At 59.5% G+C, this 56,929-nt stretch carries 53 protein-coding genes (1 of these 53 cut by a window edge); 31 read left to right on the top strand and 22 right to left on the bottom strand.

What is annotated here, in order from left to right:
• On the bottom strand, positions 1–262 hold the start of the coding sequence (locus IQ265_RS19590; protein WP_194056668.1) for a GH1 family beta-glucosidase. 1,103 nt of this gene lie to the left of the window's left edge; 262 of the gene's 1,365 nt are visible here — the first part of the coding sequence; it begins with the start codon at positions 260–262; its stop codon lies beyond the left edge, outside the window.
• A gap of 667 nt (positions 263–929) precedes the next feature.
• Here IQ265_RS19590 and IQ265_RS19585 point away from each other — a divergent pair.
• The 5 genes from IQ265_RS19585 (at position 930) to IQ265_RS19565 (ending at position 5,375) form a co-directional block, all read left to right on the top strand.
• Complete coding sequence (locus IQ265_RS19585) at positions 930–2,378, top strand: acyltransferase (protein ID WP_194056666.1); 1,449 nt, start codon at positions 930–932, stop codon at positions 2,376–2,378.
• Between the two features lie 31 nt (positions 2,379–2,409).
• Positions 2,410–3,846 (top strand): glycosyltransferase, encoded by a 1,437-nt coding sequence (locus IQ265_RS19580; RefSeq protein WP_194056663.1) that lies wholly within the window; start codon positions 2,410–2,412, stop codon positions 3,844–3,846.
• Positions 3,847–3,873: 27 nt separating this feature from the next.
• Positions 3,874–4,113, top strand: coding sequence for a GNAT family N-acetyltransferase (locus IQ265_RS30135; RefSeq protein ID WP_194056661.1), 240 nt, complete (start codon positions 3,874–3,876; stop codon positions 4,111–4,113).
• A 68-nt stretch (positions 4,114–4,181) separates the two neighbouring features.
• Entirely contained in the window at positions 4,182–5,015 is an 834-nt protein-coding gene (locus IQ265_RS19570) for a PhzF family phenazine biosynthesis protein (RefSeq protein WP_194056659.1), read from the top strand.
• Between the two features lie 102 nt (positions 5,016–5,117).
• Positions 5,118–5,375 carry a DUF433 domain-containing protein gene (locus tag IQ265_RS19565; protein ID WP_347404987.1) on the top strand — a complete coding sequence of 86 codons (258 nt, stop codon included), beginning with the start codon at positions 5,118–5,120 and terminating at the stop codon, positions 5,373–5,375.
• A 47-nt stretch (positions 5,376–5,422) separates the two neighbouring features.
• Here the strand turns inward: IQ265_RS19565 and IQ265_RS19560 are convergent, their stop codons facing one another.
• The 3 genes from IQ265_RS19560 to IQ265_RS19550 form a co-directional block, all read right to left on the bottom strand.
• Positions 5,423–5,878, bottom strand: a complete 456-nt coding sequence (locus tag IQ265_RS19560) for a GNAT family N-acetyltransferase (RefSeq protein WP_194056657.1) — start codon at positions 5,876–5,878, stop codon at positions 5,423–5,425.
• Between the two features lie 14 nt (positions 5,879–5,892).
• A complete protein-coding gene (locus IQ265_RS19555; protein ID WP_194056655.1) occupies positions 5,893–6,474 on the bottom strand; it encodes a DinB family protein in 582 nt (193 codons plus the stop codon).
• A gap of 84 nt (positions 6,475–6,558) precedes the next feature.
• The gene (locus tag IQ265_RS19550) at positions 6,559–7,269 is read right to left on the bottom strand and encodes a TIGR02466 family protein (protein ID WP_194056653.1); all 711 of its coding nucleotides are present in this window, start codon (positions 7,267–7,269) and stop codon (positions 6,559–6,561) included.
• 134 nt (positions 7,270–7,403) lie between these two features.
• On the opposite strand from IQ265_RS19550, the gene IQ265_RS19545 reads away from it, so the two are divergent.
• Together IQ265_RS19545 and IQ265_RS19540 are read left to right on the top strand one after the other, a co-directional pair.
• Positions 7,404–8,135: a glycerophosphodiester phosphodiesterase family protein gene (locus IQ265_RS19545; RefSeq protein ID WP_194056651.1), complete on the top strand. Its 732-nt coding sequence runs from the start codon at positions 7,404–7,406 to the stop codon at positions 8,133–8,135.
• A gap of 72 nt (positions 8,136–8,207) precedes the next feature.
• Positions 8,208–9,056 (top strand): TIGR04283 family arsenosugar biosynthesis glycosyltransferase, encoded by an 849-nt coding sequence (locus tag IQ265_RS19540; protein WP_194056648.1) that lies wholly within the window; start codon positions 8,208–8,210, stop codon positions 9,054–9,056.
• Positions 9,057–9,157: 101 nt separating this feature from the next.
• Here IQ265_RS19540 and IQ265_RS19535 read toward each other — a convergent pair whose 3' ends face one another.
• On the bottom strand, positions 9,158–10,276 hold the full coding sequence (locus tag IQ265_RS19535; RefSeq protein WP_194056646.1) for a geranylgeranyl reductase family protein: 1,119 nt from the start codon (positions 10,274–10,276) through the stop codon (positions 9,158–9,160).
• Positions 10,277–10,485: 209 nt separating this feature from the next.
• On the opposite strand from IQ265_RS19535, the gene IQ265_RS19530 reads away from it, so the two are divergent.
• Genes IQ265_RS19530 through IQ265_RS19510 form a run of 5 tightly spaced genes read left to right on the top strand, consistent with a single transcriptional unit; the run spans position 10,486 to position 14,156 of the window.
• The gene (locus tag IQ265_RS19530; RefSeq protein WP_228038169.1) at positions 10,486–11,361 is read left to right on the top strand and encodes a DUF4382 domain-containing protein; all 876 of its coding nucleotides are present in this window, start codon (positions 10,486–10,488) and stop codon (positions 11,359–11,361) included.
• Positions 11,358–11,855, top strand: a complete 498-nt coding sequence (locus IQ265_RS19525) for a carboxypeptidase-like regulatory domain-containing protein (protein WP_194056644.1) — start codon at positions 11,358–11,360, stop codon at positions 11,853–11,855. Before IQ265_RS19530 ends, IQ265_RS19525 begins: the two co-directional genes overlap by 4 nt.
• Positions 11,855–12,499, top strand: a complete 645-nt coding sequence (gene cbiM / locus IQ265_RS19520; RefSeq protein ID WP_194056642.1) for a cobalt transporter CbiM — start codon at positions 11,855–11,857, stop codon at positions 12,497–12,499. The genes IQ265_RS19525 and cbiM overlap by 1 nt, the downstream gene beginning before the upstream one ends.
• Before the next feature lie 5 nt (positions 12,500–12,504).
• Positions 12,505–13,299: a cobalt ECF transporter T component CbiQ gene (cbiQ, locus tag IQ265_RS19515; RefSeq protein ID WP_194056640.1), complete on the top strand. Its 795-nt coding sequence runs from the start codon at positions 12,505–12,507 to the stop codon at positions 13,297–13,299.
• Positions 13,300–13,301: 2 nt separating this feature from the next.
• Positions 13,302–14,156, top strand: a complete 855-nt coding sequence (locus tag IQ265_RS19510; RefSeq protein WP_228038167.1) for an energy-coupling factor ABC transporter ATP-binding protein — start codon at positions 13,302–13,304, stop codon at positions 14,154–14,156.
• Between the two features lie 334 nt (positions 14,157–14,490).
• Here IQ265_RS19510 and queF read toward each other — a convergent pair whose 3' ends face one another.
• Complete coding sequence (gene queF, locus IQ265_RS19505; protein ID WP_194056636.1) at positions 14,491–14,922, bottom strand: preQ(1) synthase; 432 nt, start codon at positions 14,920–14,922, stop codon at positions 14,491–14,493.
• Positions 14,923–15,256: 334 nt separating this feature from the next.
• Between queF and IQ265_RS19500 the strand changes: the two genes are divergently transcribed.
• Positions 15,257–15,889, top strand: a complete 633-nt coding sequence (locus IQ265_RS19500) for a hypothetical protein (protein WP_194056634.1) — start codon at positions 15,257–15,259, stop codon at positions 15,887–15,889.
• Between the two features lie 15 nt (positions 15,890–15,904).
• Here IQ265_RS19500 and IQ265_RS19495 read toward each other — a convergent pair whose 3' ends face one another.
• On the bottom strand, positions 15,905–17,164 hold the full coding sequence (locus IQ265_RS19495) for a CCA tRNA nucleotidyltransferase (protein WP_194056632.1): 1,260 nt from the start codon (positions 17,162–17,164) through the stop codon (positions 15,905–15,907).
• Between the two features lie 322 nt (positions 17,165–17,486).
• On the opposite strand from IQ265_RS19495, the gene IQ265_RS19490 reads away from it, so the two are divergent.
• Positions 17,487–17,735, top strand: a complete 249-nt coding sequence (locus IQ265_RS19490) for a Ycf34 family protein (RefSeq protein WP_194056630.1) — start codon at positions 17,487–17,489, stop codon at positions 17,733–17,735.
• Between the two features lie 132 nt (positions 17,736–17,867).
• A complete protein-coding gene (locus IQ265_RS19485; RefSeq protein WP_194056628.1) occupies positions 17,868–19,733 on the top strand; it encodes a serine/threonine-protein kinase in 1,866 nt (621 codons plus the stop codon).
• Between the two features lie 117 nt (positions 19,734–19,850).
• On the opposite strand, the gene IQ265_RS19480 is transcribed toward IQ265_RS19485, so the two are convergent.
• A complete protein-coding gene (locus IQ265_RS19480; protein WP_194056626.1) occupies positions 19,851–20,306 on the bottom strand; it encodes a hypothetical protein in 456 nt (151 codons plus the stop codon).
• A gap of 134 nt (positions 20,307–20,440) precedes the next feature.
• Positions 20,441–20,776 carry a hypothetical protein gene (locus IQ265_RS19475; protein WP_194056624.1) on the bottom strand — a complete coding sequence of 112 codons (336 nt, stop codon included), beginning with the start codon at positions 20,774–20,776 and terminating at the stop codon, positions 20,441–20,443.
• 275 nt (positions 20,777–21,051) lie between these two features.
• Between IQ265_RS19475 and IQ265_RS19470 the strand changes: the two genes are divergently transcribed.
• Complete coding sequence (locus IQ265_RS19470) at positions 21,052–24,792, top strand: substrate-binding domain-containing protein (protein ID WP_194056622.1); 3,741 nt, start codon at positions 21,052–21,054, stop codon at positions 24,790–24,792.
• Positions 24,793–25,004: 212 nt separating this feature from the next.
• On the opposite strand, the gene IQ265_RS19465 is transcribed toward IQ265_RS19470, so the two are convergent.
• Positions 25,005–25,691: a ferritin-like domain-containing protein gene (locus tag IQ265_RS19465; protein WP_194056620.1), complete on the bottom strand. Its 687-nt coding sequence runs from the start codon at positions 25,689–25,691 to the stop codon at positions 25,005–25,007.
• 228 nt (positions 25,692–25,919) lie between these two features.
• On the opposite strand from IQ265_RS19465, the gene IQ265_RS19460 reads away from it, so the two are divergent.
• The 4 genes from IQ265_RS19460 to glmU all read left to right on the top strand — a co-directional run bounded on the left by IQ265_RS19460 (position 25,920) and on the right by glmU (position 30,344).
• On the top strand, positions 25,920–26,480 hold the full coding sequence (locus IQ265_RS19460; RefSeq protein ID WP_228038166.1) for a sigma-70 family RNA polymerase sigma factor: 561 nt from the start codon (positions 25,920–25,922) through the stop codon (positions 26,478–26,480).
• Between the two features lie 112 nt (positions 26,481–26,592).
• A complete protein-coding gene (locus IQ265_RS19455) occupies positions 26,593–27,372 on the top strand; it encodes an anti-sigma factor (RefSeq protein ID WP_194056616.1) in 780 nt (259 codons plus the stop codon).
• Positions 27,373–27,692: 320 nt separating this feature from the next.
• Complete coding sequence (locus IQ265_RS19450) at positions 27,693–28,616, top strand: FTR1 family protein (RefSeq protein ID WP_194056614.1); 924 nt, start codon at positions 27,693–27,695, stop codon at positions 28,614–28,616.
• Between the two features lie 360 nt (positions 28,617–28,976).
• Complete coding sequence (gene glmU, locus IQ265_RS19445; RefSeq protein WP_194056612.1) at positions 28,977–30,344, top strand: bifunctional UDP-N-acetylglucosamine diphosphorylase/glucosamine-1-phosphate N-acetyltransferase GlmU; 1,368 nt, start codon at positions 28,977–28,979, stop codon at positions 30,342–30,344.
• 87 nt (positions 30,345–30,431) lie between these two features.
• Here glmU and IQ265_RS19440 read toward each other — a convergent pair whose 3' ends face one another.
• From IQ265_RS19440 to acsF, 4 genes are all read right to left on the bottom strand, one after another.
• Positions 30,432–30,725, bottom strand: a complete 294-nt coding sequence (locus tag IQ265_RS19440; protein WP_194056610.1) for a hypothetical protein — start codon at positions 30,723–30,725, stop codon at positions 30,432–30,434.
• Positions 30,726–30,736: 11 nt separating this feature from the next.
• The gene (locus tag IQ265_RS19435) at positions 30,737–31,330 is read right to left on the bottom strand and encodes a DUF3177 family protein (RefSeq protein ID WP_194056608.1); all 594 of its coding nucleotides are present in this window, start codon (positions 31,328–31,330) and stop codon (positions 30,737–30,739) included.
• A 215-nt stretch (positions 31,331–31,545) separates the two neighbouring features.
• Positions 31,546–32,412 (bottom strand): hypothetical protein, encoded by an 867-nt coding sequence (locus IQ265_RS19430; protein WP_194056606.1) that lies wholly within the window; start codon positions 32,410–32,412, stop codon positions 31,546–31,548.
• A 204-nt stretch (positions 32,413–32,616) separates the two neighbouring features.
• Entirely contained in the window at positions 32,617–33,693 is a 1,077-nt protein-coding gene (gene acsF, locus IQ265_RS19425; protein ID WP_194056605.1) for a magnesium-protoporphyrin IX monomethyl ester (oxidative) cyclase, read from the bottom strand.
• 318 nt (positions 33,694–34,011) lie between these two features.
• Between acsF and IQ265_RS19420 the strand changes: the two genes are divergently transcribed.
• From IQ265_RS19420 to IQ265_RS19405, 4 genes are all read left to right on the top strand, one after another.
• On the top strand, positions 34,012–34,809 hold the full coding sequence (locus IQ265_RS19420) for an E3 ubiquitin ligase family protein (protein ID WP_194056602.1): 798 nt from the start codon (positions 34,012–34,014) through the stop codon (positions 34,807–34,809).
• A 451-nt stretch (positions 34,810–35,260) separates the two neighbouring features.
• On the top strand, positions 35,261–36,898 hold the full coding sequence (locus IQ265_RS19415) for a mechanosensitive ion channel domain-containing protein (protein ID WP_228038164.1): 1,638 nt from the start codon (positions 35,261–35,263) through the stop codon (positions 36,896–36,898).
• Between the two features lie 202 nt (positions 36,899–37,100).
• On the top strand, positions 37,101–38,318 hold the full coding sequence (locus tag IQ265_RS19410) for a hypothetical protein (protein WP_194056600.1): 1,218 nt from the start codon (positions 37,101–37,103) through the stop codon (positions 38,316–38,318).
• Between the two features lie 413 nt (positions 38,319–38,731).
• Positions 38,732–40,552 (top strand): M10 family metallopeptidase, encoded by a 1,821-nt coding sequence (locus tag IQ265_RS19405; RefSeq protein ID WP_194056598.1) that lies wholly within the window; start codon positions 38,732–38,734, stop codon positions 40,550–40,552.
• Between the two features lie 161 nt (positions 40,553–40,713).
• Here IQ265_RS19405 and thyX read toward each other — a convergent pair whose 3' ends face one another.
• From thyX to IQ265_RS19385, 4 genes are all read right to left on the bottom strand, one after another.
• Complete coding sequence (gene thyX / locus IQ265_RS19400; protein ID WP_194056596.1) at positions 40,714–41,436, bottom strand: FAD-dependent thymidylate synthase; 723 nt, start codon at positions 41,434–41,436, stop codon at positions 40,714–40,716.
• 11 nt (positions 41,437–41,447) lie between these two features.
• Positions 41,448–42,371 carry a hypothetical protein gene (locus IQ265_RS19395; RefSeq protein WP_194056594.1) on the bottom strand — a complete coding sequence of 308 codons (924 nt, stop codon included), beginning with the start codon at positions 42,369–42,371 and terminating at the stop codon, positions 41,448–41,450.
• Positions 42,372–42,473: 102 nt separating this feature from the next.
• Positions 42,474–43,535 (bottom strand): DUF6765 family protein, encoded by a 1,062-nt coding sequence (locus IQ265_RS19390; RefSeq protein ID WP_194056592.1) that lies wholly within the window; start codon positions 43,533–43,535, stop codon positions 42,474–42,476.
• Positions 43,536–43,664: 129 nt separating this feature from the next.
• The gene (locus IQ265_RS19385) at positions 43,665–44,255 is read right to left on the bottom strand and encodes a hypothetical protein (protein ID WP_194056590.1); all 591 of its coding nucleotides are present in this window, start codon (positions 44,253–44,255) and stop codon (positions 43,665–43,667) included.
• A gap of 173 nt (positions 44,256–44,428) precedes the next feature.
• Here IQ265_RS19385 and rsmI point away from each other — a divergent pair, with 173 nt between their 5' ends.
• Positions 44,429–45,292 (top strand): 16S rRNA (cytidine(1402)-2'-O)-methyltransferase, encoded by an 864-nt coding sequence (gene rsmI / locus IQ265_RS19380; RefSeq protein WP_194056588.1) that lies wholly within the window; start codon positions 44,429–44,431, stop codon positions 45,290–45,292.
• Between the two features lie 130 nt (positions 45,293–45,422).
• On the opposite strand, the gene IQ265_RS19375 is transcribed toward rsmI, so the two are convergent.
• A complete protein-coding gene (locus tag IQ265_RS19375) occupies positions 45,423–46,544 on the bottom strand; it encodes a peptidase M42 (protein WP_194056586.1) in 1,122 nt (373 codons plus the stop codon).
• 298 nt (positions 46,545–46,842) lie between these two features.
• Here IQ265_RS19375 and IQ265_RS19370 point away from each other — a divergent pair, with 298 nt between their 5' ends.
• From IQ265_RS19370 to nth, 3 genes are read left to right on the top strand one after another with little or no spacing between them, the layout of a single operon-like run.
• Positions 46,843–47,277, top strand: a complete 435-nt coding sequence (locus IQ265_RS19370; protein ID WP_194056584.1) for an Rrf2 family transcriptional regulator — start codon at positions 46,843–46,845, stop codon at positions 47,275–47,277.
• A 23-nt stretch (positions 47,278–47,300) separates the two neighbouring features.
• On the top strand, positions 47,301–48,263 hold the full coding sequence (cysK, locus tag IQ265_RS19365; protein ID WP_194056582.1) for a cysteine synthase A: 963 nt from the start codon (positions 47,301–47,303) through the stop codon (positions 48,261–48,263).
• Between the two features lie 4 nt (positions 48,264–48,267).
• Positions 48,268–48,933, top strand: coding sequence for an endonuclease III (gene nth, locus IQ265_RS19360; protein WP_194056580.1), 666 nt, complete (start codon positions 48,268–48,270; stop codon positions 48,931–48,933).
• A gap of 198 nt (positions 48,934–49,131) precedes the next feature.
• Here nth and IQ265_RS19355 read toward each other — a convergent pair whose 3' ends face one another.
• Both IQ265_RS19355 and IQ265_RS19350 read right to left on the bottom strand, forming a co-directional pair.
• Positions 49,132–49,968 carry a pentapeptide repeat-containing protein gene (locus IQ265_RS19355; RefSeq protein WP_194056577.1) on the bottom strand — a complete coding sequence of 279 codons (837 nt, stop codon included), beginning with the start codon at positions 49,966–49,968 and terminating at the stop codon, positions 49,132–49,134.
• A 121-nt stretch (positions 49,969–50,089) separates the two neighbouring features.
• Positions 50,090–51,082: an endonuclease/exonuclease/phosphatase family protein gene (locus IQ265_RS19350; RefSeq protein WP_194056575.1), complete on the bottom strand. Its 993-nt coding sequence runs from the start codon at positions 51,080–51,082 to the stop codon at positions 50,090–50,092.
• A gap of 11 nt (positions 51,083–51,093) precedes the next feature.
• On the opposite strand from IQ265_RS19350, the gene IQ265_RS19345 reads away from it, so the two are divergent.
• From IQ265_RS19345 to IQ265_RS19335, 3 genes are read left to right on the top strand one after another with little or no spacing between them, the layout of a single operon-like run.
• A complete protein-coding gene (locus IQ265_RS19345) occupies positions 51,094–52,308 on the top strand; it encodes an MFS transporter (RefSeq protein ID WP_194056573.1) in 1,215 nt (404 codons plus the stop codon).
• 46 nt (positions 52,309–52,354) lie between these two features.
• Positions 52,355–52,660, top strand: coding sequence for a hypothetical protein (locus IQ265_RS19340; protein WP_228038162.1), 306 nt, complete (start codon positions 52,355–52,357; stop codon positions 52,658–52,660).
• Positions 52,657–53,067: a PIN domain-containing protein gene (locus IQ265_RS19335; RefSeq protein ID WP_194056571.1), complete on the top strand. Its 411-nt coding sequence runs from the start codon at positions 52,657–52,659 to the stop codon at positions 53,065–53,067. The genes IQ265_RS19340 and IQ265_RS19335 overlap by 4 nt, the downstream gene beginning before the upstream one ends.
• 192 nt (positions 53,068–53,259) lie before the next feature.
• On the opposite strand, the gene IQ265_RS19330 is transcribed toward IQ265_RS19335, so the two are convergent.
• Positions 53,260–56,520, bottom strand: a complete 3,261-nt coding sequence (locus IQ265_RS19330) for a glycoside hydrolase family 15 protein (protein WP_194056569.1) — start codon at positions 56,518–56,520, stop codon at positions 53,260–53,262.
• Between the last annotated feature and the right edge of the window lie 409 nt (positions 56,521–56,929).

Here is a 56,929-nt window from a genome sequence, read left to right as displayed (position 1 = left end):
CGCGCCCCTGGGGCAAAATGCGAGGCCAGGAAATGCTGAAGCGGTAGTGGCGCACCCCCAACTCGGCCATCAGCGCAATGTCGTCGCGAAAGCGGTGAAGGTGATCGCAGGCAACGGCCCCCGTATCGCCATTCAGCACGCGGCCTGGGGTCTGGCTAAAGGTATCCCACACGCTGGGGCCGCGATCGCTGGCAGCGCCCTCAATTTGGTACGACGAGGTGGCAACTCCCCACTGAAACCCTGCCGGAAATGCGTAGACCATGACCTCGTCCTAGATGTCTTCGTCTGCCACGGTACTCAACGGAGGGCTGCTTTGCAAAGCCTAGATGAGCGGTGTCACAGCTCCCAATGTAGTAAGGCCCAGTCTGGTTACGTTCTAGATTCCCTTAGTTTCGGGTTATTTAAGCGCCCTGTTTCTAGCCCTGAATAAGACGGATAGGAAAATGTTCATGAGGTACTTTTCTTGAACAAAATTCGCCTTATGCGCTTGTGTGCTGTCCCAGTTTTATCCAGAATAGCGGCCTTGATCTTGGCGCACCGTCAGCGCTGTATTTCAATGCCGATTGCCCTGAAGCCCGGCCTATTTCTCACTCTATTAGCTAGCTCTGAGCGATCGCAGAGGAACTAAATTGAGGCGAAAGACGTCGTACTAGCGACTGTTGAGTGAACCTCTCTAAGCGCCATAAATATTACTTAGGATTGATTTTGATCAACTTTTGTTACATGTATTCTGAGCTGAATATCGCGCTTGCTGCTTCTTGCTTGAGAAGTAGGTTTTTCTCAAATAAATGTCTAAGTTCCTGGGCTACACCTTTCTACAGGTTGCGCCTGGGGTCTGGCGATGTTTACTAGTTCACCCAATCTAGCAGCCATTGCTTAGACAGGGTTTTGGAGTCCTTCGAGACCATGTTCCTTGAGATCGCTAGCCTATGTCTCAACCAAAGTCTACGCATTTTCACCCTTCAAAGCAGCGGCTTAGTTGGTTAGAGGGGGTTCGAATATTGGCGGCAGTTGGTATTTTGCTCTACCACGCCCAGCTACTCTTTACTGATTATGCCTATACCCCTTTGCCTACTGGGGTACGCCCCAACGCGGCAGCCATCGCCGCCGCGAGCCCCCTACTTGGTCAAAACGCGCTGGCGGCGGCGGTTTCTGTGCCAATCTGGTTTGGCTTTCAGGCGGTGGATGTCTTTATTCTGCTGGCGGGCTTTGTGCTGGTGCTATCGCTGCGCAGCAAGGCCTACCCAATCAGCGCAGGCGAGTTTATTCGCAGTCGTTTGCTGCGCATTCTCTGGCCATTTTGGACGGTAGCCTGGTTGGCCTATCCCATTCTCTGGCTAATTGGCATTGCCTCTAACAGCTACCGGCCAGCTCCGTGGGATGTCTTTGCGGGGGCCACGTTTCCGCTGCTGTTTGGCTTTGACGGCGAACGGTTGTTGGCAACCAGTGGCCCCTGGTGGTTTATTCCCCTGGTGATCAGCTTTGCGCTAATTTCTCCAGGGCTTTGGTACCTGCTAGACCGCTGGGGCACCCGCAATTTGCTAGTGGTTAGCACAGTCATCACGCTGCTCTATCGCTACGGCGCGGTCTACTACTTCGGCGGGCATTTGACCTACTCGATGCTAGAAACGCCAAATAACTGGTTGCCCTTCGTTTCGTTTTTAGCCAAGCTGAGCACGTTTGTCGTCGGTATGGCGATCGCAACGGCCTACTGCAACCATCGTGGCCCCTTGTTTTGGCGGCCTCAGCGGCTCGTGGGGGTGGGGCTGCTGGTGTATGCCCTGGGCTTTGTGGCCCAGTTCTACCGCGTGGGCTGGGTGGTTTGCGACCTGCTGCTGCCCATTGGGTTGGTCATGGTGGCTGCTGTGCTGCTGCGATCGCTTAGCAACATCCCCATGCTGGCGGCCGCGATGGGGCGGCTAGGTGCCCACAGCTACAGCTATTTCTTAATCCACGGCTTTGTGATCGATCGCACGATTAACCTATGGGTTCAAGATAGCCTGTGGCGCTACTGGGTGTCGCTGCCGTTGATGGTGGTTGGCACCTTAGTGTTGGCCATGATTGCCGATGCAGTGCGCCCGTTTATGCAGCGCAGCGCTCTGCAGCTGTGGCGCGACATTGACTATTTGCTAATGCAAAACCCAGCTACCGAGACGACTAGCTGGAAGCCGCTGGTGGGCGATCGCGTTAGCTACCAGGGCAGTCGAGACTGGATTGTACACAAGATCGAAACCCTGCTCGACGAGGGCGAAACGTACCTTTGCCAAATTGCCCAGGGACGACAGACAGTTTGGGTCAGTGCCAACAGCCTGAGCCTGGTCGAGGCCCAGCCAATTGCCCGAACCAGCCCCTACGCCCCGATCAAAACCGTTGTTTGAAGCCAGGAGTTACCCTCTAGTGGTTAAGAAAGTGGCGAAGTCATGGTCTAGCGAAATTCAGAAGGTTATCTTTACCCACGTGCTGCTGATTGGCCTGCCTGCCATTTTCTACGGGTATTTGCTGCTCAGCGGCTGGGCTTTAGTGGGTCCACGAGCCTTTGTTCTGACGCTGTTTTTGCTCAACGCGGTGATGATTATCATCGAGTCGAGCAACGCAATGTTTCGCCGCTTTGCGGCCCACCGCCGTCAGTTTAACCGGCCCTCAGAGCAGACCCTAAATCAGGTCAAGGCCTGGATGGGCGTGGGTGGGGCTGAGTACCCCTACCCCCTTGAGCCAGTGCCCCGCTGCTCGTTTTTGGTGGCGGCCTACTTGCCCAATGAGCAGAGCATTATTGTTGAAACGCTGCGGCATTTGCTATCGCACATTGAGCGACCGGCGGGCGGTTTAGAAATTATTTTGGCCTACAACACCCCTGTAGATCTGCCGATCGAAGCCGAGCTGCATCAGCTGGCCCAGCACCACGCTGAGCTAACCATTTTGCGGGTCGAGGGCAGCCGATCTAAGGCTGAAAACATCAACGCCGCCCTCGATATTGCCACTGGAGAAATAGCCTGCGTACTCGACGCCGACCACCACCCTGGCTCAGACTGTTTTAGGCGAGCGTGGCACTGGATTGCCCAGGGGTACGACGTTGTACAGGGGCGCAATGTCATTCGCAACCACGGCGAAAATTTCTTGAGTCAAAATATTGCGATCGAGTTTGAACAGCTCTACGGCATCAGCCACGCCGCCAAATCATTTCTAACCGACTCCAGTATCTTTGGCGGCTCAAACGGCTACTGGCGGATGTCGGTGCTAAAGCAAATTCGCTTTAACCCCAGCCGCTTGACTGAGGATATCGATGCGTCGTTGCGAACGCTGCTCAACGGCTACAAAATTCTGCACGATCGCAGCATTGTGACCAGTGAGTTAGCACCAACCTCGCTCAAAACATTCTGGTTTCAACGCAAACGCTGGGCCCACGGCTGGCTAGAGGTGTCTCTACTCTACCAACGCCGCCTGTGGCGATCGCCCTACTTCAACAGCTGGCAAAAACTCTACTGGACCTATCTACTCTACTACTGCGAATCCTTTGCCTTAATCTCTCTACAGCTCTTGCCGGTGCTGCTGGCTTTCTTGCTGGTGCCCGGTGCGGTATCTGAGCAGATGCGCGTTTATTTTTTAGTTGCGGGTGGCCTGTCCATCTTCAGCGGAATTTACCAGATTTTGGCGGCTGCCAAGATTGCCTCCAGGCGTTACCCGCTGGCTTACTACCTTAAGCATGTGCTTTTTTTGCCCGTTTATGTAACTCTAAAAAACTCGATCGCGATAGTCGCCATCTACGATTACCTCAACGGAGAAAACACCTGGGTAGTGACACCTCGCGATGCTCAACCCCAGAAGCGGTATCGCCTTAAGCAGGGGTAATAGACAGATGGTTTACACAGCGACGGCGTGGATAAACCTGAGGTTGGCTACCGCCTTGCTCCCGCCTTTTGGGGTCAGGAATTAGCCACGGAAGCGGCCAGAGCTACTATTCAGTACGGGTTAGATCAACTGCATCTACCGTACATTCTCGGCATCGTTGAACCCGCCAACACAGCATCAGTCAGTATCCTCAAAAAACTGGGCATGATGTGCAGCAGAACAACGACTCTCTATGGTTCCGAGGTAGATATCTACCGGCTGCCGTAATCCCTCGCGCCGCTCTGTCTTGGGAGCAGTCGTGGCAAAATCAGGACTGTAGGCTCAGGGGTACGCGTATGAATCTGCTCAAAATTGCGGCGTTTTCCGATGGCGATACCGGCGGCAATCCGGCGGGAGTGCTGATTGCTGAAGCCCACCCCAGCGAAGCCGAGATGCGGCGCATTGCGGCAGAAGTCGGCTTTTCAGAAACGGCGTTTGCGGCCCCGGCTGGCTCCGGCTGGCGGGTGCGCTACTTTTCGCCCGAGTCTGAGGTGCCCTTCTGCGGCCATGCCACGATCGCGCTGGGGGCGGCTCTGGCCCTTCAGCAGGGCGATGGCGTTTTTGCTTTAAGCCTTAACGAAGCCGGGATTACGGTAGAAGGTCGCCGCGATGGCAGCGGTATGTCTGCCGCGCTGCAGTCGCCGCCCACCCATAGTGCCACCGCCCCGTCGCCCCTGGTGGCCGATGTGCTCGACCTGTTTGGCTATAGCGAGGCCGACCTCGACCCCGAGCTGCCGCCTGCTTTGGCCCACGGCGGTGCCGACCACCTGGTTTTGGGGCTCAAAACCCGCGCCGCCCTCAGCGCCATGCGCTACGACCTGGCCGCTGGCCGCGACCTGATGAACCGCGCTGGCCTAGTCACCATTTGCTGGGTCTATGCCGAAACAGCGCAGCAGTTTCACACCCGCAACCCATTCGCGTCGGGCGGCGTGTACGAAGACCCGGCGACCGGGGCGGCAACGGCAGCGCTGGCTGGCTACCTGCGCGATATTGGCTGGCCCCACGGCGGCACGATCGAAATTACTCAGGGCGAAGATATGGGGATGCGATCGCGCCTGCGGGCCGAAATTCCGCCCACCCCTAGCAGCTCAATTCGGGTGTCGGGCACCGCTCGCCTAATGGAGGGCTAGGACTGGGGCCGCGATCGTCACCCCACCTCAGGCTGGAGTTAAATCGTAGGAAGGGCAGAGCAACTTTTGCCCATCACCCAAACTTAGCGAAGATGTATTCCAGTGTTGGTCTCTAGCCTCAGCGGCACCTGGGTTGGCATTGAGAAAACTTCCGGCGTTATGGGCGGCGATGCCTGCATTCGCCAAACCCACATCCCTGTGTGGTTGCTAGTCAGCCTTCGCCAGCAGGGCGCAACCGAAGCTTTTCTATTAGAAGACTATCCCGACCTCACCGCCGCAGACCTAACCAATGCCTGGCTCTATGCCAGCACCCACCAAGCCGAAATTGAAGCTGCCCTGCAACAGCAAGCAGCAGCCTGAGCATGGCTCAACTCTACGCCGATGAGGGATGTCCTTGAGCGCTGCCATTAAAGACTCTTCTCCATAAAGGAGCTGTTGGGATCGTTAGTGTAGTCGCCAAAGGGGTCGCGATACGCAAAGCCGTAGCGCTCGTACAGGGCGCGGGCCGGAGCAAAGGCGGGGAACGCGCCCGTTTCTAAATACAGGTGAGTGTAGCCCCGCTGCCGGGCGACTTCGATAATGTGCTCCAAAATTCTGGAGGCAATGCCCTGGCGGCGGTGGGCAGCGGGGGTACGCATCGACTTAATTTCGCCGCTGGTGGGGTCGAGTTCCTTCAGTGCGCCGCAGCCTAGCAGGTCGTCGCCATTCCAGGCCGTCCAGAAGGTAATGTTGGGTGCCCTCAGCCGCTCCACATCCAGCGCGTGAACGCTGCCGGGGGGCGTAATTTCATGCATGTTCTCCAGGTGCTCGCGCAGCAGAGCAGTAATCGGCTCGCCCGTCAGATCATCTTCACGGATTTTCATGCGATCGCCTCTGGTTAATGGCCCCATATCTCTTGTTCCGAAAACCCCAGCTCCTGAAAATCGCGTTCTCTCAATGCTGCCTCATCGGCACAAAAAAACTCATCTAGCTGGGGCGGTTCAACCGCTGTGCCCGCCAGCATGGCGTGAGCCTGACCGCGATGGTGAATTTGGTGCTGAAACAAGTGCGCCAGTAGCCGCGATGTTAACTCATGTTTAATGCCCTGGGAGCGGGGAATGCTGACGGGCTGCTCTAGCAGTTCATCAGTCAAGAAGCGACAAAGGGCGATTAACCGTTGATCCACCTGGCGCTGCTCCCGCTGCAACTCTGCACAGGTATCAAAAGGCTCTTCTGGTTCAAAAAACGCCCAAGCTTGAGCATTGGGTGGCTGCTGATTGATGCTGCGCTCCAGGGCGTCGATGTAGTACCAGTCAACGGTGAGCGAATGGTTTAGGGTCGCTTTGATCGAGGGGAAAAAACTCGTTCTGGTGGCAACAAACTCGGCCTGGCTCAGGTGGCAGCAGGCTTTTAGCAGGCGGTGGTTGGCCCAGGCATTGTTGTAGGCCATAGTCAGCAGGTGATGGGTAAGCGAGGTCATAGGCGATTACAGTGCAAAGACAGTTTCAGTTCCAACCCCTATTTCAGCCCATCAGTGGCACAACCTTCATTCTGTTGACTGGCGCTAGGGCGTTTGGCCAAACCGCTGCCACTGGGTGGGGGGCGGCATCAGAAATTCGTAGGCCCCAGCCGCCTGGCCCGGCGCAGCGGTGAGCACAATATCAAACGAGAGCGACAGGCGCAGGTCGTCGGTGTGGTTGGGGGTGACCCCGTGGCGCTGCTTGGCCGGGAAGATAATCAGTCGGCCCTCGGTGGGCAAATACAGGGCCTGATCCTGGTTCAGGTAGTTCCAGTCGGCGATGATGTCGGTGTTTTCGCTGCCCAGGCCGGGGCTGACCTCGTTAGGGCGGGCGTCATCTAAAAAGGTGAGGCAACCCGCCGCATCGGTACCCGACTCGGGCACGGCGACGTAGTACACGGCGCTGACGTGGGCGGTGTTGTGGCAGTGGGCACCCACCTCCTGCTGGGGGCGCGACACTACCGGCCAGGCCCGCTGAATGTAGAGATCGACCTGGCTGAGATCTAGCCCCAGCTCTTTGAGGTAGATTCTCACGTGGGTTTCGACCTGGGCCACCACCCAGCTGAAGCGAGGGTCGGTGTGCACTTTTTCGACCCCGTGCAGGTCGCCCGTCCAAGCCATTTCAGGAAAGTTGCGGGGGGCACTGCCGCTGGCCTCTAACTCTAGAATGGCCTCGGTGAGGGCAGCTTTGTGCTGGGCCGCGGCGGGCAGGTCGCTGTAGTAGATAGCAAGGGGAAACCAGGTATCGAGAGGCATAGATGAAACGTTAACCGAGGCTAAACCAGGCGGGGTTGGCGAGGGGAGGTGCTAGGCCGTACTGTGAAGTACTGATGCGACTTGACGAGCGGCCCAGGACTGAACTCAGCTTAGCAGGGTAGATGAGGCCAGTGATGGAGTGGATTACGACCCGACCCATTGCCCACCGGGGCCTGCACCAGGGTACGGCGGTGCCAGAAAATTCGCTGGCGGCGTTTGAGGCGGCGATCGCGGCTAATCACCCCATTGAGCTAGACGTACAGCTGCTTGCCGACGGCCTCCTGGCGGTCTTTCACGATCGCGACCTGAAGCGGTTGACGGGCCACAAAGGCCGCATTGCCGAGCAAACCCTCGACACCCTGGGGCAGTTTCGCCTGTTTGGCACCGACCAGACCATTCCTTCGCTGGCCCAAACCCTGGCCTGTGTCGATGGGCGGGTGCCGCTGCTAATTGAAATCAAAAACGAAAAGAAAGTTGGCCCCCCCGAGCAGGCGCTGATCAAAACCCTGGCGGGCTACCGGGGCGAGTTTGCGGTGCAGTCGTTTAACCCGCGATCGCTCCAGTGGTTTAAGCGCTACGCCCCTGAAGTGCGGCGCGGGCAGCTAGCCAGCAAGCCGCAAAAGTTTTTGCGCAGCAACCTGCTGCTGGCCTGGGCCAGTGCGCCGCACTTTATTGCCTACAATGTTAAAGCGTTGCCCACGCTGCCCACCACCCTGGCCCGCCACCACTTCAACCGCCCCCTGCTGGCTTGGACGGTGCGCAGTCAGGCCGATCTAGAGCGGGCTGCTCAACACGCCGACAACTATATTTTTGACCCGTTTGAGCATCACTTTGGCCCCCACTCTCAGTCAACCATCTCTCAGTGAACATTCAGTCGCCCCTCATTCGCGCTGGGAGCAGGTTGGGTAAATTATCGAAACGCTCGCTGGTGTTACGGTATGCCCCTCTCGATTGAAGGTCTCTGGGCCATAGCCAAGTTTCGGGCGGCGCGGTGGTTCACCCCTTCGCCTGGCCCAACCGCTCAACCCCTGCCTTGGCAACGGGCGGAGACAGCCCCCAGCACGACTGTAACCCCCAGGGCCGATCAGACCTTGCCGCGGCCCACCATTTCCATCGTCATCCCCGCGCTGAATGAGGCGAAGAACCTGCCCCTAGTGCTAGAGGCTATCTACGCTGCCGCCGGGGTAGAGGTAGKCGTGGTGGAWGGAGGCAGCACCGACGGTACGGCCAATGTGGCCAGGACGATGGGGGCCAGGGKGGTGGAATCGGCGCGGGGGCGATCGCGCCAGCAAAACCAGGGGGCCAGGGTCGCCAAAGGTTCAATTTTGCTCTTTCTCCACGCCGACACCTGTCTGCCCCAGGGATTTGACCAGACGATTCGTCAAACCCTGGCCCAGCCCGGCGTTGTCGCCGGAGCCTTTACGCTGGCGATCGATAGCCCCAGGCAGGGGCTGCGCTGGGTGGAATGGGGGGTGAACCTGCGATCGCGCTACCTGCAAATGCCCTACGGCGACCAGGCCATTTTTCTCAAGGCCGAGGTCTTTCACCAGCTCGGCGGCTTTCCCGACCTGCCAATGATGGAAGACTTTGAGCTAGTGCGGCGGCTAAGAAGGCTAGGGAGAGTGGCGATCGCCCCTAGTGCCGTGGTGACGAGCGATCGCCGCTGGCGCAGCCTCGGTATCCTGCGCACCACCCTGGCTAACCAGGCCATGATCATCGGCTACCTGCTCGGCTTCGATCCCCACAGGCTAGCGCGATGGTATCGGAACCTGGGAAAGCCTCGCTAGCTGTAGTGTCGCTTTGCGACCTCGACAATCATGCCAACTCCTGCGATCGGTATTCCACCATTTTGCTATGCACCTGGGGAAGCTGGCAGTTTAGACCCAACTCACCCCGACAACAGCCCCCCGCTCATGCGCTTCATCACCCGACCGGCGATATCGGCGTAGCGTACTTCTCCGGCTAAAATCTGCCCCAGTCGCTGGGTCGCGGTGGGTCGCTTAATGCCTACCCGGTAGCCAATCCCCGGCACCCGAAAGAACAGTCCGGCGATGCGCTTGGCCCAGGGCATATCCTCGCCCCAGGTGCTGTGCATCGTGGCGGTGTAGTGGGCCAGCGCCTCTGAGTCCCCCGCCAGTGCCGCGTGAATCGCCTCGGCCGCTCGCACCCCGCTAATCATGCCGGGGCGAATGCCTTCGGCACTAAGCGGATCGACAATAGCGGCGGCTTCACCTACCAGCACCGCTCGGTGAGTGTGCAGGGGGTGGTTGCCGTCCCACAGCTTTAGCGGGTGGCTGTAGATGGTGCCCGCATCGGGGCTGATTCCAAAAGACTGGCTGTATTTTTCCAGTGGCTTGCGGTAGTCGGCCGGGGCCTGCCCCAAAAAGGTCGCCACCCCTATCGAGTAGCCCTCGGCCTTCGGGAAGCTCCAAGCGCAGCCCTGCTTCACCACGCCAAACTCAAAGTTGATGGCGCAGCTATCCCCCACGGGGGCATTTACTTCAAGAATGCTGGCGGTGCGCAGCGTCAAATCCGGAAAGCCCAGCCACTTCGCCATCGGTCCTGTCGCCCCGTCGGCGGCCACCAGGTAAGCCGCATCTAGGGTACCGGCGGCAGTGCTGACCTGCCAGTAGTCGCCTTTGTTGGCGATCGCTGTCACTGCCGTACCATCCTTCAGCTGTGCCCCCAGCGTCTGCGCCTGCTGCACGAGAAACTGATCGAAAACCTCCCGCTTTACCATCCAAATTGGGTCGGTAGTAGTAAGTTCGGCCTCGACGGGGTCGCCCAGTTTGTAGGTGTACCGCACGCGGCGCATTGTGCGATCGATCGCTGGGGCAAAGTCAAAATCAAAAAAATCGGCCACACTGGGCGAGACCGCTCCGCTACAGGGCTTATAGCGCGGCAGAGAATCCTTCTCGACCATCAGCACCGAGTGCCCCTGCTTGGCGAGGTGATAGGCAGCAGATGCTCCGGCGGGGCCAGCCCCCACCACAATGACGTCGTACATGGTAGATCACAGCATTTTGTGCCCTTATCGTATCGCTTCAATGGTTAGCAAACAGCAGAATCTATCCTTAGTTGCCCCCCCTGGGCATTGAAGTTTAGGGATGCCCAGGGTTAAGTAAATAGATTGGGTTACGGCCTTCAAAAACCAAAAAAGATTAGTAGATTAAGTAACTCAGCTCTGCTCGAGACGATTTTATTGGCTCAGGTACTATGCAACGCAACACTTCAAAGCTAGCAATGGGCGTGCTGGGGGCTATAGCCCTAGGCGTGCTGACCGGCTGCGGTAGCGAAAGCCCCACCGCCACTGCCCCCGAAACCGCCCCCGAAACTACCGAAACCGCCAGTGCTGAAGGCGAAACCGGCACCCTGCTGATTCGGGCTAATGGCGAAGATTTTGTGCGGCAAGGTTTTACCACCAAAGACGGCTGGGAGATGGAGTTTGACAACCTCTACGTGTCGCTAGCCGACATTACCGCCGCCCAAACCGACCCTCCCTTTGACCCCGAGGCGGGTACCGAACTCCAGGCCAAGGCCGAAGTCAAGGTCGAGGAAGCCCAGGTGGTTGACCTGGCCGAGGGCGATGCCTCTGCCGAGCCGATCGTGGTGACGGAGGTCGAGGCCCCAGCTGGTCGGTTTAACGCGCTGGCCTGGCGCATGGTGCCTGCCGAGTCGGGCCCGTCCGAAGGCTACTCCATTTGGATGCAGGGCACCGCCACCAAAGACGGCGAAACCGTGCCTTTTACTATCAAGGTGAATGAAGAGCTGGCCTTTACCTGCGGCGATTTTGTTGGCGACGAGCGCAAAGGCATTTTGACGGCTGGTGACGAGGCCGACATGGAAGCCACCTTCCACTTTGACCACCTGTTTGGCGATGGCGATGCCCCCGCTGATGACGGCATCAACACCGGTGCCCTGGGCTTTGAGCCGCTGGCTGCCCTGGCTGAAAACGGCGTCGTCGATGTTGATAGTGCGGCGCTGCAGGCCGGGCTATCTGAGGCTGACTACAGAATGTTTTTGGGCATCTTGCCGAGCTTGGGCCACGTGGGCGAGGGCCACTGCGAAGAAGTGACGTTGACAACCTCATGAGACTGAGACTCAATTTTGCCTGGTTATTGGCGCTAGCACTGGCCACCGAGGCATTGCCCGTGCTGGCCCACGGCGTGACGGTAGAGCACCGCCGGGTCAACAGCGTCGAGCTAGAGGCCCGGTTTGAGACCGGTGAGCCGATGGCCAATGCCCAGGTGCTGGTCTATGCCCCCGACAACCCCACCGACGTCTGGCAGGAGGGCACCACCGACGACCAGGGGCGCTTTAGCTTTACCCCCGACACCTCCCAGCCCGGCAGCTGGGAGGTGATGGTCCGCCAGGCAGGCCACGGCGTGTTGACTACAATTCCGGTGGCGGAGTCTACCTCTGGGGGTGAACCTGCCGCCACCCCAGCGACAGAGGCGGAGGCATCCCCCAATTCTTTAATCTCTCCTAGTACTACCCTGTCTCCAGTGCAGCGGGGCATTACTATTGGCTCTGTAATCTGGGGCTTTATTGGCACCGCTTTATTTTTTGCTCGAGGCAAGCGCTAGTGCATATCCCCGATGGAATTTTACCGGCCCAGGTTTGCGCGGCGGGGTATGCCATAACTGGGGTAGCCACCTGGTATTCGCTGCGGCAGATTAACCGCAAACCCGACCCGGCGGCTGAGGTACCCAAGGCTTCGCTATTGACGGCGGCGTTCTTTGTGGCGTCGTCGATTTATATTCCAGTGCCGCCAGCCAGCGTGCACCTGATTTTGAACGGGCTGCTGGGGGTGGTGCTGGGGTATTTTGCCTTTCCGGCCATTTTGATTGGTCTGTTTTTTCAGGCGCTGGTGATTGGCCACGGCGGCCTTACCACCCTGGGAGTAAATGCCACCATGATGGGTGTACCGGCGCTGCTGGCCTACCACATCTTTCAGGCCCGCCATACCGTCGGCCAGCGGCTAAAGGAGCCCACCCGCACGGGGGTGTTTGCTTTTTTGGGCGGTGCCTTAGGGCTGGGGATAGCGGCGTTGATTTTTTTGGCGCTGATTATCTTTAATATTCCCGCAGAACTCAACGCTGGGGCTGAGCAGACGGCAGTGCTGACGCTGTCAATCGGTCACATTCCGCTGGCGATTGTAGAAGGTATTTTTACGGCCATGCTGGTGCTGTTTCTGCGCCGGGCCAAGCCTGAGCTGCTGGAGGGGTAGAGCCCATGGGAGCCGCTAGCCACGATACCTATATCCACCGTGAGTCAGTGATTCACCGCTGGTCGCCCCAGCTCAAGCTGGTTAGTCTGGGGCTGCTGATGTTTGCCTTCGCTACGGTGCAGCAGCTGGCCCTGGTGCCGTGGATGCTGGGGCTAGCGGCACTGCTCTACGGGCTGTCGCGGCTGCCAGTATCGTTTTTGCGGCAGCGGCTGAGCTATCCGGGTCTGTTTATTTTGGCGGTCGTGGTGCTGCTGCCGCTGACGGTGGGGGAAACGGTGCTGGTCCAGTGGGGCTGGCTGACCCTGCGCGAAGAAGGGCTGCGGGCCACAGGGCTAATTGTGGGCCGGTTTTTGTCAATTTTGACCCTGGGTTTTATTTTGCTGGGCACGACGCCGTTTTTGACCCTGCTGGGGGCAATGCGATCGCTCGGTCTGCCCACCCTGCTCGCCGACATGACCCTGCTGTCGTACCGCTACCTGTTTGAGATTGCCGCCATGCTGGCCACCATGCAGCAGGCCATGCGGCTGCGAGGCTTTGGCCACAATCGCCAGCGCTGGCTGCGGGTCAATCGCCAGACCATGCAGCAGCTGGCCATGCTGGCCGGAAACCTGCTGATTCGCAGCTACGAGCAGTCGGAGCGGGTGTACAAAGCCATGCGGCTGCGGGGCTACGGTCAGCGCCGTCAGGCCGCCCCGGTTCCCAGGGCGGCCAGCCCCCTCTCGGCCCAGAACTGGGTCTTGACCGGAGCCGTACTGGTGGCAGCGGTGGGGTTAGTCCTTGCAGAGATGAGATTGGCATGATGATGGAATCTGTTTCGACCGGCCTGAACCCGGTAGCGATCGCTCAGGGGCCGCAGTCCATAGCGATCGCCGCCAACGCCCTCTCCTTTGGCTACCCCGGCCAGCCCGAGGTGCTGAGTGAAGTCACCCTGACGGTGCAGGAGGGCGATCGCGTCGGCATCATCGGCCACAACGGCTGCGGCAAAACCACCCTGTTTATGTTGCTCTGCGGCGTGCTCACCCCCACCGCGGGCGAAATCCAGCTGTTTGGCGAACCCCTCACCCCCGGCCAGTTTCGCCCCGAAGTCGGTCTCCTCTTTCAGGATCCCGACGACCAGCTCTTCTCCGCCTCGGTGCGCGACGATATCGCCTTTGGCCCCCAAAACATGGGCTTCGACCCCGCCGAAGTCGCCACCCGCGTCACCTACGCCGCCGATATGGCCGGTATTACCCACCTGCTCGATCGCCTGCCCCACCACCTCTCCGGCGGCGAAAAGCAAATGGTCGCGATCGCAGGCCTCCTCGCCATGACCCCCCAGATCATTCTCTACGACGAACCCACAGCCAGCCTCGACCTCCGCACCCGCCGCCGCCTAATCCGCTTTCTGCAAAACTCCACCGAAACCGTGCTGATCTCCTCCCACGACCTAGAGTTTGTCTTGGAGGTATGCGATCGCGTCATCCTCATCGACGAAGGCCGCATCATCGCCGAAGGCGATCCCCGCCAGATTATGGGCGACCAAGCCCTCATGGAAGCCCACGGCCTGGAGAAGCCGCATTCGCTGATCCCTCATGTGGAGTCGCATCATGGGGAGTASRKGGTGGRWGGGTRGRYGAGTGGGAGGGTGGATGGGTGGATGAGAAAGGTAAGGGAGTGAGGAAGGGTGAGATCGGGGTTAGGAACCTCGGGGTTGAGTGTTGCCTACAGATCCATTTGCAGAACAGGGGTTTAAACCGATGATCAATCGGTCCTTTCCGTGAGGTGAAGGACGACGGAACGTCCTTCTCGTAGGCCGCAGGACGCGCGCAGCCGGGGGTCTGGGGCCTGCGAAATGGCCCCAGCGACAGGTCTGGCTTTTGACCCCAATTGTGCGCCGCTGCTTAAAGTTTGCTTGTGAAGAAAGCCTCTCCAATGGTGCATTGCTGCGCGAATGCACCCTACGGTAGGTCTGCAAAGCGGGAGAGGCTGCATTGGGCAAACGCCGTTTGCCCCTACAAAACGTTGGCGGTATAGGGCTCAAACGTAGAACAATCACCCTTCTTCACCGTAATCACTGTCTTCACCCCGCCCCGCCGAGTGTAATCCCCAATTACCCGCAATCCCTGCGGCTGCAACTCCTCCCACAGACGATCGGCGATCGCGTTGGCCGCCATCTCATGGCTTACTCGCTGATCGCGAAAGCTATTGACGTAGAGCTTAAACGCCTTCAGCTCCACCACCCACGGCCCAGGGCAGTAGTCCACCACAATGGTGCCAAAATCCGGGTAGCCCGACCGCGGGCACAGCGCCGTAAACTCCGGGTGCTCCAGGTGAATGGTGTAGACATTTTGCGACGGATTGGGCCACTTCTCCAAAGGCTCTACACTGGCCTGGAAAATAGCGCGATCGCCGTACTGAGTAGAAGAAGCTGGAGCAGTGGTCATCGGTAGGGAAAAGATAGAGAAAGGCCAAGGTCATTAGCACCGAGAGCAGCTCAATAGCCGCCTTCGGTAATGTAGCGTTTTTCAGAGTTTCTTAACTTAAGTAAACAGGGCAGATCGCCTATAGATGCCTTGAGCTAAGGGAAAGTTCCCCAAATCCACCTTAACCAAAGTTATTCCAATCGCTTAACTAAAACTTCATACTTCTTGCTTAACACCCCTGGCTCTGCCCCAAACCTCATGATAAGTTCACCAAACGTTGGCGGTATTTTTTGTAGCACAGTTGTAGTGCTCAACCTCCAACGCCATCGGAAGACGCTTTTTCAGGAGAAAAATCATGACGATTTACCGTAAGCTTGCCCTCGCTGCCGGTAGCCTCACCCTCGCTGGTCTCACCCTTGGCCTACCCGCCCAAGCCGAAGACAGCAAAATGGAATCGATGAGCGAAGGCGTTGAAGCCGTTGCCCCCGAAGCTGAAACCGAAGCCATTACCCCCACCGTAGACGTTGAGGCGATCGAGGCCGAACTCGACGCCGAGCGCGAAGCCGGCATTGAAGCCGCCACCCCCGACGTTGCACCCGTTGTAGACGTTGAGGCGATCGAAGCTGAACTCGACGCCGAGCGCGAAGCCGCCATTGAAGATGCCACCCCTGACGCTGCCACCGAAGCCGCCGCTGAAGAAACCGTAGACGAAACCGAGGCCGCTGCTGAGGAAGCCAACTCGGACACAGTAACCGAGGAAACCACCAACGTTGACGCCGAGGCCGAAGCCCCCGCTGACGAGACCACCGTTAACGAAACCACCGTTGACGAGACCGCCCCCGAAGCAGTCAATGTCGAGGAGACAGTTGAAGAGACCTCCGATGCCGTCGATGCCACTGAAGCTGAAGCCACTGAAGCCGAAGCTACCGACATCGATACCGTTGAAGAGGCCCTAGAGCCCACCGTCGAAACCACCCCCGGCAGCTAAGCCAGACATCCGGGGCTAGAGCTGCTGCTTGACCCACTCCAGGGCCTCTTCGCGGCAGCTCACTAGCCCCTCGGCTTGAGCCAAATGAACCGCCTCTAGGAGTTCACCAATTTTAGGACCTGGTTTGAGGGCAAGCCCTTGCACCAGGTCTTTGCCTGTAACCAGGGGCTGAGGATGGGCCACAGGGTCGTTGGGGGTAAAGTATCGCTGCATCAGCGGCAGCACCAGCGCCTCGGGCACACCGCAGGCCAAACTCAGCAGGGCGACTCCGCCAAATCCGGCCCCCGCCACTTTAAATAGCTGGTACTGCTGCCTTGGGGGCAGCGGGGCATCGCCCTGGTGCTGCTGCCAGTACTGCCAACCCTTGAGAATGCTCAGCACCGCCTGCTGCTCAGCCCGGCTGTACTTAAGGCGGGATAGGGTAGCCTCGGCGCTGGCCACGTCGGGCGGCAACAGCTGGCTGAGCTTGGTTGCTTTGAGCCAGCTGCGGTGTAAGCCTGGGGTAGTTTGCTCTTTCACCCAGCTGTGCAGCAGCTGCGAAAACTCGGGCCAGCGCTCGTGGTACTGGGCCGCTAGCTGATCGAGGGTGGCCAGGCGCTCCAGGTGAGAGCGATCGACCTCGGGCAGCCAGGTTTGCAGCAGGCCATCTTGCCAGGCCAGCCCCAGCAAAATCGACCCCTCGGGCAGGCTCAGCAGGCAGTCGAGTTCGCCGCGCACCCGCTCAGCCGCCATCTGCCCCAGGGCCGGGGCCAGGTCGCGAATGGTCTGCTGGGTAGTGGGGTCAAGGCTAAAGCCTAGCTGGGCCGCCTGACGATAGGCCCGCAGCAGGCGCAGGGGGTCGTCTTCTAAGTTTTCGGCGGCGACCATGCAGAGGGTTTTGCGCTGCAGGTCGGCGCAGCCATCGAGGGGATCGAGCAGGGTTTCGCTGTGGGGGCTGTAGGCGATCGCGTTGATGGTAAAGTCGCGCCGATGCAGGTCTGAGTAGATGGTTGGCCCCACCTGCTGGGCGAAATCGACCGTCGCGTTGGCGAACACCACCCGCGCGATCTGGTGGTCGGCATCGAGCACCACAAAGCCTGCGCCGTAGTGTTTGGCAATACCCTGGGCCGTGGCGATCGCCCGTTCTGGTAGCACAAAGTCGAGGTCTAAATAATCGGCCTGACGGCGCAGCAGAGCGTCTCTGACACTTCCCCCCACCAGGTAGGCTTGCTGTGGCAGTAGCGATACGCTGAAGGGCCAGGTTTTTGGCGAAAGCGCCGATTGTTCAGTAGCCACTGCAAGGGAAATGGGTGATAGCGTTGGATTCAATGAACCCTCATTCCTTTCATTACAACAGGGTTTTTTAGTCTTGACAGCCTGGCCACGCAGAGAACGCCTGAAACCTCACCGGAGGTTTTCATTTTGCAACATCTGGGCTGGCCCGCCCAGGACATTCAAAAAACTTGAGCTAGACTACCAGAAAACGCATCCCTATCGCCAAAGCCTTCTGCTGCCAGAGCTTTCTCCTGCTAGAGGCCGACGGTCAATCGGCTGAGGGCTGGTTAGACTGAGGGTGAGCCGACTTTAAATCCTACCGTGTTCCTGCCGGGGGCGTGCCATGTGCATTTGTGTAAACTGTCACTACGTCGATCGCTGCACCACCTACCACGCCGTGGAGGAGCTGCACGAACAACTCCATTTGACCGATTCCCCCAGCTTTGAGGCGGTGAATCCGACGATTAATGCCAACCTGCGCGTCGTGGATGACGTAGTCGAGAAAGAGTTTGACGTCGTCGGCTGCGACAGCTTTGTTCAGGAACAGGGCAAGTGGGCCAAGCTGCGCCCCGGTGAGCTGGTGCCGACCTAGGGAGTAGATGGGTAAAGGGGTGGATGGGTAGGCGGGTTAGAGCCCATTTACCACCCCTACGTAGGGTGGGCAATGCCCACCGGCATAAATCTATACCGTCGCAGATCGTTGGATAGTGAATAGAGCCATCCTTTGACCACTGTTTGCGTCAATCCTGCTTGTCCACAGCCTACTAATGAGGACAGTGCGATCGCCTGTGCGGCCTGTGGTCAGCCGCTACTGGTGGACGATCGCTACCGCTGTCAGCGAGTGCTGGGCCAGGGCGGCTTTGGACGCACCTACCTGGCGATCGCGAAGGGCCACAATCCACCCCTGCACTGCGTCGTCAAGCAGATGGCTCCGGCGGTGAAAAACAACCGTTCTGACGCCAGCCAGCGCTTTCACCGCGAGGCCGACCGCCTCGCCACCCTGGGGCAGCATCCTCAAATTCCGGCACTGCTGGATGTGATTGACAATGCCCAGGGCCAGTTTTTGGTGCAGGAACACATCCCCGGCTCCAGCCTTGACGAGTTCGTGCCGCAACCTCCCGATGGCGGTGAGGCGTTGGTGCAGCGAGTGCTCTACGAGCTGCTGCCGGTGCTGGCCTACATTCACGACCACAGCGTCATTCACCGCGACATCAAGCCCGCCAACATCATTGCGCCGCCATCGCCGCAGCCCTTGGCCCTGGTTGATTTTGGCGCGGCAAAAGCAATTTTAGATCCTGAACAACTCAAGCACACCGCCACGGTGATCGGCAGCGCGGGCTATGCCGCCCCCGAGCAAGCCTTGGGCAAGGCCGTCTTCGCCAGCGACATTTTTAGCCTGGGCGTCACCTGTCTGCACCTGCTTACCGGGCTGCACCCCTTTGATCTGTACTCGGTCAGCGACGATGCTTGGGTGTGGCGGCCCTACGCCCCTGCTTCGGTTAGCCCAGCCCTGGGGCGCGTGCTCGATCGCATGGTCAACCGCCGCCTGAGCGAGCGCTACAGCACGGCCCAGGAGGTGCTGGCCGACCTGCGCTGGAGCGGCCTGGCCCTGAGCGCCGCGGCACCGTTTGCCCCCGCCTTACCCAGGGGTACAGAGTCTTTAGAAGTGGCCTGGGAGCAGCGGTTTGCGCTGAACTTGCCGGGGACTGTAGCCAACGGGCTGGCCATGAGCCCGAGTGGACGGGCGATCGCCGCGGCCTGCTCCGACGGCACGGTGCGCCTGTGGGACTGCACCAACGGCCAGGCCATCCACACCTTCGGCAAATCGCTGGGGTTGCTGGGGCTGGGCCATCGCGGTCCGGTTCGAGCCCTGGTGTTCACCTCCCAGGGAGACGCGATCGTCAGCGGTGGGGAAGACGGCCAGCTGATTCAGTGGCGTTTGGTTGACTACAGCGGTCAAAAACTGCCGCTGTCGGGCTGGCAAATTTCTGCGCTATTGATCATTCCGCAGACGGGCACGCTGGCGGTGGGCAGCGGCGATGGTCGCATTCACCTGTGGCCGCTAGAGGGTAGCCATGCCCCAAAAACTCTGGTACACCACCAGGACCAGGTGACAGCGCTGGCGGTAGATTTTGTAGGAAATTTGCTGGTCAGCGGGGGGTGCGATCGCACCCTTCGCCTCTGGTCGCTGCCCACGGGCCGTCTGGTGCGCACCCTCACTGCGCCCAAGCACAACATTACGGCTTTGGCCTGCCATCCCCACGATGGCCGCATTGTCAGCGGTGACCAAATGGGCCAAGTCCAGGTTTGGAGTGCCGAGAACCCCGACCAGGGGCTAGTGATCCACAAATCTCCCAGTCCCGTTACCGCAATCACCATTAGCCCTAACGGCCACTGGCTAGCGATCGGTGCTGACAACGGCCACCTCACCCTAATCAATTTGCAGGGTCAGGGCCAGACCATTCAGCTTCGCCACGCCTGGACCGTACGCGCGATCGCTTTTACCCCCGACAGCCGCATGATCGTCAGCACCAGCGCCGACGAAACCATTCGCTTCTGGTGTTGGGTAAACCCTGCATCACTAGATTGATTCCTTTACAGACACTCAGTCCCAGTAGGTTGAGTGGAACTCAACAGCAGTGAGCCTAGTTGGGTTCTGCTGTCGCGCCACCCAACCTACCAATTCAGGCTTGACAGGCCACCAGGGCTACTGTCGAGCCGAGGGCGTTTGGGAGAACTGGCGCACGGTGGCACTAAAGCCAGAGGCCTTAAACTGTTTTAGCTTCAGCGGTTCAGGCTGGTTGGCCGCCACCGAAATACGTAGCTCAAAGTCGCTTTCCCCCGGTGGCACTTCTGAAATACCGCCCAGTCGCCCCCGGTTTTGCATCACGGGGTTATCGTTGGCGTCATAGATGCGGCCAAAGATATCGGCATCAATCACGGGCTTGCCGGTGCGGTTGATTGCTTTGCCCGTAATCAAGAAGCAGTTGGCCTCTTGAATAGAACCAGCCGCCACCATGCCATCGGCGTACTCGGGTGGGCAAGGGCTGTAGGTAATATCGGCGAGATCGATAGGAGTCAGCGCCTGGGCGGTTAACCCTGCGCCACTTAGCAGCCAGAGGCCAGCGATTAAAAGAGCTGTGAAGATGCGGCGTAGGGCCATAGGTCGCTAGGGGATAAGCAAACGTTAGCTTTTTCAGCTTATCGCGATTTGCTCGAGCGGGGGGCTGGGTAGTTTTTGGGTTGGGCATGGCAACGCTGGTGCCTTGGGCTTTTGGCTAGAATCGCTCGGCCCGCCTAGGGCAACCGCTCGTTGACGTAGGCTTTGGCATCGCGCAGGCTGCAGCCGTTGGTCTCCCTGACCCGCTTGACGGCGTCGATCAGCTTGCCCTGGTTTAAGAGGTCGCGCACCTGGCGATCGAGGTCTACCCCCTTGAACTGGCTTAGGGTCAATGAGGGCAGGGCAGGACGCGATCGCGGCGGCGTTTGACCCCAAGGACGAGTTCTCGACCCGCCGCCCCTGGCCCCTCGCTTTGATTTGGTTAGCTGTCGCGATCGCTGCAGCCGCAGGGTTAGCCAAAACGACAGACCAAAGGCTACCAGGCCAGCAATCAAAAAGGCGGTAACGCTCATAGCTCTCATAGAGATCGGGGTGATTCTACTCTAACGATTGCCTGGGGGGGAGGGGGAGGGTCGGGGGGAGGAGAAGGGGGGGGAATGGGTGAGGGGGGGGATGGGTAGGAGGGGGGATGGGTAGGAGGGGGGATGGGTGGATGCGGAGCGGTTTCCTGCGGGGTGGATGTGAGGGGGCAAGGGGTTGAGGGGGTGGGGATCGTTAAAAAAACCGTTCAACGATCGCCTCAGCGTGTATCCTTTAGCAGACCTTTTACTGTCCTCTGGGTACCGCCATGAATCAGCTTTTTAAGCCGTCTCTGGCCATGCTGGCACTGTTCAGCGCCCTGGCTGCGCTGCCGATGAATGTGCTCAGGTCGCATCCGCAGCTGCTGGCCCAGGTTACGGCGGAACCCACGCCCACCTTTAACCTGCAGGAGAGCGTGCCCCCCGGTACAACGCTCTCAATTAACGGGTCGCCGTCCATGGCCGGTATCAACCAGAACCTGGAGGAGGGCTTTGAGCAGCGTTACCCCGACACCGATGTCAGGCACGAGGCCAATGGCGATGAGCAGGCGCTGCAGGAGCTGCGGAGCGGCAGTATTGACCTGGCGGCCCTGGGGCGATCGCTCAGCGAGGCCGAGGAAGACCCCAGCCTCACCTCAATTCCGGTCACGCGAGAGAAAATTGCCGTCATTGTGGGGCGCGACAATCCATTTCGAGGCGACCTATCCTTTGACGACTTTGCCGCCATCTTTCGCGGCGAAATCACCAACTGGTCGGAGGTGGGGGGTCCCAACCTGCCGATCCGGTTTGTCGATCGCCCGGCCGAGAGCGCTACCCGACTAGCCCTAGGCGACTACGAAATCTTTAGCGGACAGCCCTTCGAAACCGGCGACAACGCTGTGCAGGTCGAGGAGGATGATACCGCTGCAGTGGTGCGTGAACTGGGCCGAGACGGCATTAGCTATGCGATCGCCTCCGAAGTGCTAGAGCAAAATGCCGTGCGCCCGGTGAGCTTAGACAGCACCCTGCCCGACGACCCCCGCTACCCCTATTCTCAGCCCCGCAACTATATCTACCTGGGTGAGCCAAGCCTGCCTGTAGAAGCCTTTTTGGGCTTTGCCACCAGCGATGAAGGCCAGGCCGCCGTGGCCGAGGCCAAACAAACCGCTAGCGCCAACGTGACGGTCGGAGCCAGCAGGCTACCCGGTGGCGTGGCCCTGGCCCCCGACGGGCGCTTTATGGTGCGCGGCACCGAAGACGGCCAGCTGCAATGGCTGGATGCCACAGGCAACCCCACCGAAACCGTAATTGCCGATGCCCACCGAGGAGCCGTGTCGGCAGTCGTGATTAGCCCTGATGACCAAACCGTCGTCTCTGGCGGGGCCGATGGCACCCTGCGCCGCTGGGATCGCAGCGGCAATTCCTTGGGTGAGCCGATGGCGGGTCAGGGCGGCCCCATTCTATCGCTGGCCCTCAGCCCCGACGGTCAAACCATTGCCAGCGGCAACGCCGACGGCACCGTACAACGCTGGGCGATCGCCGACGGTAAGCCTCTAGGCAATCCCGTTGTTGCCCATGACGGGCCGGTGCAGGCCCTTCACTTTCCCGCTGGGGGTCAGGCCTTTATCACCGGCAGCAGCGACGGCAGCCTGGGCTTTTGGAATGCCGATGGTACCGCTGCCGGTGAATCGCCCGATGCCCACCCAGGCGGTGTCACCAGCATTACCAGCAGCCCCGATGGCCAGGTGCTTACCACCGCTGGCGGCGACGGCAGCCTGCGTAACTGGGATCGCTCGACACTACAACCCAGAGGCGGCACCATTGAAGCCCACGAGGCAGCGGTTAGCGCCGTGGCCTACAGCCCCGATGGCGCGACCCTAGCCACCGCCGGGGCCAATGGCACTCTGCAACTGTGGTCGCCCGACGGCACGCCCCGCCTATCGGAACCTGTGGAGCTAGAGGCACCAGCGGCTTCCTTGGGCTACACCCCTGAGGGGCAGCTAGTCGTGGGCAGCAGCGAGCAGGTAGCGCTTCTTGATGACCAGGGGCAGTCCGTCTCCAATGTCGAAACCGAAGCCGAGGACGATGATTCAGCCACTGAGGTAGGCAGCATTTGGGATCGCATTCGCAACCTACCCCCCAGCGCCTGGTGGATGCTGGCGGCGATACCGGCCCTGTTGCTGCTAGCCGGTATCGCCGGGGCGCTGCTGGGCCGCCGAGATTCCGACGATGAAGACGATACTTTAGAGGCCGACCTTGTCCCCGGCTCTGAACTAAGTATTGATTTTTCTAAGATGGGCAACAAGCTACCGGTCACCGCTGGCCCGTTGCCTCCCGACGCTGCACCGCCAGCAGGAAGACCGCTGCCCCCCGAGGCCGAGCTGGTGCCTGGGCCTGGTGAATATTCGAGTGCGGCCCCCAGCAAACTAGAGCAGGCCCGCCTAGACCTGGCCGAGGGCCGTCGACTCATGGGTGAGGGCCACTGCGACACGGCCTTGATCTACTTCAACCAGGCCGTGGAGGCTACCGAGGTAGAGCGCAGCAAAGCCGAAGCCACGGGTGTACCAGCCCAGGGCCTTAATGCCACCGCCGCCCTGGCCCAGGCTGAGCGAGGCCATGCGCTAGCCCTCCTGGGGCAGGCCAACGAAGCCATGGACAGCTACAACGCCGCCCTTCAGCTCGATAGCAGCGTAATCGACGCCTGGGTTGGCAAGGGCCGATTGCTCAGCACGATGGGTCGCTATGACGAAGCTCTTTTTTGCTTTGACACGGCGCTAGAGCTAGACCAGACATCGGCGGCGGCCTGGATGGGTAAAGGCCAGGCTCTAATGCAAATGGGTCGCCAGAGCGAGGGCCAGGCCTGTTTGGCTAAAGCGGCTGACCTGGGTAACGGTGAAGGGTTGCCAGGGATGGGCTTTGCCCCTGCACTCTATCCTGGCGTTATGCCAGAGCCGGTTGCCCCTGGGGCTGGCGGCACACCAGGGCCGCTACCGGAGGCGGTATTGCCAGAGCCGTCGCCCTCGGCAGGCTACGACCCCGATGTGCCCCTAGAACTACAGCAAATGGTGCTGGGTCTGCCCTCCGCCGATGTGGAAATTAGCAGCGATAACCGCTTCAGCAGTGCAGACGTGCCGCCGGAGCTAGAGTCGGAGGTGGCCAATCTGCCTGGCCAGGCCGAGACGGCTGCGACCGTTGGCAGTGGAGCAGTGACCGTTGGGCCGCTGTCCATCACCCCAGGGCCAGTGCCGTCTGAGGCCATTAGCCCTGGGCCAGTACCATCTGAGGCCATTAGCCCAGACCCAGTGCCGTCTGGGGCTATTGGCCCTGGGCCACTGCCCCCCAGCACGCTGGAGGAGGAACTGCTCAGCCAGGTGCGCCTGGGCATCACCCCCGGCCCAGAGCGGGTGCCACAGGGGCTACCCACTGACACCGGGCCTGTTGAGAGCGCTGGAGCTACCGCGATCGCTGAGCCGCCCCTGCGCCCTGCCCCCGTACCCGTGCCACCCCCGGTGCCTGTGGAACCGGGCGACTACGTGCCGCCACCGCCCGAAGCGGCGATCGCGGGCGACAGCTCGGGGCTAGAGGGTCTGCCGCCGGACGTGGTGGCCGCGCTAGCCAGCATTCCGCCCAGCTCGCCAGATAGTTTTGGCGTCGTGCCCACCAGCGCCGAGGCCGAGGCTGCGCCCCCCTCCGCCACTGTTACCAAAAGCTGGATTCGGCTATCGATCGATCGCCAGAGCGATCGCTTCTATGCGGTGTGGCACATTGACGCCAGCGATCGCACTCGGGCCAAAGACAGCGGCGGCGAAACCATGACCCTGCGCCTCTACGACGTTACGGGCCGAGCCACCCAGTCTGCGCTGCCTCCAGCAGTGGCCGAGCAGCGCTGTCGCGACGACTTTGCCCAAGACTGGTACCTGCCCATTCCCCAATGGGATCGCATTTACGTGGTCGAGGTGGGCTACCTCAGCGCCACGGGCGATTGGCAGACGATCGCGCAGTCGGCTGAGGTAGCCGCCATTACCGCCTAATTTCAACCACATCCTGTTTGGTTACCCCTGTTTGTAGGGGCACAGCAGTGCTGTGCCCCTACAAATGTGCCCCTAGGAAGTTGATGTGGCGTGCACAAGACACATCGCCACAAAAAAGCCCGGAGCCTAGCTCCGGGCTGGGGTCAGGAGTGACCGTGACGATCTAGAGACGATTTCAGGAGTAATCGAGTAGCGGTGGCTCAGCGGTGGGTCTACACCTTGAGCACCCACTGGTCGCGGGTATCGGCGCTGACAAAGGGGGCGGGCACAAAGGGAATGTCGACTCCCAGCGAGATAAACGCAGCCCGAATGGTGGTAGCGTGGGAGGCCTCGGCAGCGGCAATCGTGGCCCCAGCGGTAATCAGCTCCGGGGTTCTGAGTCGGGCGACTTCGCTGGCGTAGGCGATCGCCGCATCGGTCTCCAGGGCTAGGGCCAGCTTGGCGATATTCACATCGGAGTCGAGGCCACCGTCGCCGCGCTCCAGGTAGGCCGAGAGGTCGTAGCTGTCTACAGCCATCACCGGGCGGCCACCCAAATCGGTAATCACCTGGCTGAGCAGGTCGCGGTGGGCCATGTGGTCGGCCTGATTGGCCAGGGCAATGGCCAGCACCGCTTTACCCACATCAGTATCGCTGAGGCCACCGGCAGCAGCCCCGTAGGCCCAAATCGCCTGATGTTCGTAGTAGAGAGCACCGTTGAGAATGGCAATGTCGTTAGCGGCCGCTCGGTTGCGCAGAAGCGAACCAGAGCGGTTCTGCGCCTGGGCCGGGCTCTGGGTCAGAGCAGAAAAGCCGAGGCTGCCGGCCAGCCCTGCGATCGCACCACCCACCATTACCCGGCGACGAGAAACCCCCGCTTTGGGGTGGTCCGGGTTGGCAGACATCAAATCGTGATTCATAGCAGTGTCCTTTGCGCTAACGTTTTGGGCGGGCCTAATTTTTTCTCTATGAAGAATGCTGTAAGACCCGGCACAATACGATTAGCTCTACCCTTCGGATGATGACAGCAGACTTTGAGGTTTTGGCTGCCCTGGTTTTTGCGGTTGATTCCTGACTCATCCGGTAGACCTGCTTGAGTCGTACTTACTAGCAGATCATCAATGCCCCCATTCTCGCCCCCCGACCCTATGGCGTCTGAACCAGTGAGCGATCGCGACCTGGTCAACAGCCTGTGGGCCGGTGATACGGCTGCCCTCGCCACCCTCTACGACCGCTACTCCTCCATGGTCTATACCCTGGCGCTCAAAATGTTGGCCAACCCTGCCGAAGCCGAAGACCTCACCCAGGAGGTGTTTGTCAACTTTTGGCAGCGGCGGCAGTACAACCCCGACCGGGGCAGCATCGGCAGCTACCTGGCCACCTACACCCGCTCCCGCGCCATCGATCGCCTGCGGGTCAGCCGGGGACGGGCCACCATTTTGCAGCGGTTTCAGCGCATTACCGCCGCCTCTAGCCGATCCGCCAACCCCGTTGACCACGCCACCCAGCAAGAACAGCGCCAGCACCTGCGCGCCGCCCTCGACCAAATTCCCCCCGCCGAACGCGAGGTGCTAGAGATCGCCTATTTTCAAGGATTGAGCCAGTCCGAAATTGCCGCCCAGCTGGGCATTCCCCTCGGCACCGTCAAGTCTCGCTGCCGCCAGGGCCTGCTCCGCCTGCGCAGCCTGCTCGAGCACCAGCGCAGCTAACCCTTTCCCCTACACCAAAGCTGCACCAACGCCTCCGCTGCAACGCTTCATAACTACCCGCCCACTCGCCTACTTACCCACCCGCCTACTCATCCACCCACTCCCCCGCCCGATGAACTCAACCCCTCTCCCCGAAAACTGGCGATCGCTACTGGCCGGGTACGTGCTCAACGATCTGACCGACCATGAAGCCACCCTGGTCGAACAGTGGCTCGACCAGTACCCCGAGGTGGCTAGCGAGCTAGAGGCTTTGCAGTCTACCTGGGAGAGCCTGCCCACGCTGCTGCCGCCCGTGGCTCCATCGCCTGGAGTACGCGATCGCGTAATGGCCGCCGTGCAGAATACCGCTGTGCAGAACGCTGCTGCGCAAACCCCAGACCTGGCTTTAGAACCTATACCAGCACCTGCGATCGTCCGCCGCCGCCTGCCCTTAGGCAAACTGGTCTTAGCCCTAGGCTGGGCGGCCACCGGGCTGGCTCTGGTGCTCGCCCTACAAGAAAACCAGCGTTTGCGCCTGGCCCTAACTCAGCAGGAAGCGGTCGTGGCTAGCTTTAGCCAACCCGGCAACCCGCTTTACACTCTCTCTGGCACTGATGCTGAACCCCAGGCCAGCGGTCGCCTCGTGGTCAACCCTGACGCTCAAACCGCCCTGATTGTCACCACCGACCTGCCTCCCCTCAGCCCAGACCAGGTTTACCGCCTGTGGGCGCTGGCCGACAGCGACCCAGTTTTTTGCGGTCAGTTTAACCCCAAGGCTGGGCAGAACACGAACCAGTGGATTTTGCCCAATGCCGCCTGTAGCGATGGCTCGGTGCAGATGCTCGTCACCGCTGAACGGGCTGCCGATCCACCGATTCCAGCCGGGGATTTGGTGTTGCAGAGTCGGTCGTGAGGAGTGGATGGTGGGTGAGTGGGCGGGTAGGTGGGTGGATGGGTAGGCGGGTGGATGGGTGGGAGGGTTGGATGAGTAGGCGGGTGGGTAAGTAGGCGAGTGGGCGGGTAGGTGGGTGGATGGGTGGTGATGGTCCCTGAGCGGAGTCGTTCGCGCTAGCGTCTCCTGTAGGGAGAAAGGGAGTAGATGAGGATGTCAGGGGGTGAGTTTATTGCTTTCAGAAATGGTGAGGGGGACTCAATCCTGTAAGAGTGGGGCTGCAAAGGGTGGGGTTGTTTGACACAATACCTATATCAACTATTCTCTAACCCCGGCCAAGCATGGATTTCACCGCTGCTCTACCGACGTTTTTGATTACCCTGCGCGAGGGGGTAGAAGCGGCTTTGGTCGTCGGCATTGTGCTGGCTTGCTTGGCCAAGGCCAACCGTCAGGTGCTCAATCCCTGGGCCTACGCTGGGGTGGGGGCAGGTTTGGCGGGCAGCATAATGCTGGGGATTGCGCTTGGCATGGGGCTACAGCAGCTGCAGCAGGGGCTACCGGGGCTGCAAATGGTGATCAAACCGCTGCTAAACGTGCTGTTTGGGGCGATCGCCGTGATTCTCCTCAGCTGGATGCTGCTGTGGATGACCCGCCAGTCCCGCAGCCTCAAGGGCGAGCTAGAGGGGACCGTGCAATCGGCCCTAGACGATACCCAAACCGCCGGCTGGAGCATCTTTAGCCTGGTTTGCATTGCCGTGCTGCGCGAAGGGTTTGAGACGGTTCTGTTTGTCTTTACCAACGTCGAAACTAGCGTGGCGGCTGGGGTAGGGGCGATCGCGGGTCTCCTGGGCGCGGTTCTCATTGGCCTGGCTCTGTTTGGCTGGGGACTGCGCATTAACCTCAAGCGCTTCTTTCAAATCATGGGCGTGCTGCTGCTGCTAATCGTCGGTGGCCTGGTGATTTCAGTGTGCAAAAACCTAGATGCCGCCCTGGCGGCCATCAGCCAAATTAACCCCACCGCCGACCTCTGCTTTGCCCAAGATTCCTGCGTTCTCGGCCCGCTGCTGTGGGATGGCAGCAGGGTTTTGAGCGATCGCCAGTTCCCCGGCATTCTGCTCAAAACCCTGCTGGGCTACCGCGATCATCTGTACCTGGTGCAAATTTTGGCTTACCTCGGCTTTCTCGTCCTCGTCGGCACCAGCTACTTCCGCAGCCTCAATCTCCCCGCTTCCACTACCCAAAAAGCCGCCCCCAGCCAGTCCTAGGGTCGCAAGCTCAAGTCTCCCATTCTGTGAGTTAACCGTCTCGGCTGTCCAGGTCATACCAAAACCGCCTTGACTATACCCAGTGGAGCTGAGCAAACACCGTTTGCCCCTACGCAAGCCACCCGTTCGGCATCAAGGCAATGCGATCCAGATTCGGTACCCCCACCCACCCACCTCCTCACCTACGCATCCACCCCCTTCGACTCCGCTCAGGGACCATCACCCATCCACCCACCTACTCGCCCACTCGCCCACCCATCTACCCATCCACCCGCCCACCCATCCACCCCTCCCCTCCCCTTCCCTCCCCAAACCGCGATATACTCCCTTCGGCCCACACTACCCACGAAGGATACATCCATGGTCGCTGTCGCCATTCTTGCCGCTGGGCGCGGCACCCGCATGAAGTCGAGCCTGCCCAAGGTGTTGCACTCCGTGGGGGGCAAATCGATGGTAGAACGGGTTATAGATGGACTGACTGAGCTAAACCCGAGCCACACGCTGATTGTGGTCGGCTTTGGTCAAGATCAGGTTAAAACGGCCCTGGCTCACCTGCCCGGCCTCACCTTTGTGGAACAAAAGGAGCAGCTTGGCACCGGCCATGCCGTGCAGCAGGTGATTCCCCATCTGGAGGGGTTCGACGGCGACCTGCTGGTGCTCAACGGCGATGTGCCCCTGCTGCGGGCCGAAACCATTCAAAAGTTGGTTACTACCCACCAGCAAAACGGCAACGCTGCCACCCTGCTCACCGCACAGTTCAAAGACCCAACCGGCTACGGGCGGGTCTTCTGCACCGACCAAAACCTGATTACCGAGATCGTGGAGCACCGCGACTGCAGCCCCGCCCAGCGCCAAAACCCTCGCATCAACGCCGGGGTCTACTGCTTTAACTGGGCCAAGCTGATGACGGTGCTGCCTCACCTCACCGCCGACAACGACCAGCAGGAGTACTACCTCACCGACGTGGTCAAGGACCTCAGCCCCGCTATGGCTGTAGATGTAGCCGATGGTCAAGAAATCTTTGGCATCAACAGCCGCAAGCAGCTGGCCGAGGCCTACGCCATTCTGCAAGACCGCATCAAAGACCACTGGATGGCCGCTGGCGTTACCCTAATCGACCCCGACAGCACCACCATCGACACCACCGTACAGCTCGAACCCGACGTGGTGATCGAGCCCCAGACCCACCTGCGCGGCAAAACCACCATCGGCACCGGCAGCCGCATTGGCCCCGGCAGCCTGATCGAAGACAGCCAGATTGGGGCCAACGCCACCGTGGCTTTCTCGGTGGTGAGCGATAGCAGCGTGGGCAACGGCGCGCGGGTTGGCCCCTACGCCCATCTGCGGGGTGAAGCGATCGTGGGTGACGGCTGCCGCATTGGTAACTTTGTCGAAATCAAGAAATCGACCCTGGGGGCGGGCACCAATGCGGCTCATCTGTCGTACCTGGGCGACGCCACTCTAGGCACCAAGGTAAACGTGGGTGCGGGCACCATTACGGCCAACTACGACGGGTTTAAGAAGCACCCGACCGTGATCGGCGATCGCACCAAAACCGGCTCCAACAGCGTGCTAGTTGCCCCCGTCACCATTGGCAGCGATGTCACCATCGCCGCTGGCTCCGTGGTGCGCAAAGACGCCCCCGACAACTGCCTCGTCGTCTCCCGCGCCCCGCAAAAAAACCATGAAGGCTGGCAGCCCAAGCACCTGCGGGAAGGGGAGAAGTAGGGGAGTGGATGAGAGGGGGGTGGATGAGTGGATGAGTCTAAATGTAGGGTGCATTAGCGCAGCAATGCACCATTGAGGGTCTAAGCTCTAAACCCCCATATCCTCCAACAAAGGCAGCATGTCGTCCCAAGACAGCCCCCGCTGCAGGTATTGGGGTGCCGTAGGGTTGTAGGGTCCAACCATAATGTCAATAGCCTCAATCTCGGCGGCTTCGGGCAGCACCGGCACGTCAGGGTCGGCGGCGGTGGGGTGCATCAGCGAGCTAGAGAAGCCGCGAAAAATCAGCACCTCGTCTTCCTGACCGTCGATAACGGCCTTAACCAGCAGCACCAGCTGAGGCCGCCTGAGCGTGAATTGTTCTAGGCGAAAACCCGGTGTCATAGACGGCTCTTCTAGTTAATCGCCTGGCGACCCTGCTTGCCCAGGCGCACAAACACAAACCAGGCCAGCGATGCCACGTAGATAACCAGGCCCAAAATGCCAAAGAAGCCCAAAAAGCCGTTGGTGTAGCCAGCGTGGAAGTACTCCTTATAGAGCAGCGGGGGCTCTAGCCACACCTGGCAATCGGCCGCCCCAAACCTCGCCGCCGAGAAAGCGCAGGGCAAAAAGCCCAGTAAAATGGCCCCGCCAATGATGTTGTACAGCGTCACCGCCCAGCGCCAGGCGCTAAAGAGAAGCTTGAGCGGCGAACCCGGCTGCTCGCGAATTTCTTCATTGAGGTCGACCCAAAACCACAGCGACACCGGAATCAACACCCGCGCCATCAGCCCTGCCAAAAAGCTGATGCCAAAGCCGCCAATCATTAGATAGACGGTGATCATCAGCAGGCTCGCCACTCTCCAGTAAATCGTCAGCAGGTGCTGAATGGCCTCGTTTTTTTGCACAAAGGCCCAAATCAGCAGCGCCAGCGGCAAAAACACCGTAAACAACACGGCGAGGCGATAGTCAGTCCAGACGAGGGCGCGCAGCAGCGAAGGTTCTAACATAGGGGCGCAGGGGGAATACGGTCATTTAGGCAAATTCAGCCTATAGCGTAGCATCTGCCCTGGCCAACTTCTTTGAGGCAGATAAACGGTGCTGGTGACAGAGCTTGTCCAGCGCGATCGCGGACACCAATATCGCTATTGCCTTTTGCAAGACGATTACACTCCAAGCAACCTATCCAATGCTCAGTTGAGCAAACTAGCTGCTGCTGTATTGTCTACAACAGCAGCTCTAGGGAAAGCCCCACGCGGCTGTCTTGGCCAAAGCGGGAGTTTTGTAGCTGAAAGTCGGTACCCAGCCGCAGCTGGCGGGTGACGGCGTAGCCGATCGCCAAACTGGTGATTCCCACCTCATTCTCGCTGCCGGGGGCCACCCACCGCTGGCTCAGGGCTAGGTCGGCCCCGCCGCCGCGCGAGGGTACCAGCAGCAGGCGCAGGCCCACATCCAGCCCGTCGGTTTGGTAAGCGGGGGTGCTGAGAGAGCGGTAGCCCACGGTGGGGGCGATATTCACATAGCCACCCAGGGGCAGCAGGTAGTAGCGTGCCTCACCGCCGTAGGATTCGCGATCGCCGTTCCAGCTGCGGTTGTAGTCGGCGCTGGCGGTGAGCCCTGTGCCCGGCACCACAAACACATCCTCTACCGCAGCCCCAAAGCCACCAATCTGCCCGTTGGAGGGAAACTGGGCATAGCTCGCCCGCAGCCGGGTGCGAAAGCTGGGCTGGCGGCGAATGTCGCTGGCTACATCGGGAATTTCCTCCAGCCAGCGCTGGAGGGTGGGGCTACCCTCAATCACAGCAGGGTCGAGGTCGAGGGTAGGAGCGATCGCCTCTGGGTCAAGGGCCAGTGTCTCGGGCGGGGTCGTCGCTGGAACGATATCCGCTGTGGACGTTTCTGGCGGTGCTTCTAGCGGTGCTTCTGGCCAGGAGATGGTGCAAGAGGCCGTCGGTGCCGGGGATGATGAAGGGCAGGGGATAAGGCTAGTGGTTGAATCGGTGGGGGCGATCGCCGCAATCCTTGCAGAAGGGTCTGCCAAGCCGGGCTGGTTGGGTAGAGCCTGCGCCCGCTGCCCGAGCCCCAAAACCACCAGGCATCCACCCACTTGCAACCATTGGGTTGTCAATGACACCACTTAGCGGCCCCCAGTCCACACAACAACAAATTCCTATGCATCTTACAGCGTTAGCCCAGTGGCGCAGCCCCCAGGTAGCCAACAAAAAAAGCGGCCTTACCAAACAGTAAAGCCGCTGGGGGAAACGAGGATAGCGTTCCGGGAAATGGCCGACGACCTCTAGCGCACCTGCCCGCGGACGGCGACGGTATCGATAGGCTTGAGGAAGTAGAGCTGTACTAGCTGCCAGCCAATGGTGGCAATGTGGGGCAGTTTTTGCAGCGTTTTCAACGGCTTAGGCTGGTTAGAAGCCGACACCTTAGCAATCTTATCGTTGGCCGCAGCCGCCACGTCTAGCCGCTTAAAGAAGCTGGGGTGATCGACATTCAGCGTCACCGGGAAGACGCGACCAGCGGTCTCGTTGGTTTTCTCAATTACCTCAATGTCGTAGTCGCGAGCATTGAGCCCCAGCGAGGCGTAGAAGCCGCTGCGCTGGAGGTCGTTGAGGTACATGGTGGCAAACACCGACAGCAGAAAGAAGCGGCACCACAGCTTAGCCTTCCAGTCGTTGAGAATTTCGGGCTGGGCCTTCATCAGAGCCGAGAAGAAGTCGCCGTGGCGGTTTTCGTCTTGGCACCAGTTCTCAAAGAAGCGGAAGATCGGGTAGATTTCGTTCTCAGGGTGAGACTCAAGGTGGCGGAAGATGGTGATGTAGCGCCAGTAGCCAATCTTCTCGGAGAGGTAGGTGGCGTAGAAGATGAACTTGGGCTTAAAGAAGGTATAGTCTTTGCTCTTGGTCAAAAAGCCCAGGTCGAGCTGCAGGTTGAAGTCAGACATGGCTTTGTTGAGAAAGCCAGCGTGACGGGCTTCGTCGCGTGACATCAGCTCAAAGCACTCGGCCAGCACCGGGTTTTTGCCCTTGAGGCGGCGGCCCAGTTCTTTGTAGAGCAAAAAGCCAGAGAACTCAGCGGTGCAGGAGCGCTCTAGAAATTCCACAAACAGCTGCCGAGTTTCGCCGCTGATCGAGTCCCAGGATTTGGCAAAGACATCGCTGCGGACGAAGTGGTGGCGGTTGTAGTCAGCCCGAAACTCGTCAAGGATGGCGAGCAGCTCCTCTTCGTTGACCGAGATGTCCATGGCGGCCATCTCGTCAAAGTCGGTGGTGTAGAACCGAGGGGTGAGAATGGTGTCTTTGGCCGGAGCCTTTACCCCTGGTCGAATTTCTTGAAATTCAGGCTTTTTAAGGGAATCTACCATGAGTCCTTGGATGGCGCGGTGAACGTGGGCCGGGCTATCTCCCGGTGGAGATGGTGCAGCAGGGGCACTACCAAACCTCAGGACCAATTCATATCCTGAGAATGGAGAAAATGCGCCTGCCTAACCAAATCGCTAAATGTCAGTGTATCAGGGCTTTTAAGACTGTCGGCGGCGCTTTAAGTTTTGCAACAAAACCTTTCGGTGGGTAACGCCAGGGTCGGGGGCTTTCGTTCGAATTCGTAAAGCGAGGGCTGTTGTCACCGCCGACTTGGGCACGCTGAGAGCCAGATTTGGTCAGCACTGGCGGAAGAATTACAGATGGCGATCGCAGGAGTTATTTTTATTGTCGCTGGGGCCGTGCTCTGGTGGGTGCAAAACCGCCAGCAGCGCCGCTGCAACCAGCTCAAGCTAGCCCGGCCGTCTAAGAGTGCCGATCTGGAGGCTATGGCCACTGCCGTCTCCAAAGAGATTGGCGGCGGCGACTGGCGCGACTACGTGTGGCTGCGGGGCACCCCCCAAACCTCAACGCCGCTGACCTCAGAGTTTAAACAGGTGCCCTGCGTTAGCTACACCAGCACCGTGGTGCGCGAATACGAAGAAACCGTGCGCGAAAAAGACAGCAACGGCAACGTTACCACCCGCACCCAGCGCGGTTCAGAAACCGTCAGCGAACACCAGCAGCGGATTCCCTTTGATTTGGTAGACGATGCTGGGCAAGTGCGGGTGGATCCTGAAGGAGCCAATATTGAATCGGTTGAGGTGCTGAACGACTTTCAACCCGGCACTCCCGCTGGGGGAATGCTCTCCTACGGCCCATTTTCGCTAGTGCTGGGCGGCGAGGGCGGCGGTGGCCCACGCCGCACCCTGGGCTACCGCTACAAGGAAACCGTGCTGCCGCTCGATCGCCCCGTGCTCGTCGTCGGCACCGCCAGCGACAGTACTGGCAATGTAGCCATTGAAAAGCCCACCCAGGCCGACCAGCCCTACATCATTACGCTCAAGTCCCACGAGGCCCTGACTAAAAGCGTTAGCCAGAGCGCTCAAATCGCCTTTTGGTCAATGGTGGCCTGTCTTGGGGTCGGGGCAGTGCTGCTAGTGGCTGCGCTCATCGGCTAACCCCTTCCCTCATCTCCAACTCACACCCTTTCCTGCGGAACGCTTCGCGACTAGGAAGCCGCTCCACGCCTACACCTCCCCCTTTCTACCTACGGGAGACGCTAGCGCGAACGGCTCCGCTCAGGGACCATCACCCCTTCGACTCCGCTCAGGGACCGTCCCTCCTTTCTCTCTACGGGAGACGCTAGCGCGAACGGCTCCGCTCAGGCACCACCACCCCTTCGACTCCGCTCAGGGGCCATCACCCCTTTCTCCCTACGGGAGACGCTAGCGCGAACGGCTCCGCTCAGGCACCACCACCCCTTCGACTCCGCTCAGGGACCATCACCCCCCTCCCACYCGCCCACCCMTCCMCCCYCCCMCYCSCCCMCCCMYCCMCCCCMCCCCCYCMCCYCCCCCCCYCCCSCYCCCCMMACSCCATGCTGATCTCGATGTCTAGGCCCATCGATTCATGCCTACAGGAGTTTCCTTCCCTCGCCGGCTGGTCCGCATTGTCTGCGGTCTGGTGCTGGCCGTGGTGTTGCACGGGTTGGGATCTGCTCCGGGGCTAGCTCAGGCGATCGAAACCGAGCCTGTATTTCTCGACGGACTGTTTTTGTTTAACGTGCCCGCCGCCGGAGACCTGACGGCGGTTGAGCGCGCCTTGGCCATTGAAACCAACCTGGAGCCGCTAGTCGAAAGCGGTGCGCCGGTAGACGTGCGGGCCGAAATGCGGGCCGTGGAGGGCAGCAGTGGAATAACCCAGGACAGCAATCCGGTGATTTTGGCGGGCGACCGCTACATCATGACGGTGACCAATGCCGATGTGCGGGTGGGCCGGGCCGAAACCCTTCAGGCCCAGGCTGATCGGTGGGTCGGTGCGATCGCCACCGCCCTCAGCCAGGCCCGCAGCGATCGCCAGGACGGTTTTTTGGTGCAGGCGTTGGCCAAAGCTCTGGCCGCCCTGGCCGCTGCACTGGCGCTGCACTGGCTCGCCGGACGAATCTGGCACCGCTGGCTGCGGCCTGTCCTAGACCGATTTGCCTTCTCGCCCATCGACCCCGACAACCCCGACCACGAGCCCACCGGGCTGAACCTACTCTTTCGGCTCACCCTGTTTTTGGTACGCTGCGCCGTTGCGTTTGCGGCGTTGGCCTACATCGCCAACCTCTTTCCAATCACCCGCCGAATTAGCTATCGAGTGACCCAGAGCCTGCGCGAGGGGCTATTTGACCGCAGCTTGCTGTTGGGCAATCGGTCGTACTCGCTGCTGGGCCTGCTGCTGCTGCTGGCGGTGCTGCTGGCCATGGTGATTATGGCCAGCGCTCTGACCAACGTAATGCGATCGCGGGTATTGCGGGCCACGGGTATTAGCATTGCCGCCCAAGAGGCGATCGCGGTGCTCTCGAAATACACCCTGATTTTGCTGGGCACCGTAGTTATTCTCCAGCTCTGGGGCATTGACCTTAGCTCGATCGCGCTGATCGCCAGCGGTCTGGGTATTGGGGTTGGTCTGGGTTTGCAGGGCCTGGTCAAAGACTTTGTCAGCGGTTTGGTGCTGGTGTTTGAGCGTCCGGTGCAGGTGGGCGACTTTGTCGACTTTGGCCAGGTCAAGGGCACCGTCACCCAAATTGGCTCGCGCAGTACCGAAATTCGCACCCTCGATCAGGTGTCAATTATTGTGCCCAACTCCCGTTTTCTAGAGTCGGAGGTGATCAACTGGAGCCACGGCAACCCGGTGTCGCGCATTCGCCTGCCGGTAGGTATTGCTTACAGCGCCGACCCTCAGACCGTTAAGGTGGCCCTGCTCGATGCCTGCCACAAAAATCAGGAAATTCTCTCGGCCCCCGCACCCCAGGTGTTTTTTCTGGGCTTTGGCGATAGCGCCCTCAATTTTGAGCTGCTGGTGTGGATAGCTCAACCCAGCCGCCAGCTTGTAATCAAGAGCGACCTGTACTTTGCGATCGAGGCCAGTCTGCGCCACCACGGCATAGAAGTACCCTTTCCCCAGCGCGATCTGCACATTCGCTCAGGTCATGTGCCTATTGACCTCTCGCCTGAGGCCCAGCAGCTTTTACGACGACTGAGCGACCCCTCCGACAAAACCTAGCTCCATCTTTCTTAAAACTCTGCATTTCCCTGGCTCAAGATTTTGCTGGAGCAAAAGCTAAACAACAAAAAAAAGAGCGCTTTAAGGAAAGTTAGCTAAAATTACAGCCGTATTTGCAGAGAAACCAGGGTTCTACACCCACACGTTCCCGAATTGGTCGCCTACGGGTTTCTCGAGTGAGGAGTATAGGGAGCTAATTTCCATGAAACCAGTCTGGCCCAACGTCCCCCTTAGCCGCTGGTCAAAGCGGCTGTTTAAGTCGCTTGCGCTGTTTGTTACCTCGGTTTTTCTGGTCACAGGCCTATCGGTGCCAGGGTACGGTGCGGTTCAGCCCACGGTGCTGACACCCAACGCTGCTGCCGAGGCCGGCTTAGAAGGGTTGTTGGCTCAGGAACCCAACACCGCGGGCAACGCTACCCTCTACTTTGAAACCGCTACCTTTACCATTAGCGTCTTTCCCAGGAATTCTCAAACCCTGCGGATGAATGTCTACAACAAAGAAACTCGGCAGGCTGAACAACTCAACGCTCCTGTTACCCGCCGCGACGGAATTATCAGTAGCGACTGGATCAGCTACGACAGCTTTGGCTCGCGTGCAGGCCGCAACGTCGTCTACCGAGCTAGTGGCAACCTACGTAACAACCAGGCCCGCCTCGAAATTGTTGAGGTCTCCACCAGTTCCATATTGCTTAGCCAAAACAGCACTAGCGTTCGAGACTTTTTCCTTCCTGGAGCCAACCCTAACCCTAACCCCAACCCCAACCCTGGACAGGGCGACCTGTTCAACCGCACGTTTGTGAGCTTTGATACCCAAAATCACTCGGTTCGGGTGTTTAACGACAACGGCGTGACCAAGATGAATGTTTACAACAGAGTTTCTGGACAGCCGCTGGTGAATGGCCTGACTGCTACCGCCGAGGCCGCCGAGGTCGCTCCCTACACCTGCTGGGTCAACTACTTTGGGGGCCAAAGCTATGCCGGTACGGCAGCCCGCTACTTCGTTCGGGTCAGCGGTGATGGCCAGGCGCTCCTGGAGGTAATTGCCTCTAACGGCGGGGTGCTGCTCACCGAACCCAGGATCACGTCCTCGCCGCTGGTAACCAACATTCCCCAGGCCGATCGCCCCCAGTGCTTTGGCGATAGCGGCACGGTGAGTAGTGGTTCGCTGGCTCCCTATGTGGCAGCAGTATTTGGTGGTGACAACGAGCTGCAACAGGTTCGCCAAGTGTTACCTAGCGGTAGCAGAGGGGTTGGCGGTCTAACCTGCGTAATTAATCCTCAGTTTGAGAACGCTCCTCAGGGTCGTTTTATCAACGCGGCTGAATGCACCGATCGCAACGATGCCTCTGCGGTAGTCAACTTCTTGAGAGGGCGCGGGCTGAACTCGCGTCTGGTCTACCGCAACTTTAGGTACCGCTAGAGCCGGGGCGCTAACTCAACAACGTCTGGTTTGACCTGGGGCTGCGATCGCGGCCCCAGTTTTTTTTGAGGTTCTGGTGAAACTTACACATCCTCCCACTGGGGCAATTCTGTTGTAATGTGGGTTTAGGTGTTTTCTACGCAATGGTGATGTTTCTGTATAGCTGTGGCCATATATCCCCAGGGGTTGGCGACGCAGATAGGCTATAGCAGAGACGGCAATCACCTCATACTGTCGCCCTAAGGGCTTGTTTCTAGGGATTCAGGCGCACGGTAGCGATCGCGTCCTCTAATTCTGCTGATTTTGATCACAGGGTTGGGTTAAGCGTGCGATCGTACCCCAGGTGCACCCCTTTAAACCACGGCTCTGGGCCTTGCGTCGAGATGTTATTCCTGGCTTGAGAGGGATCACCGATGGGGACTAACCCGCTGTGGGCTGCGGACTGGGGAGTGTTAGCGGCAGAGCTACCCGAGTTCGATGAGCTAATGGAGGCAGGCCGTGGCGACCCAGATGCATGGATTGCTATGGCAGAGGGCTGGGTGGGGGCGATCGCCAGCTCGACCGCGATTGCTGAATCAAACGGCCCAGCGATCGATGCTGTTCTGAAGCTATTGGAGCGGCCAGATTGGCCCACTGAGCTAAGCCCTAGGCCCCGCCTGCAGACCTGGGGCCCAACGCTGGGTTCCTTGCTCAAAACGCTTGATTTCACCGCTGGTTCATTCTCCCCCACGACAGCCGGGATAGAGCTCAGCGGAGAGGGCGATCGGCTGACCGACTGGGGAGATGCCACCCACCTGCGGGCCTGTGCCTGCCGCCAGTGCCAGTCTGCGGTCAGTGAAGGGGTGGTAGCAGTTGATAGTGCTGAGCCATCTTCTAGCCAGAGCGGCGTTGATGCCCTGCTGAGCGACTATCGGTTTGCCGCCGGCAGCAATATCACCTTTAGCTTTGTCAACAGCCTCACGGCCCCGAGCTACAACAGCCTCAGCAACGAGCGGGTGTCTGAGGTCAGCGACCCGATTAAAACCAGCGTTCGCACCATTTTAAAGAGCTATATTGAGCCATTAATCAATCTCACCTTTACCGAGGTGGCGGAGTCGCCAGGCAGTTTTGGCCAAATGCGGCTAATGTTTTCTAACCTGGGCGGTTCGGGGGGGTATGCCTACGCCTACTACCCCGATACTACAGGCTTCTACAGCTTCGGTAGCGACGTGCATTTGAGCGATCGCTACCTCGACCCTACCTTCGACCCCTACAACAACTTTGCCTCTGGCCCCGGTAGCCACGGCTATACCACCCTAATTCACGAAATTGGCCACGCCCTGGGGTTAAAGCACCCCGGCAACTACAACGCCGACAGCAGCGGGGAGGAAGGGCCTTATCTGCCCACAAGCACAGACCATCTGGGCAACACGGTGATGACCTACAACTTTGGCGGGTTTGCCCCAGCCACGCTGATGCCCTTAGATATTGCGGCGCTGCGATCGATGTATGGCTCTAAAGCCTTTAACGCCGACGACACGGTCTATCGATTTACCAACACCCACGCCTACACCGCTGACGGTAGCCCTCAGACTGCTATTGGAGGGGCAGCTTCCCAGCGCATTACCCTGGCCGACAGCGGTGGGGTAGACCAGCTGGTTTTCTCAGCCCTGCCGTTTAGCGAGTCGGGCTATCGGTTTGATCTGCAGCCCGGCGGCAGCCTTTCCACTCGGGCAGACTTCGACAGCGCGACTGGATTGGCCAGCCGAGGCACCTGGCTCAGCCTTGATACCACCATCGAAAATGTGATCAACTCATCGAGTGATGACTTGATCATTGCCAACGGGGCGGCCAATGTATTTGGCGGCTACGATCTGGTTACCCCCACCGGCAACGATGTAATCGTGGGGGCAACCAGTCGAGATCTAGTTAACCTCACCGCTTTTTCGTCCGCCAATGTCACTCAGAGCCAGCGCGGTAATGACCGCTTTTTAGACTTGGGGACTGGGCGATCAATTACGCTCAGAGACTACTTTTTGGCTCCGGCAGAGGAGCGAGTGCGGGTGCAGTTTGCCCAACCATCGGCGGCCCTAGCCAGTGCCGATGACCTGGCCCCCAGCGATCTAGCCCCGGATGGATTGGGCAGCACCACTGACTCGATCGGGGTGGCCCCACCCGGTGAGGCCGACCTATTTAGGCCTGACCCATGGGTAGCTACGGGGTTGCCAGAGCCGGTGGCCTCTGGTCTAGGCTAGTCCGGATTGTTCATGATCCTAGGTCAAGCATAGCAAGACGGGCCAGATGCCGATCTCACAAGAATGTGGTCAGTCGAGCCCAAGGAGGCTTTGGCGAATTCTTGTGGAATAACCGTTTCGGCTGTCCACTCTCCAGAATCTCCAGCAACTAAAGCCTCAGATTAAGGAGCCAGGCGGGCCTTTTTGAGCCGGTTGTCTTCGTACCAGGCGGCGATCGCCGGTACCCAGGCGACAAAGTGGGGCCAAATTGCCTCGCACATCTTCTGGGCTTCGAGCTGGGCGTCGGCCTTCCAGCGCAGGTCGAGCAGGTGCATCACCGATCGCACGTTGGCCGACATTACCCAGTGCTGACGAATATCAAAGGGAATTAGCCCCCGCGCGTGCTCTTCGGCAAAGCCCTGGTCGATGCGGGTTTTGTAGCGACGGCTGGCCTCCAAGCACCAGTCGAGATCCTGCTGGCGGGCCTCGGCGGTGTACTCGTACTTCTTGCCCTGGCGATCGCTGTAGAAGCCCAAAGGCCGCAGGTAAAACACCTCTTCGACCTCGCGCTTGCCCTCCACCACATCGAGAATGCGCTGGCCCGTGTACCGAAATGATTGGACATCGAAAGAAATACCCACCCTGTGAGTGCGAATCTGCTGCATGGTGCTGTGGGGAAACCAGCCCACGTTAAACACAATCTGCGGATGCTCTAGGGGGCCGTAGTGGCCGCGCCCGCCCTTGAGCAAACTGGTGACTAAGATTTCGCCGCAGCGCTCTTCACTGGGCCAGGTGCTGCGATCGTGCGCCACAAAGCCCTCGGCGTAGTCCTGGTGCATGGCAGCGTACATGGTCTGTTGAGGGTTGGGGGTTTGAGAAATAACCTCAACGGTGAAGCGATCCATAGGTCAGACGTTTAGATATCCAGGTACTCAACATATTCAACGGTGCGCCGTCCCTGGGAAGCAGGGGCAGCAACCTCGGTAGATGCTCTCAATTCGGGGACTGGGGCAGACGCCTCTGGCTCTAAAACCACCTCGTCGGCCACTGCCTGGGCGAACGGCTCTGGGGCAAACCGCTCGGCGACAACCGGGGCCGCCAGACTAGGCGATAGAGACTGGGTCGGTTGCAGTAGGGCCAGCCCTTCTTCTAAAGCCGATCGCACGATCGCATCGGTTTCCTGGCTGAGCCGCAGTTGAAAGCAGTCAACCAGGTGCGATCGCACCGACATCCCCACCAAGTACTCTTCGTCGGTTTGGGCTAGTCGCACTAGCCGCCGCACCGCCACCAGCCGCTTCAACGGGTCGGGATGGCTCAGCAAGCCCAGATTGTGCTCCACCTGCGCCACCGGGGCAGCATTCCACAGGTCGTCGCTGGGGTCTGCCGAGCGGGACGATCGCAGCAGCGCCCCCACCGCAAACAGCGCCAGCGCTCCCTGCCCGGTGAGCAGCAGCGCCATCAGCAGCGAGTGGGTGCTGTGCCACAGAGCGGTAAACGTGTAGGTGCTCGCCCCCGCCACCGCCGCCAAGATCAGCGCCTGCTGCTGGGGCGAAGTGGGCAGCGGCAAACCCTGCTGAAGCCGCTGCATTAGCCCTTTGCGCTGGCGCGGCGAGAGCTGCAAAATCTGTTGATAGGCCACCAGCCCAATTCCCGCCGAGATCACCAGGGCACCGTTGACCAGGCCCAGGGCTAAGCTACCCAGGCCCAAGGCCCACATCTGAGGATGCTTGAGCGGCGGCAGCGATCGCCGCCATTTTGGCCTCAGAAGTGCCGCTGTAGAGCGCGACGGCGGCGCTGGTGAAACATCCAGAGCAGGACGGGAAATGACAGGGGAAACCACGGGGACTCGTTACAGATAAGCAGCGTGAACCAAGGCTTAGCATAGCCTGCCCCCCTATCTTAGGCTCCTTTTTGCAGGAAAACTTTGGCATGGGATTGGGAGTTACGCGACGCAAATTCCGTACTGGGGCAGCAGGTCGTGAATGATATAAAAATGATGGGCTTGTAGCGCGTCGTGAAATAGCTTCCAGTGGCTGTTTAAGAACTGGGGCGAGTAAGCAATGCGGGTTTCCTTGCGATCGCTTTCCCCCGCTACCCCTAGTGCTCGATGCTTCCAAGAGCCGTAGCCGCGGGCAATGTAGCTAACCTCGGCGGGGCCAAAGCTAAAGCTCCCCTGGGCAATGTGGGCGAGCCACTGCTGATGGCGGCTGTCGCCTTCGCCATAGGTGGTTTCAAACAGCGCCGCAATTCTGGCCCGGTCAACCTCGGGCAAACCGGAAGCGGGGGCATCGGCGTCGCCCGCTAAATACCGCTGCATGGCTTTGCACATTTCATCGGCGGCTTCTAAATAGTCTTTGGGGTTGTCGCGGCTAATTTTTTCGCCTCGGCCATTGGTGTAGCCCCAGCGTAAGTAGGGTCTGTCAGGGTTGCTCAGCACCGTGCCGTGGCCCAGGGGCAGCGCTCCACCGATAAAAAAGCCCTTCAGCCGGTTCATCAAACTCTGGTCGGGCTTGTTGTTGCCGTCTACCAGGTCGCGGGCGCTGTTAATCTCGTGGCTGACCCCCGCAAAGCCCTGGTGCGCCCAGGTATCGGCAAACACGTGCAGGGTAATGCCCAGCCGGTGCAGCCCGTAGCTGCGGTAGCGCTGCTCAATGCATTCGCGCACCATCGCCTGGGCCACGGGGCTATTGGGCCGACAGATGAGTTTTTCAATAAACGTGCCCGGTGGATCTTGCCCGGCGGGCAGGCCACCATTGCCCGGCAAAAAGTGAAACGGGATCCACACCTTGCAGTTGGCCAACTCCTTGAAGTTGCGGTAGTCAAGCATTTTGTGGGCCGAACTGATGCGATCGAACATCGCGCCATTGTCAAAGCGAATTAGGCCCGCCTGAGTCGAATCGTCCACATACTGGGCACTGTGGGCCACGATGCTAGCCTCGGCATGCTCAAACCCAGCCAGGCGAGCACACACATAGGTGACCCCGTGGTGAAAATCAATTTGCATGGCACAGTCTGACTAGCCGCACAGGCTACCTCGCTACAGGGTGCAACCCTCAATCAGGGTAAGGGTTGGCGTGCCCCTGCGGCATTAAGCATTGTGATCTAGGGGCTGTCATCGATTGGCGGCCGCCGATTAGTTTTCTATGGGGGCTGCGTCTTCTGCGGGGGGTGTATTGGCCCGCGCAAAGGATTGGTGAATGGCCGTTAGCACCGGGTCGATGTTGGCGCTGGTGTCGTCGTAGTAGCTGGTAATGGTGGCGGTGGCGGTGGGATAGCCCACATAGGTGACAAAGGCGTTGGGCAACCCGTCTGGAATTTCGCTCAGCCACAGGCGCACGGCAGTTACGCTGTCGATGGTAATGGCATCGTAGCGGCTAACGGTGTAACCCTTAGCCCGAATAGCTTCAAGCGACTGGCCTACTACGGTTTGGGGCGGTGCCTCTTGCCAGGTGATCTCGGTGCGCATGGCGGGCAGGCTGCCTGTTGCCCCTGCGCTCTCGGCAACCACCTGGGGCGCATCGGGCTGGGCGCTAACCTGCCAACCCGCCGGAAACGCAATGGAGAATACATCTTCGTAGCGGGTAGTTTCTAACTCTGGTAGGGCGGGAGCTGCTGGTGCAGCCTCGGCGGCCACCAAGGCATCGGGAGCCTGGGCTAAAGCGGCGGGTACACCAGCGGTAAGCACCGTCCCTAGCATTAATCCCGCAATCGTAAGCTGCTTCATAACGATTCTCCTTGTCGCTGGCTCAAGCACTGTTGTTTAGTATCACCTGGGGCGGGGCGTTGACCACTGCCTTTAGGGCCACTTTCTAAACCCGGCAAGGTTGCGGGGTAACCGCTTGAATAGACGGACGGTACGCTAGCCTGGGAGAAAACCTCTACCGCGATCGCCCGTCCATGTCCCCCGCCCCCGACTCTGATCCCAAACCCGGCCATCTCTATGTGGTGGGCACTCCGCTAGGCAACCTCGAAGATATGACCTTTCGGGCGGTGCGAATGTTGCAGTCGGTGGATCTAATTGCCGCCGAAGACACCCGCCACACGGGCAAGCTGCTCCAGCATTTTCAAATCGCCACGCCGCAGATTAGCTATCACGAGCACAACCGCCACAGCCGCATCGGGGAGGTGCTACACCACCTGCAAACTCGCCAACATGCCGTAGCGCTGGTCAGCGATGCGGGAATGCCAGGCATTTCTGACCCCGGCTATGAACTGATTGCGGCCTGCGTAGAGGCTGACATTCCCGTGGTGCCCATTCCAGGACCAACGGCGGCGATTACGGCGCTGTGCGTGGCGGGGTTGGCCAGCGATCGCTTTGTCTTCGAGGGCTTTTTGCCGCTCAAGGGCAAAGAGCGTACCGAGCGGTTGGAGGCGATCGCCCGCGAAGAACGCACCATTGTGCTCTACGAAGCGCCCCACAAGCTGATCAAAACCTTGGAGGATTTGGTGGCGACTTTGGGTGGCGATCGCCCCGTCACCCTGGGCCGCGAACTGACCAAACGCTTCGAAGAATTTTGGCGCGGCACCCTGGGCTTCGCCCTGGCGCACTACCAGCGCGAAGCCCCCAAGGGCGAGTTCACCGTCGTCATTCAGGGCGCGACCCGCGACGCACCCGTGCTGTCTGAACAAGCTATCAAAGCTGAGCTGGAGCGTCTCCTCAGCCAGGGGGTTTCCAGGGCCGAGGCCAGTCGCCAATTGGCTCAGGCAACCGGGCAACCCAAAAAAGCGATTTACCAGCTGTCACTCACCCTAGATCACTGATCCCGGGTGGTGGAAGCATGGCCTCCTTGTGGTGCATTGCTGCGCTAATGCACCCTACCGCACTTGCTAAGGCTAAAAGCAGCTTTCGGCCTCAGAACTGGGTTACTGTGCTGCCCTCAACGCAGATGGGCTAGTCGATATAGGTTTGCAACAGCCGGATCACCGCCGCCACCGAGGCCAGCGATGCCGTTTCTGTGGCGGTGTGGTATTCGGTGGTGGGAATTTGCAGCGTGGTGCCCGTCACCACCCCGTCAGTAGCCGCCGTCAGGCGACCCATCTCGGTGCGACCCAGGGAGTAGGGCTTGGGGCGGGTGAGGTTTTGGGCGGCGATGTAGTCGTCTTTGTAGCTGTAGGCAATGCCAAGCTGGGTGCAGCGATCGCCCAGCTCCTGGGTGATGCCGGGGGCAAAATCGGCGCTGGCATCTTTGCGGCGCAGGGTGACAAGCTGCTGGTCGGCGGCCTCGCGACTGTGGTAGGGGCTGGTGTCGAGGGCAATCAGGCGATCGGTGCCCAGACGCTGGCGCTGAAACCACGATAGGGCGTAGCGCCAGCTGCGGCCCGACTCTTCTTGGGCGGTAAAGAGAGCGGTGCCCTCAAACCCGCAGCGAAAGAGAAAAATGATGATGGCGGCGCTGATCACATTGTCGAGCTGGGCTGAGATGTAGCCGTCGTTGAACTGCAGGCGATCGAGAAACGCGACGGGGGTGCCCGGTTGCAGGTAGTCGAGCCCGTCGACCTCGAAGATCAGATTCTTGCGCTCCGGGCAAATATAGGAGTTGGTGATGATGCCCTGGCCGATGTAGGTGCCGGTGTAGGGCAGGTGGGCCTGCACCCGCTGCCCTTGAAAGCGGTTCTCAATGGTGTGCAGCATTTGCTCAGACACCGAGTCGCCGGTCAGTTCACCCTGGTTGCCCGCGATAAAGGCGGCGTACTGAAACTCGTTGGGGCCGGTGCACAGCAGGCCGTGGCGATCGATGTGGGCCGACAGCATCAGGTCGTGGGGGCGGCGACCTTGGGCGACCAAAACGCCGTGGTAATAGCTAACCTCGGCCCCTACCTCGTCTAGTTCGCGGCGCAGCACCCGAAAAAACGAGTCTTCGCTGCCCACCACCGAGGGTTCACGAATCAAAAACTGGAGAATTTCTAGAAAGTCGGCCAGCCCTTCGAGGATGACGGGGTCGGCGGCGGCAGCGGCTTGATCGGCGACAGCGGGGCCAACGAGTTGATCGACAACCAGGTTCAGTGGGCTCATAGGACAAGGGCCTGCCAGAAATTTGCCTGTGGTGCTGCAACCGTGACTGGGAGGAGGACACTGGGGCGATAGGCAAGAACTGCCTCGCCTGAGGTAAGCGCGATCGCCGCTATACCTATGTATCCCAGAACACTGTTCGCATCTCAGCACAGTACCCTGAAGCCCCGTGACGTTTAGTGAATCCCAATACAAAAGGAGCTGGTCTTTTAGACGGTGTTTGTCGCGATCGCGCAATCCTGCAAACCCCAGTGGAGAACCGGAGTATACTAAAGGTATCGCTCTTTACCCTGCCTGCCCTGTGGATTTGTCTGCCAAAAGTGAATACGCGCTGCTGGCTCTGCTAGAGCTTAGCCCCCACTATGCCAGCGGCGAACCGCTGCAAATTCGCCAGATTGCCAGCCAGCAAAACATTCCCGATCGCTACCTAGAGCAGCTGCTGGCCACCCTACGCCGGGCGGGGTTAGTCAAAAGCCTGCGGGGGGCGCGGGGTGGCTACCTGCTGGCCCGTGATCCGTGGAAGATTACCCTTTATGATGTGGTGAGCTGCATTGAAGGGTTTGAGGCCCAGACAGACCCAGCCCAGGGGTCTGCCACTCCCGAAGCGCTAGTGATTCAAGAGGTGTGGGGAGAGGTGCGCCAGGCAGCCGAAGATGTGCTGCAAAAGTGCACCCTGCAAGACCTAGTCGAAAAGCGCAACGCCCAGCAGCAGCACGACATTATGTATTACATCTAGGCCCATTACTACATTCAGGCCCCATGCGAATTGCCGAAAACGTAACCCAACTAATTGGCCGCACCCCCCTGGTGCAGCTCAACCGCATTCCCCAGGAGGCGGGCTGTTTGGCCCGGCTCGTGATCAAGCTAGAGGGCATGAACCCCTCCGCCTCGGTTAAGGACCGCATCGGCATCAACATGATTGAGGCCGCCGAAGCCGAAGGGCTGATTACCCCCGGCAAAACTACCCTGGTCGAGCCGACTTCGGGCAATACGGGCATTGCCCTGGCCATGGCGGCGGCGGCCAAGGGCTACCGCCTAATTCTCACCATGCCCGAGACTATGAGTTCGGAGCGGCGGGCCATGCTGCGGGCCTACGGGGCCGAGCTAGAGCTCACCCCCGGCGTGGCGGGCATGTCGGGCTGCATTCAGCGGGCGCAGGATATTCTTGACACCCTGCCCGATGCCTACATGCTGCAACAGTTTCGCAACCCGGCCAACCCCGACATTCACCGCCGCACCACCGCCGAAGAAATCTGGGCCGACACCGATGGCCAGGTGGATATTTTGGTGGCAGGCGTGGGTACGGGCGGCACCATTACCGGCGTAGCCGATGTGCTGAAACAGCGCAAGCCAGAGTTTAAAGCGATCGCCGTCGAACCCGTCAACAGCCCGGTACTCTCTGGCGGTCGACCCGGCTCCCACAAGATTCAGGGCATTGGGGCGGGGTTCGTGCCTGAGGTGCTGAATGTGGCCCTGATTGACGAGGTGGTGCTAGTGGCCGATGAAGATGCGATCGCCTACGGCCGCCGCCTGGCCCGCGAGGAGGGCCTGCTCTCGGGCATTTCCACCGGGGCCGCTGTCAAGGCCGCGATCGATGTGGGTTGTCGTCCCGAAAACGAGGGCAAGCTGATTGTGATCATTCAGCCCAGCTTTGGCGAGCGCTACCTGAGCACGCCGCTGTTTCAAGACCCCGAGCTGATGGCTCCGCTGGTCATGAGCTAGCGCAGTGACTACCAAGGAATTTGATATCGACCGGGCGATCGCGCTGCTGCGTGAGGCGGTGGCCCCTTTCCCGAAAGCCGCCATGTTTCAACTGGCGGAAGAGGGCTTCGACACGCTCTACGAGCAGCTTGTCGCCTGTATTATCTCGATTCGTACCTACGATGAGGTGAGCGTGCCGGTGTCGCAGCGGCTGTTTGCTCGGGCGCGCTCGCCCGAACAAATGGCCCAGCTCGACATGGAGGATATCCTGGCCCTGATTCGGGGAACTACCTTTGCCGAGAACAAAGCCCCCCAGATTCGCCAGATTTCTGAGCAAATTTTGGATGAGTATGGCGGCAACCTGCCCGCCGACCCTGAGGTACTGATGCAGTTCAAAGGGGTGGGGCCAAAGTGCGCCCATCTGGCGATGGGGGTGGCGCTGGGCTACCCCTGCATCAGCGTGGATGTGCATGTGCACCGCGTCACCAACCGCTGGGGCTATGTGCAAACCAAGTCTCCCGAAAAGACCATGGCCGCCCTAGAAGCCAAACTACCCCAGCAATACTGGGTTGAGATCAATCGGCTGCTGGTGCCCTTTGGCAAGCACATCTGCACGGGTAATCGGCCTAAGTGTGGGCGTTGCCCCCTGGCTGATATGTGCGCCCAGGTTGGCGTCGCTGCGGCTGTCTAACGTCCTTAATTACCGGACACAATAACGCTTTCAAATCACCGGTTGCCTCACCTTGTTTCGGTACATTGGCGGTGTCAGGCATCACCTTGGACGTGGTGATGCGTGGACTAGAGAGGTACAGCGAACAAGGCAAGTAGGTTGGCCCAATTGCCAAAAGTTTGGCCTTTTGATAAATCGGATCGATTGTGCCAGTTTTGGTTAGTCCCATCGGTGTTGTCGAGCTTCATTGACTATGCCTTGAGCCTCTTCGAGTGAAATGTTGTAGCGAGCGCTCAAAAGTTTGGGAATGCGATCGCAGTCGCGATTGGGATTCACTTCTGGTTGATGGGAGTAGGAAGGCAGCGCAACATTACATAAAAAAGGCGAAGATTTCGCCTCCAGTTGAAGCGGTTCAAGATTCTGAACGTCTCGTGAGTTCACAAAAAATAGCAGGGCACCGCTGAGGTCGGCATCGCTGAGGTTGGCACCTATAAGTAAGGTGCAGTTGAGGTCGGCACCGCTGAGATTGGCATGTCTAAGGTTAGCACCGCTGAGATTGGCGTATCTAAGGTTGGCACCGCTGAGATTGGCATATCTAAGGCTGGCACCGCTGAGGTCGGCACCGCTAAGGTCGGCATCGATGAGGTCGGCACCATTAAGGTTGGCCCCGCTGAGGTCAGCACCGCTAAGGTTGGCCCCGCTGAGGTCGGCACTGATGAGGTCAGCACCGTTGAGGTCGGCATTGATGAGGTCGGTACCGCTGAGGCTGGCTATTTCTGTGTTTCTGTTGGCCATGCGAAGATTGAGCACCAGAAGGGCTCCACCGACAACCATCACAATCATCCCCATACCGTTGATGAAGGTTTCACGGTGTGGGTGAGCAAGGGTCGCTCTCTCGCTGTGGGATAGGCCACCGCCATCCGGCTGAAGTCTACGATCGGGGAGTAACCACAGCCACCACACCAGCCCGATAAGAACTGGAGTAGCGATCGCTCCAACCACCCACCACTTGTTGATCCTTGTCTTTGGCTGCCGCTGCTTGAATCGCCCTCGCATGCTTGAGACCTCAATGCTGAGCACATTATTAACTCCCTGATGCGGGAAAGCTCTAATCTTTATGCACGTTTAACTAACCCATTCACTCTAAAGTAAACGGGCCTCTCTAATTAAGCTGAGCTTAACGCAGCCTAACCTGAGCCTGCACGGGCAGATGGTCTGACGCCTGAGCCGCTTCGGCAAAGACCTCGGCGGCTACCAACTCTAGGGTTTCTGGGGTGTAGAAGATGTAGTCGAGAACGTACTGGGGTTGGTTAGACGGGAAGGTAAACGACGACGGGGCTGTGGGCAGCGCCGAGGCCAGCACCGGGGAGTCGAGCAGAATGCCAATTGAGCGCGGATCGTTGCCCTCGTCGCGGTTGAGGCTGCTATTAAAGTCGCCGACCAGTAGAACGGGGTATTCTTTGGCGTAGCCTTCGGCTAACTCGCGCACTACCTGGGTTTGGCGGATTCGGGTAGGGGCGTCAAACGCTTCGAGGTGAACGTTGATCACGATCAGGGTTTGGCCCGATACGTCAATTTCGGTAACTTGGGCAACGCGATCGAGGTACAGCGCATTGTAGTAAAACGGATTCGTTGGCACTTTCTCCAGCACCAGCCGTTCGTTGCGGCGAATGGGGTAGCGGCTGAGCACCGCCTGCCCTGAAATCACCTGCTTATAGTGGGCACTGGGAGGCCAGTAGGGGAAAGGGACGTAGCGTTTGTCCCAGTTGATGGCGATCGCCCCAAAAGCCATCTCCAGCGCTGCCGAAAGGGCGTACTGCTGGTTGCGGTTGAATGATCGGTAGGCGTCGAAGTCAATTTCTTGCAGCGCCAAAATGTCGGGTTCGCGGGCGTCCAGGGCGGCGATCGCCGTGGCCTGATTTGCATCAAAGAGCGCTTTGTCTCGCTCCACAGCCTGCTGGTTGGTTAACCCCGACAGGTAGCCAATGTTGTAGCTGACTACGTTAAGCTGCTCAGGGTTGGCGGTGCCAGAGGAATACTCCTCGTAGGTAACCAGGTTGTCGTAGTCAGCCTCATGACCGTTGGGCGAGCTGATGTAGGCGAAGGTGCCAACTAGAGCCACGACCGGCAGCCCCAGGGCGATCGCCACCCCCAAAATAATGTTTTTCATGGACTAATTTTATGGCCTCCGCTGACCCCTCGCGACTGCCGCTGCGGTTTTGGATTGCCGCCCTGGTGGCGTTCATCAATGCGGTGGGGTTCACGCTGATTATTCCGCTGATTTACCCCTACGCGGTGGAGTTTGGCCTCAGCGACTTTCAGGCCAGTTTGCTGACCACGGCCTACGCGGCAGCGCAGTTCGTGGCCACCCCCATTCTGGGGCGACTCTCCGATCGCATGGGCCGCAAGCCGCTGCTGATTGTCAGCCTGCTGGGCACGGTGGCGGCTAATCTAATGGCGGGGCTGGCCCCGGTGGCCTGGGTGCTGTTTGTGGCGCGGCTGCTGGATGGTATCACGGGGGGCAATACCTCGATCGCCCAGGCGATCGTCAGCGACATCACTTCGCCCGAGCAGCGGGCGCGGGCCTACGGCATTTTTGGGGCGGTGTTTCGGCTGGGGTTTGTGGTGGGGCCACCCCTGAGCTACGTGGCGCAGCTGGTGCCACCGCTGCCGGGGTTTACCAGCCTGGGCATGGGGTTTTTGTTTTCGGCGGCGATCGCCCTCTTTGCCACCGTCGTCTGCCTGGTACTGCTGCCCGAAACCCTGGCGACTGGCTCCGACCGGTTTCAGATCTCCTGGAGCGACTTTGGCTTCGATCGCTTGGCCCGATCAGCCACCGACAGTCGCTTTGGCCGCATTTTCTGGCTCACCTTCTTCAGCGGCTTTACCTTTACAATCTTCACCTTTGCCTTTCAGCCCTTCTTTCTGCGGGTGCTGGGGCAAGATGCCCGCAACCTGGCGATCATGTTTGCGGCGGTGGGCATTATCGGCTTTGTCACCCAGGTGTTTGCTCTGGAGCCTTTGCGGCGGCGGTTTGCCCTGGTGCAGATTTTGGTGGGGGCGCTGGCAGCGCGGGAAATTTTGTTTTTGCTGATGCCCGCGTTCCCAAATATTGTGGCGTTTGCGGCGATCGCGGTCGTCTTTAGCGCCGTCAACTCGTTCCCCATGCCGCTGATCGATGCCCTACTGTCGCTCAACAGCGGCCCCCGCGAGCAGGGCGAAGTAATGGGGCTAAATGCCTCGTACTTGAGCATTTCCAATGCGATCGGTCCGGCCACGGCGGGGCTGCTGGTCAGCGTCAGCTACAGCTTCCCGTTTTGGATTGCCGGAGCGCTGACGCTACTGACTGCCTGGTTTGCAAAGACGCTCTCGGGGCGCGGCATCGCTAAGGTGTGAGGAGGCGCTTGGCCATAACAACTCGCTATCCTTAAGTTGACAGATCATGGAGAAAACCTCGGTGACTACCCGCGAACAACTCCTGCTAGAAATTAGCAATGCTCCCGATTTTTTGCTCGAAGAAGTGCTTGACTTTTTGCTGTTTGCCAAAATGCGGCGACAGCAGCCTGCCGATCTAATCGAGGTTGATACGGTAGCAGACCAAGCCATAGATCAATCCCAAACACCAATCTGGGAAGCTTTTGAAGAATTCGCCGACACCCTGCCCAAGGCCACAGCGGCAGCCCTACCAACCGATGGTGCAGCCCAACTCGATCACTACCTCTACGGCTCACCCAAGAGCGACCCATGAGAACTCTCTTTGCCGATACCTTTTACTGGGCAGCAATGCTCAATCCCAGAGATCAGTGGCATCAAGAGGTAAGGCGCTTCAATCGAACCTTAGGTGCGGTTCAACTAGTCACCACCGACGAAGTGCTAACGGAGTTCTTAAATTTCTTCTCGAGCTTTGAGCCGATTGTGAAGCAAGGATCGGCTCAGCGAGTCAGCTTGCTGCTGAAAAGTCCAACGGTTCGGGTCGTTCCCCAAAATCGGGATACCTTCTTAGCAGGGCTCAATCTTTATGGGCAACGGTTGGATAAAGGCTACAGCCTGACCGACTGTATCTCTATGCAAACTGTGCAATCCCTAGGCATCAGAGAAGTGCTCAGCCATGATCGACATTTTGCCCAAGAAGGGTTTACGATCCTTTTCCCTTGACCTTTCAAAAGCGCTTACGCAAAGAAGACCTTGGTTATCCCCAATGGTTTTAAGACTTAAAGTCAGAATCCTAGGGTTTAGTGTTGGGGCGCGGCACGGCAAAGGTGTGACTTTAATCAGCAGAAACCGGGGTTCTGCGATCAATCTCAGTGCTAGTCAACGTTGATAGCTAGAACCCCGGTTTCTAAACACCTACGCCACCTCTTCCAGCGCTTCTCCCCCCGACTCGGTTTCGCCCAGCACCGTGAGAAACTGTAGCCCCATGGCGATGTAGGTGGCGCACTGGGTCGGCGGTAGCCGATAGAACGACTGCCAGGCGGCGGCTTTCTCCGATTCGTAGAAGGCGGCGCGATCGGGCTGCTGGTCGAGCCAGCCCAAGCGCACGGCGTGGCCGATCAGTACATCGAGGTAGATGTGGTCTTCGAAATAGAGGTCGGGGTTGACCTTGAAGATTTCGCCCATTTCGCGCAGTGCCTCTAAGTTGACGTGGCGATACTCGGGGGCCTGGATTTTGTTCAGCAGGTGGGTGATGCGGCGCTCGAAGTTTTGCTCACCGGGGGTCATTTCGGAAAGGATGCGATCGCTGTCCAGCCGGTTCTTGCGATCGAACTTGTTGCCGATCACAATGCCCCTGGAGTGCTTCAGCACCTCCCACACCTGGGTATAAAACTCCTCCGAGATGCGGGCAATTTCGCCATCGATCACCCGCTTACGCCACCAGTCCTGGGCATTGGGGGCCTCGGTGGCCTCAGCGACAGGTTCGATGCCGGTGGGCACCACCTGCCAGTTGATCGGGTTGTGGGGCTTAACGTGCAGCGACTCGCGGCGAAAGATCGACTGGTTTAACCCGTCGAACCCGGCCAGCACCTGGCGCAGACGGGTCTTGAGTTCAAAGGGGCTGAGGTCGACCAGCTGGCCGTAGGCTTCGTCTTGGGTAATGTCGCGCTCGCGGGCCAGCTCGCTGGTGATCAGCAGCAGCAGGTAGCCCACCCGCAGGGTCATCAGCCCCTTGAATAGGGAAGGCTCAGCTTTAATCAAAATGCTGAGGTCGATCAGCACCTCCTGGGTGAGTACGTGGTCGCGCACGTCGTCGCCGCAGAAGGTGCGAATTTTCTCGACAATTTCGCTGTGGCCCATGGGTTCGGTAATCAGCGACTCCTCACTGTAGGACTTGCCCACGGAGATCTGCTTCTGGCGCACCAGCAGCTCTGTCACCGCATCCGACAGGGTGATGTCAGCCTTGCCCAGCAGCCCAGCCGCCCGGCGCAAAATGCCCCACTGCTCTAGCTGGCTGGCCTTGGCGTAGACCTCATCGAGCAGGTCCTCAACAGTAATGGTATGGCTGGGGCCACCAAAGCCGGTGTTAAAGTCGCCGCCGTGCAGGTGCTTGAGGGTGGCCAGCAGCTCAATTTGCTCGTAGATATTGTTTGACTGGCGCAGCTGGTTAAGCAGGTTGTCGAGGTCGGTTTCGTTTTCCAGGTCGTACTCTTCGAGCAGCGACAGGGGGCCGTCGCGATCGGGCTCAAAGCCCAGGTAGGCCGTCCACAGGGGGGTATAGCCTACGGAGGTGCTGCCCAGCTGGTAGCCGTTGACATTGTCGATGCGCTCCAAACTGGTAGTCATCATCAGCTGGTGCAGAGAACCGAGCTTGACCGGCACATGGTCGCAGCGATCGTCCTGCAACTCGTGCATCAGCGCCATCAGCGGCGACTCGTAGATGGGCTTGCGCCCCAGCTGAAACATGGCGTGGGTGAGCAGCAGCGTCACCGTGGGTCGCCCCGGCTCGCGCCAGTGGTCGTAGATGTAGGCCAGCTCGCTGCGCATTTGGGCCACCAAAAAGTGGTAGTCGAGGGTGAGGTAAAACCGCTGCTGGTCTAAGAACGACGGCAGAAACACCACCGACGTGCCCTTGATGCGGAAAATTCGCGAGGTGGTGAGGCTGCGCAGCCGCCGAACCGGGCGACCGCTGAGGCCCAGCTTGTCGTTCTTGCCGATTTCGGCGTAGATCGACGACAGCTCGGTAGCCGGAAACACCTGCACCGGGGCGATCTCTTCAAGAGTTTCGGTGGGCAGACCGTAGGTGGCCAGCTCCGCTTGCAGGGCCTTGTCTTCAGCTAGCAGGGCTACCTGCACCACCGGGTAGCGGTGGTCGCCCAGGGCGCGGTACCGCCCCAGAGGGTCAATGTCGCTGGGCTTGAGCAGCCCGTCGTGGAGCAGTTGCCCCAGCAGGTAGAGGCTCTGAGCCCACACCAGGGGCAGGTTGTCGTTGGGTAGACGGGTTTGGCTGCCGGGTTTAACCCGCTCGGCCTCGATTTTCTCTTCGGGTACGTAGTACAGCTCGGGCAGCAGGCCCACCCCGTCGCGCTCGACCTCTAGAGCCGCCAGCCGCTCTTGGTAAAACTCAATCTGGTCTTTGTCGCCCGCAAACAGGCTGTCGAGCCACAGGTAGGTAAAAAACAGCGGCCACTCACACTCAATGTGCTCAAACTGCTTCAGCTCTTCGGGTTCGTAGTGCAGCCGGGTGGTGTCTTCGATGACCGCCTGGTGGCCGTCACGCAAAAACCGCTTGCAGCCGTAGCGCCCCTGGAGCTTGTCGACAATCTTTTGCCGGGTCTTGCGGGCCAAATCGGCGTCGTCGATCGCAAAGGCGGGATAGCCAATCACGTTGAGCAGGGCAGCATCGATCTCCTTAGAGCCAGATTCTCGCGGCAGCAGCGACTCTAGGGTGATGCGAGCGCGGGCAATCTCATCGGTGAGCACGTGGATGGTGGAGGCCTGCCCACCGCGCATGCCAAACAGGTTGAACCCCCGCAGTGCCTCTAGGGCCGCCTTGGCCAGCCCCACAGAGCTAGCGTTGAGCTCGGGCTTGCCGTGGTTCATTTTGTTGCCCCGCTCCCAGATGCCGTAGTCGGGGGTGCGGTAGGCCCGGCCAATGTAGTAGACCAGGTTTTGCACAAAGTTGACTTCATCCTGGGTGAAGATGATTTGCAGCCCCGAGGCGGTCATCTGGGCCAGCATGAGCAGGTACACCGAGGTGGCATCAATTTGCAGGTGGCCCCACTCGTCGTCGCCCACCACGGGCAGCCCGGTGCCAGTGTCGTACTTGGCGTGGAGCGCTTGCAGCGGATCCTGCCGTTCTTTAAAGTGCTCGACTTTTTTGGACTGGCGCAGCATGGCCTGGAGCAGGCCGCGCATCAGCTTGACCACGCTCTGCTCTAGCTCGACGGTGCGGCCCCGGTCGTCGTCGAGGTGGCGGTAGGCCAGGGCCACCCCCCACACCGCCAAAATGCTGAACACGTTGTCGCGCACCCAGGCATCGGTGTAGTTGCCGTGTACGTTCACCGCCGTGCTGGCCGGTAAGAGGCCGCTAACCGGGTGCTGCCGCGACAAAATCACGGCTTTGACCTGCTGGTAGTAGCGATCGAGCTGCTCTTGAAGGGCGGCTGAAGACATAGGCGGTGGTGATAACGAAGAAGAACGAGAGTTAAACGGTTTTTAACCCACTCTAGGGGCAATTGGCCAGGTAGTAGTCGTGGAGATTACAGAATTTTGACTGCGCCAAGGGACATTGCTATGCCAAGGTCTAAACTGCACCCTCTAGTTCGAGAGAGCACAACTTCATCGGGCACCACATATTCCCCCTCTCAGGCCTCGTAGAATTGGAGAAAACCAGCATAGTATTAGGAGGCTTCTAGGAAAGAAGATACCAGTTTAGAGTCAGCAACCTTAGCCGCTGTAGCGATTATCTTGATTGTCAAGCTCACCCTGCTATGTAGTAGCTGCCATGAGGGTGGCAGCTGGCGGCAATGAGCAAGCTGGAGCCTGCCAGAGGGTGTCATGGCTCACCATGGCATTGAGGATG

Origin of the sequence: Nodosilinea sp. LEGE 06152 (genome assembly GCF_015207525.1) — a bacterium.
Classification (GTDB): Bacteria; Cyanobacteriota; Cyanobacteriia; order Phormidesmidales; family Phormidesmidaceae; genus Nodosilinea.
Note: the sequence above shows the minus strand (reverse complement) of the source record. Positions and strands in the feature narration are given on the sequence as shown.

Excerpts from the sequence above, each read along its gene's own strand:
- IQ265_RS19585 (WP_194056666.1), top strand. The coding sequence starts at position 930 with ATGTCTCAACCAAAGTCTACGCATTTTCACCCTTCAAAGCAGCGGCTT.
- IQ265_RS19570 (WP_194056659.1), top strand. The coding sequence starts at position 4,182 with ATGAATCTGCTCAAAATTGCGGCGTTTTCCGATGGCGATACCGGCGGC.
- IQ265_RS19560 (WP_194056657.1), bottom strand. The coding sequence starts at position 5,878 with ATGAAAATCCGTGAAGATGATCTGACGGGCGAGCCGATTACTGCTCTG.
- IQ265_RS19555 (WP_194056655.1), bottom strand. The coding sequence starts at position 6,474 with ATGACCTCGCTTACCCATCACCTGCTGACTATGGCCTACAACAATGCC.
- IQ265_RS19550 (WP_194056653.1), bottom strand. The coding sequence starts at position 7,269 with ATGCCTCTCGATACCTGGTTTCCCCTTGCTATCTACTACAGCGACCTG.
- IQ265_RS19545 (WP_194056651.1), top strand. The coding sequence starts at position 7,404 with ATGGAGTGGATTACGACCCGACCCATTGCCCACCGGGGCCTGCACCAG.
- IQ265_RS19535 (WP_194056646.1), bottom strand. The coding sequence starts at position 10,276 with ATGTACGACGTCATTGTGGTGGGGGCTGGCCCCGCCGGAGCATCTGCT.
- IQ265_RS19530 (WP_228038169.1), top strand. The coding sequence starts at position 10,486 with ATGCAACGCAACACTTCAAAGCTAGCAATGGGCGTGCTGGGGGCTATA.
- IQ265_RS19525 (WP_194056644.1), top strand. The coding sequence starts at position 11,358 with ATGAGACTGAGACTCAATTTTGCCTGGTTATTGGCGCTAGCACTGGCC.
- cbiQ (WP_194056640.1), top strand. The coding sequence starts at position 12,505 with ATGGGAGCCGCTAGCCACGATACCTATATCCACCGTGAGTCAGTGATT.
- queF (WP_194056636.1), bottom strand. The coding sequence starts at position 14,922 with ATGACCACTGCTCCAGCTTCTTCTACTCAGTACGGCGATCGCGCTATT.
- IQ265_RS19500 (WP_194056634.1), top strand. The coding sequence starts at position 15,257 with ATGACGATTTACCGTAAGCTTGCCCTCGCTGCCGGTAGCCTCACCCTC.
- IQ265_RS19490 (WP_194056630.1), top strand. The coding sequence starts at position 17,487 with ATGTGCATTTGTGTAAACTGTCACTACGTCGATCGCTGCACCACCTAC.
- IQ265_RS19480 (WP_194056626.1), bottom strand. The coding sequence starts at position 20,306 with ATGGCCCTACGCCGCATCTTCACAGCTCTTTTAATCGCTGGCCTCTGG.
- IQ265_RS19475 (WP_194056624.1), bottom strand. The coding sequence starts at position 20,776 with ATGAGCGTTACCGCCTTTTTGATTGCTGGCCTGGTAGCCTTTGGTCTG.
- IQ265_RS19470 (WP_194056622.1), top strand. The coding sequence starts at position 21,052 with ATGAATCAGCTTTTTAAGCCGTCTCTGGCCATGCTGGCACTGTTCAGC.
- IQ265_RS19465 (WP_194056620.1), bottom strand. The coding sequence starts at position 25,691 with ATGAATCACGATTTGATGTCTGCCAACCCGGACCACCCCAAAGCGGGG.
- IQ265_RS19460 (WP_228038166.1), top strand. The coding sequence starts at position 25,920 with ATGGCGTCTGAACCAGTGAGCGATCGCGACCTGGTCAACAGCCTGTGG.
- IQ265_RS19455 (WP_194056616.1), top strand. The coding sequence starts at position 26,593 with ATGAACTCAACCCCTCTCCCCGAAAACTGGCGATCGCTACTGGCCGGG.
- IQ265_RS19450 (WP_194056614.1), top strand. The coding sequence starts at position 27,693 with ATGGATTTCACCGCTGCTCTACCGACGTTTTTGATTACCCTGCGCGAG.
- glmU (WP_194056612.1), top strand. The coding sequence starts at position 28,977 with ATGGTCGCTGTCGCCATTCTTGCCGCTGGGCGCGGCACCCGCATGAAG.
- IQ265_RS19440 (WP_194056610.1), bottom strand. The coding sequence starts at position 30,725 with ATGACACCGGGTTTTCGCCTAGAACAATTCACGCTCAGGCGGCCTCAG.
- IQ265_RS19435 (WP_194056608.1), bottom strand. The coding sequence starts at position 31,330 with ATGTTAGAACCTTCGCTGCTGCGCGCCCTCGTCTGGACTGACTATCGC.
- acsF (WP_194056605.1), bottom strand. The coding sequence starts at position 33,693 with ATGGTAGATTCCCTTAAAAAGCCTGAATTTCAAGAAATTCGACCAGGG.
- IQ265_RS19420 (WP_194056602.1), top strand. The coding sequence starts at position 34,012 with ATGGCGATCGCAGGAGTTATTTTTATTGTCGCTGGGGCCGTGCTCTGG.
- IQ265_RS19415 (WP_228038164.1), top strand. The coding sequence starts at position 35,261 with ATGCCTACAGGAGTTTCCTTCCCTCGCCGGCTGGTCCGCATTGTCTGC.
- IQ265_RS19410 (WP_194056600.1), top strand. The coding sequence starts at position 37,101 with ATGAAACCAGTCTGGCCCAACGTCCCCCTTAGCCGCTGGTCAAAGCGG.
- IQ265_RS19405 (WP_194056598.1), top strand. The coding sequence starts at position 38,732 with ATGGGGACTAACCCGCTGTGGGCTGCGGACTGGGGAGTGTTAGCGGCA.
- thyX (WP_194056596.1), bottom strand. The coding sequence starts at position 41,436 with ATGGATCGCTTCACCGTTGAGGTTATTTCTCAAACCCCCAACCCTCAA.
- IQ265_RS19390 (WP_194056592.1), bottom strand. The coding sequence starts at position 43,535 with ATGCAAATTGATTTTCACCACGGGGTCACCTATGTGTGTGCTCGCCTG.
- IQ265_RS19385 (WP_194056590.1), bottom strand. The coding sequence starts at position 44,255 with ATGAAGCAGCTTACGATTGCGGGATTAATGCTAGGGACGGTGCTTACC.
- rsmI (WP_194056588.1), top strand. The coding sequence starts at position 44,429 with ATGTCCCCCGCCCCCGACTCTGATCCCAAACCCGGCCATCTCTATGTG.
- IQ265_RS19375 (WP_194056586.1), bottom strand. The coding sequence starts at position 46,544 with ATGAGCCCACTGAACCTGGTTGTCGATCAACTCGTTGGCCCCGCTGTC.
- cysK (WP_194056582.1), top strand. The coding sequence starts at position 47,301 with ATGCGAATTGCCGAAAACGTAACCCAACTAATTGGCCGCACCCCCCTG.
- IQ265_RS19355 (WP_194056577.1), bottom strand. The coding sequence starts at position 49,968 with ATGCGAGGGCGATTCAAGCAGCGGCAGCCAAAGACAAGGATCAACAAG.
- IQ265_RS19350 (WP_194056575.1), bottom strand. The coding sequence starts at position 51,082 with ATGAAAAACATTATTTTGGGGGTGGCGATCGCCCTGGGGCTGCCGGTC.
- IQ265_RS19345 (WP_194056573.1), top strand. The coding sequence starts at position 51,094 with ATGGCCTCCGCTGACCCCTCGCGACTGCCGCTGCGGTTTTGGATTGCC.
- IQ265_RS19340 (WP_228038162.1), top strand. The coding sequence starts at position 52,355 with ATGGAGAAAACCTCGGTGACTACCCGCGAACAACTCCTGCTAGAAATT.
- IQ265_RS19335 (WP_194056571.1), top strand. The coding sequence starts at position 52,657 with ATGAGAACTCTCTTTGCCGATACCTTTTACTGGGCAGCAATGCTCAAT.
- IQ265_RS19330 (WP_194056569.1), bottom strand. The coding sequence starts at position 56,520 with ATGTCTTCAGCCGCCCTTCAAGAGCAGCTCGATCGCTACTACCAGCAG.